Source organism: uncultured Croceicoccus sp. (assembly GCF_947496385.1).
GTDB lineage: Bacteria > Pseudomonadota > Alphaproteobacteria > Sphingomonadales > Sphingomonadaceae > Croceicoccus.
The window spans coordinates 111,569-168,399 of record NZ_CANMCP010000003.1 but is presented as its reverse complement, the minus strand read 5'-3'; the positions used below and the strand labels follow the sequence as shown (position 1 = coordinate 168,399).

Below are 56,831 nucleotides of genomic sequence, written 5' to 3'. Positions count from 1 at the left end.
GCGCAGGCCAACGGCATCGCCACCTATGGCACCGTGCGCGAAGCGGTGGAGGGCATGGATGCCGTCGTGTCCATGCTGCCCAACGGCGACATCGTCAAAAGCGTCTATACAGGGTCGGTCATCGGCCACGCCCCGCGCAGTGCGGTCCTTATCGATTGTTCGACCATCGACGTCGAAACCTGCCGCACCGTCATCGCCAAGGCGACGGACGCCGGGCACGATATGGTCGACGCGCCGGTGTCGGGCGGGATCGCGGCGGCCAATGGCGGTACGCTGACCTTCATGGTGGGCGGCACGCAGGAGGCCTGCGAGCGTGCGCGCCCCGTGCTCGAGGCGATGGGCAAGGCGGTCATCCGCGCGGGCGATGCCGGCGCCGGGCAGGCCGCGAAAATCTGCAACAACATGCTGCTCGGCATTCAGATGATCGGCACGTGCGAAGCGTTCAAGCTGGCCGAAAGGCTGGGCCTCGATGCGCAGAATTTCTACGACATCGCGTCGGTGTCATCGGGGCAATGCTGGTCCATGACGAGCTATTGCCCGGTTCCCGGCGTCGGCCCGCAAAGCCCGTCCGACAATGATTACGACGGCGGCTTTGCCACCAATCTCATGCTGAAGGATCTGCGCCTTGCCATGGCGGCGGCGAAATCCGCCGAAAGCGCGACCCCGATGGGCGAGCGGGCCAAGGAACTGTTCGAGGATCACGACGCCGACGGAAACGGCGGCAAGGATTTCTCCTCGATCATCCGCCGCCTCTGATCCGCGGCAGGGCGGGGCGGCGGGGCGTATCGCGCGCGTTCTGCGCCGCGCGCTCCGCCCGCCGCTCCCGCTTTTTCGCGGCGAGTTCCTGCTTGTGGCCGAAGCTCACATGGCTGTCGGCGAGCACGGCGCCGCGATGGCCGATGGGGCGGTCCGGCCCCTCGGTCGAATCCTGGATCGTCTGCCGCTCCGCCTCGGCATTGAGCAGCGCGCCGATCAATATGCCGTAGGCCGACAGGAACAGCCACATCAGGAACACCACGATCGCCGATAGCGAGCCATAGGTGGCGTTATAATCCGACACATAGGCGACATAGGCGGAAAAGGCGAAGGACACGCCGATCCACAATATCGTCGCCAATACCGCGCCCGGCGCGAGCCAGCGCCATTTCGCCGGGCGCCGGTCGGGCCCGAACCGCATGATCATGGCAAAACCCACGCTGCCCAGCGCGACCGCCGCGCCATAGGTCAGCAGCTTGATGAAAAACCCCGTCCACGGCCCGAAGAACACCGTGGTCTGCCGCGCGAGCCAGGTCAGCGCCGCCCCGCTCACCACCCCGATCAGCGCAATGCCGATCGCCGCCAGCGTCAGCACCGCGGCCCGGAGCGTGAGGCGCAATATATTGCGCGTTTCCGGTTCCTCGTTAATGACGTTCAATGCGCGGATGAGCCCGCTTGCCGCCCGCATTCCGCCATAGATCGCGAAGACCAGCGCGATGACGAGTGCGAATCCCGCGACTTCGCTGCTGGTATTGACCACGCCAAGGAGCTGATCCTCGATCAGGCGCGCGGCATCGGACGGCACCACCTCGACCACGGTGCGCATCTGTTTCTCGACGAGATCGACATTGCCGACGAGGCCATAGATCATGACCGTCGCGGCGATGAGCGGCGTGATCGCGAGAAAGGTAAAGAACGCGACCCCGCCCGCCAGCAGGCCGAGATTGTGAAAACCGACCATCACATAGACGCGTTTCAACACCGCCAGCCAACCCGAAAACGGGATGTGATGCGGCCAGGTCGCGACCGCGCCGGGGTCTCCGTTTTCGATCGTTTCGCCCGCATCGGGCGCGTCTGTGTCCTTTTCGCTATTGTTTTCCATGGCATCGACGGGCAGACGGTTGGGATACGAGGTTTCGGCGTTCGGGGTTTCGGCGAATGGTGGTTCGGTCGGCGTGCGATCGATCATCCGTTGCGGACCTCTTTATTTTGACGCTGCGGGAATTGCGGTTGCACATGACAGGAACGCATATCGGTCGATTTGGCAAGCATGTCCTTGCCAGCGCGTCTTTTCTGGCGATGGCGCAGGTCGGTGCCGCCGCGGCGCAGGATGCCGGCGTGCCCTACGATCGTGCCGGGCCGCAGGCGGCGGATCGCGCCGACGCAGATCCTCTCCCCGTGCCCGCGCCGCCCGCCGATGTAACCCTGCCCGAGGTCGAAACGATCATCTCGGACGAGGAATTTGCAGAATCCATCCCCGACCTCGATGCCGAGAGCGACCCCGCGCTCGACATGCCGCTGGAATCCATTGCGGAGTTCGAACGCCGCCTTGCCGAGGAGCAGGCCGGTGCCGAAACCGAAATGAGCGAGGACGCACCGCTCGGCGATCCGGCGCTGGCCGATGGCGACGCGGTGGAGGAGATCGGCGATGCGCCCGTCCGCGATGCGGAGCTGACCGCGCCGCTCCCGCCCATTTCCGCGTTCGAGGTAGAGCCGGTGGAATTCGCCGAGGGCGAGGAAGATACCGAGGTGACCGAGGTTTCGTATGAAATCGCGCTCAACGGGATCGACGCAATCGACGCGGAAACGGATGTGAACATCCGCGACATGTTCAACGATCTGTCCGCCCTGCGGTCGGACGATCGCACCGCGAACAATGTCGCGCAGGTGTCCGCCCGGCTGACCGAAGACAGCGTCCTGATAGAGCGTATCCTCGCCTCCGAAGGGTGGTTCGGCGCCAGTGTCGAGACGCGTATCGACCGCGCCGACGTCGCCGATGGTCAGCCGCTGACCGCCGTGATCGACGTCACGCCCGGACAGCGTTACGAATTTGCCGAAATCGTGATCGATGCGGAGCCCACGACGCCGCCCGATCTCATCCGCGAAAACCTGCCGCTTGCCGTCGGCGAGCCGATCGTCGCCACGCGGGTGCAGGGGGCGGAGGCGAATGTCGCCGTGGCGCTGCCGCACAATGGCTATCCGTTCGCCGCGGTCGGCCAGCGCGACATATTGCTCGACGCTGAAACGGGGGGCGGGGTCTATACCCTGCCGGTCGATACCGGGCCGCGCGCGGTGTTCGGCGGGATCGAGACGACGGGCGATCTTGCCTTCGATGCGGAGCACGTCGCCGTGCTCGCCCGGTTCGAACGGGGCGAGCTTTACGATAGCGACATGGTCGACGACCTGCGTCAGGCGCTCGTCGCGACGGGCTTGTTCAATACCGTCACGGTCGAGCCGCAGCGCACCGGCGAGGATGCCGGCACGGTCGAGGGCGGCCCCGCGGAATACGCCACCGTGCTGGTCGAGCAGGACGCCGGACCGCCGCGCACCATCGCCGGCAGCGCCGGTTACGGCACCGGGCAGGGCGCGCGGGTCGAGGCGACATGGACGCATCGCAATCTGTTCCCGCCCGAAGGCGCGTTGATCGCCCGCGCCATCGCCGGCACGCAGGAGCAGGGCGCGGGCGTCACGTTCCGCCGGTCCAATGCCGGCCGCCGCGACCGCACCTTCGAAATCGTCGCCGAGGCCTTGCGCAGCGATTTCGACGCGTTCGAGGCGCTCACCGGCCGGCTCGCCGCGCGGGTGAATTACGATTCCACCTCCATCTGGCAGAAACCGCTGACCTATGCCTATGGCGTGCAGCTGCTTGGCACGATCGAGGAGGATTACGATTTCGACCTCGGCGAGGTGCGGCGGCGCACCTTCGGCATCGCCGGGCTGACCGGGCAGGTCGGGCTGGACAGCACGAAGAGCCTGCTCAACCCGACGAGCGGGTTTCGCGTCACCGCGCTCATCGAACCCGAAGCCTCGGTGCAGGATTCCTTCGATACCTACGTACGGGCCCGTCTCGCGGCGAGCGCCTATTACCCGGCGACCGATTCCATCGTGTTGGCGGCGCGGGTGGCGGCCGGCACGATTCAGGGGATCGACCGCTTCGACCTCGCGCCGTCGCGCCGGTTCTACGCCGGGGGCGGCGGTTCGGTGCGCGGTTTCGGGTTTCAGGAACTCGGCCCCAAGGTCGAGGTGCCCAACCCGAATTTCGACCCCGAGGATCCGGACGAAACCGCCAATCCGTTCCGCTTCCGGCCGCTCGGCGGGCTCAGTTTCAACGAGCTCGCGGTCGAGGCGCGCTACCGGTTCGGCAATTTCGGCGTCGTCGGCTTCGTCGATGCGGGGCAGGTCTATCTCGACAGCGTGCCCGATTTTTCGGGCCTTCGTTACGGCGTCGGCCTCGGCGGGCGGTTCTATACCAATTTCGGGCCGCTCCGGCTCGACGTGGCGATGCCCATCGACAAGCAGCCGGGTGAAAGCTCGTTCGCGGTCTATGTTTCAATCGGGCAGGCGTTCTGATGGCGGATATGCGGGACGGGGAAGAGCAGCCGGTGACGGACGAAACCGCCGAAGAGGTGCGCGGCGACGATACCATGGTGGAGAGCGGCGAGGACACGCGCACGCACCGCCGCTGGCCCGTCCGCGTCGCGAAGGGCGTTGCCATCGTCCTCGTCGGTATTGCCGTGCTGGTCGCGCTGGTGATCTTCGGCCTCAATACGCAGCCGGGCCGGCGTTTCGTCGCCGAGCAGATTGCCGGGCTCGAATTCGAAAACGGCATGGAAATCGACATCGGCCGCATCGACGGTTCGCTCTATGGCGAGATGGTACTGCACGATTTCACCGTGTCGGACCCACGCGGGGTGTTCCTGTCCTCGCCCGAATTGCGCGTCGACTGGCGCCCGTTCGCCTTCGTGAACAACCATGTCGACGTGCGCAGCGCCACGGCGGAGCGGATCACGCTCGCGCGTCTGCCCCAGTTCAACGAGACGGAAAGCGAAGGCCCGCTGCTCCCCGATCTCGACATCGATATCGGCGTTCTGCGTGTCGACCGGTTTGTCATCGGCGAGGCCGTCACGGGGGAGCGGCGCGTGCTGTCCCTCGGCGGCGAGGCGCATATTGCCGACGGGCGCGCTTTGGTCGATCTCGACGCGCGGACGATCGGCGGGGCCGATGCCGCGGGCGGCGACCGGCTTGCGCTGAAACTCGACGCGGTGCCGGAGGAAAACCGGCTCGACATCGATGTGAAGCTGCGCGCGCCGCAGGGCGGGGTGGTCACCACGCTCGCCGGGCTGGATCAGCCGGTCGCGCTCGACCTGTCGGGCCGGGGCGACTGGGCGCGGTGGAACGGCCGGCTTGCCGCCAATCTGGGCGGCTCGGAATTTGCGCGGCTCGCCATTCTGGCGCGCGACGGCACCTTTACCGTGCGCGGGCCGACGCGCGTGGCGCGCCTGTTCGAAGGGCAGACGGCGGCCTTGCTCGGTCCCGTCACCACCATCGACATGACCGGCGCGCTGAACGAACGCAGCGCCAATTTGACCGGCACGATCGAAAGCGACGCGCTGCGCGTGGGTGCGGACGGCATCATCGATCTGTCCGACAACAGTTTCGACGACATGAAGGTCACGCTGGCGCTCACCCGCCCGTCGGTTCTCGCCGAAAATCTGAGCGGGTCGGGCGTGCGCGGCAATCTCACGCTCGATGGCGCGTTCGCGGCGCCGACGGTCCAATATGCGCTCGCCGCCGATAGGATCGCGATGGCGGACATGGCGCTCGTCAATTTCGCGGCCGAGGGCGCGGCGCGGGTCGATCCCGACCGGATCCTCATCCCGGTGCAGGCGCGCGCATCGCGCATTACCGGGCTCGACACGGTGGCGGGCGGCACGCTCACCGATGTGCGGCTTGCGGGCGATATCGCGATTCAGGGACCGCGCATCCTGTCCGACAACATGCGGATACAGTCGGACCGGATCGATGCGAATGTCATCCTGCTCGCCGACATGTCGACCGGGCTTTATACCGGCGCGATCGACGGGCGGATCGACAATTACCGGGTCGAGAGCGTCGGCATCTTCGACATCACGACCGATGTCGATCTGCGCACCGAGGCGGGCGGCTACGCACTCGCCGGGCGGGTCAGCGTGCGTTCGCGCAGGCTCGAAAACGAAAGCGTGCGCGATTTCCTCGGCGGCAATGCGCTGGCCTCGGCCAATGTGCGCTATGCCCCCGATGGCACCATCAATTTCACCAATCTGAGGCTCGAGGCCCCGCTTGTCCGCATTACCGGCGGCAGCGGGCGTTACAGCACCGACGGGCGCATTGCGTTCAATGCCGACGCGATCACCGATGCCTATGGCCGCGTCGGCGTGCGCGTCGCGGGCACCATCACCGATCCGCAGGCGACGATCACCGCCGAAAACCCCAATTTCGGGATCGGCCTCGCCAATCTGAATGCCGAGATTCGCGGGACCGGCAATGGCACGGGCTACCGGCTCGACCTCACCGGCGACACCGATTACGGCGCGCTGACCGCCGATGTGACGCTGGGGCTGGGCGATGCGACGACGGTGCAGATCAACAGCGCCAATCTCGGCGGCATCGATTTTACAGGCTCGCTGCGTCAGACTTCGGCCGGGCCGTTTGCCGGGCGGCTGCTCGCCAACGGGCGCGGGCTCGCGGGCGTTGTCCGTCTCGATGCCGAGGGGCGGTATCAGGAAGCGTTGTTCAACCTGCGCGCCAACGACACCACGCTGGAAGGGCCGGCCAATCTCGCCATCGGTTCGGCGAAGATCGACGGGCGCGTCGTGCTCTACGATCAGCCATACGTGGTCGCCGCGGCGCAGCTGGCGCGCGTGCGGTATGGTTCGTTCGACATCAATGCCGCGCGCGCCACGGTCGATTATCGCGGCGGCACGGGCAAGGCGAAGCTGCTGGCCGAAGGGACCAGCGGCGTGCCGTTCCGCATCGCGCTCAACACCGACATGACGCCGCAATTGTGGCGCGCGGCGGTAAAGGGCCGGGTGCGCGGCATCGATTTCGCCACGGTCAATCCCGCCCGCATCGTGCCCGGAAACGGCAGCTATGAACTGATGCCCACGCGCATCGATTTCGGGAGCGGCAATCTCCGCCTCGCCGCCACTTACGGTGACGGGATCAGGGTGCAGAGCCGGCTCGATTCGCTCGACATGGCTATCGTCAACGCCTTCGTTCCGGGCCTTGGCCTCGGCGGCAACGCGACCGGCAGCCTCGATTTCGCGCAGGCCGGGCCGAATGCCTTCCCCCGCGCCGATGCCCGCCTGTCGATCGACGATTTCACCCGAACCACTGCCGCCTCGGTGAGCCAGCCGGTCGACATCAATTTCGTCGGCAAGCTGCTCGCCAACGGCGGCGAGGCGCGCGCCGTCATGCGGCGCCGCGGTACCGTCATCGGGCGCATGGTCGCCTCGCTCAACCCACTCCCGCCCGGCGCGGGGCCGTGGACGCAGCGCCTGCTCATGGCGCCGCTGTCGGGTGGCATCCGGTATAACGGGCCGGCCGATACGCTGTTCTCCTTCGCCGGACAGCCGGATCAGCGGCTTTCAGGCCCCATCGGCGTCGCGGCGGATTTCTCGGGCCGGGTGTCGGACCCCGATCTTGCAGGCATCATCCGCGCCAAATCGCTGACCTATGAAAACCTGACCTATGGGACGCGGCTCACCAATATGGCGTTGCAGGGGCGTTTCGACGGGAGCGAACTTAGGATCGAGCGCATGACCGCGACGGCGGGCGACGGTTCGGTCGAGGCGAGCGGCTATGTCAGCCTCGCGGCCGACAGCGGCTATCCCATGGATGTGTCGGTCACGCTCGACGATGCGCGGCTTGCGCGCAGCGACATGATCCGCGCATCGGCAACCGGGCAATTGCGCCTTTCGAAGAGCGCGGGACAGACCGCGCTTTTGTCGGGGCAATTGCTGCTCCCCGAAACGCGCTATCAGATCATCCGCCAGGGCGCCGCCGAGGTGCCCGAACTGACCGGCGTGCGGTTCAAGCCGCCGCGCGGACCGGTGCGCATCACCGGCGACGAGGAGCCCGAAACGCAGCCCGGCATCTTCGATCAGCTGCGGCTCGACATCGATCTGAATGCGCCGGAGCGGCTCTATGTCTCGGGCATGGGGCTGGAATCCGAATGGGACGCCGACCTCACCATTCGCGGGACCAGCACCGCACCGCGGCTTTCGGGCGAAGTGTCGCTCATTCGCGGCACGCTGGGCTTTGCCGGGCGTTCGTTCGAGCTGGTCGAGGGGCGGATCGGGTTTACCGGCGGGTCCACCATCGATCCGGTGCTCAATCTCGTGGCGAGCGAGGAGATCGAGGACGTGACCGTGCGCGTGAATGTCGCGGGCCGGGCCATGGATCCGCAGATTTCCTTCGCCTCGACGCCGGGCCTGCCGCAGGACGAAATCGTGTCGCGCATCCTGTTCGGAAGCTCGATCGGCAATCTTTCGACGATCCAGGCGGTGCAGCTTGCCGCATCGCTCAATTCGCTGCGCGGGTCGGGGGGTGGGCTCAACCCGCTTGGCACGCTGCGTTCGGCGACGGGGGTCGACCGGCTGCGGATTCTCGGCGCGGATGAGGCGAGCGGGCGCGGGACCGCGCTCGCAGCGGGGCAGTATATTACCGACGATATCTATGTCGAGCTGATCACCGATGCGCTTGGGTTCACCGCGACGCAGCTCGAAATCAGCCTGACCCCGGCGCTCTCGATCCTGAGCCAAGCGGGCGGGTCGGGCCGCACCGACGCCAGCATCCGTTACCGCAAGAATTACTGATGCAGGCGGTGCGGGTCTCTGCCTTGGTCGCGCTGCTCCTGCTCGCCGGGTGCCAGGAGGAGCCGGATTTCGACACCCGCTACGAGGAGGCGGAGGCGCATATTCGCAAGCAGGCGCGCGAGATCGATGCCGAGCTGGCCGCGAACCGCAAATTGCGCAGCGAAACCGCCGCCGCCGCCGCGCAGGAGGAGCAGCCCGCGGGCGAGCAGTGACGCGGCCACGCGATCGGCGAAACGGGCCGCTTCAGTCGCCGCCGTTCACGCGCCGCATCACCGCGTCGAGCCGGGCGAGCACCGCCGGGTCGCGGCAGGCCGGATCGGTGATGAGCGCCTTGTCCAGCACCGTGTCGATGGGCGATGGCGCCCGCGTCGGGGGAAGCGCGCGGACGAAAGCGTCGACCGCCCCGCGCGCAATCTCGGCATTTTCGGCCATGCGCGCGATGACGGCGTCCACCTCGACCGCCTCTGTCTCCTCACGCCAGCAATCGTAATCCGTGACCATCCCGATGAGCGCATAGGGCAGCTCCGCCTCGCGTGCGAGCCGGGCCTCCGGCAGGGCGGTCATGCCGATGACATCGGCGCCCCATGCGCGGTACATGTGGCTTTCCGCGCGGGTGGAAAATTGCGGTCCTTCCATCGCCAGATAGGTGCCGCCCTCGGTCACCGCACCGCCCGCGTCGCGCACCGCGGCCCCGGCCATGGCGGAAAGGCGCGGGCAGACCGGATCGGCCATCGACACATGCGCGACCATCCCGGTCCCGAAAAAGCTGGACGGGCGGCCCGCGGTGCGGTCGATGAACTGATCCACCACCACGAAACGGCCGGGGGGCAGTTCCTCGCGCAGCGAACCGATCGCGCTGATCGCGAGAATGTCGGTGCAGCCTGCGCGTTTGAGCGCGTCGATATTGGCGCGGGCGTTCAGCGCGCCGGGCGCCACCACATGGCCCCGCCCGTGGCGCGGCAGGAAGACAAGCTCGACCCCGTGCAGCGATCCGGTCAGCACCGCATCGGAAGGGCGTCCCCACGGCGTCGCGATCTCGATCCATTCAGCATTCCTCAATCCGGGCATCGCGTATAGACCCGAACCGCCGATGATGCCGATGCGCCATTGTGTCGTGTTGCGTATCGTCACGTCCTGTCCCGTCTGTTAAGGAGCGCCCATGCGACGACTCTCGATGAAAACCGCGCTGTTGTTCGCCACGCTGGCGACGCTGTCCACCCCTGCATGGGCCGCCGCGCCGATCGAGGGGCGCTACGTCACCGAAAACGGGCGCGCGGTCGTGGCCGTGAAAACGTGCGGCAAGGCCATGTGCGGCAAGGTGGACAAGATCCTGCGCCCGAAAAAGGGCGTGCCCGCGCGCGACATCAACAATGACGATCCCGCGCTTCGGAGCCGGCCCATCCTGGGCCTGCCGATCCTCATGGGGCTGACCGCGGATGACGACGTGTGGCGCGGCGACATCTACAATCCCGAGGACGGCAACGAATATCGCGCGGTCGTGAGCCGCATGGCGAATGGCTCGCTCAAGGTGCAGGGCTGCCTCGCCTTCATCTGCAAGACGCAGGTGTGGAAACCCGCGTCCTGAGCGTCAGGTGACCGCGCCGCGCTTACGGAAACGGTCCTCGCGCCACGCGCCGGTCGCGATGATCTCGGCAATGGTGTCGGCGGCGCGGGCGACGTCCTCGAACCCGGTATAGAGCGGAGTCAGGCCGAAACGCGCGATGTCCGGCGTGCGGAAATCGCCGATGACGCCGCGCGCAATCGCCGCCTGCACGATGGGGAAGGCGTCCTCGTGCAGAAACGAGATGTGGCTCCCGCGCCGCTCTGCCTCGCGCGGGGAGGCGAGAGTGAGGGCGGGGCATTTTTCCGCCATGCGCGCCGCAAACGCATCGAACAATGCCGCCGATTTCGCGAAAAGCGCGTTCATGTCCGCCTCCAGCATGAGATCGACCCCGCTTTCCAGTGCCGCCATGCTGAGCATCGGGGGCGTGCCGGCCTGCCACCGTCCCATGCCCGGCGCGGGTTCGTAGGCATCGGCAAAGTCGAAGGGCGCCTTGTGGCCGAGCCACCCCTGCAACGGATTGTGGAGCCGGTCCTGCCATTCGCGCGCGACATGGACGAAGGCCGGTGCCCCCGGTCCCCCGTTCAGGAACTTGTACCCGCATCCCACCGCGAGCATCGTCCCGCACCCCGACAAATCGACCGGAACCGCCCCCGCGCTATGGCTGAGATCCCAGACGATGTGCGTGCCCGCCTTTTGCGCGCGGGCATTCATCGCGGCCATGTCGTATCGCGCGGCGCTCCGGTAATGCACATCGGGCAGGATGACCGCGGCGGTGTTCGCCCCGATCGCATCGGCGAGATCGTCGGGCGGCGCGGTCACGAGCGTCAGCCCGAGAAGGTTCGCCACCCCGGCCGCGATATGCAGGTCGGTCGGGAAATTGGCCGCCTCGGCGAGGATCTCGGTTCGGCCCGGATTTGCCCGTGCCGCCGCGGTCAGCAGCTTGAAAATATTGACCGAGGTGGAATCGGCCACCATCACCTCGTCCTCCGCCGCGCCGATCAGCGCCGCGATCTTTGCGCCGATGCGGCGGGGCGCGTCGATCCAGCCATGGTCGTTCCACGCGGCGATGAGGTCGCGGCCCCATTGCCGGTCGACCATGTCCGCGACCTGGTCCCGCGTCGCGCGCGGCAGGGGCCCGAGCGAATTGCCGTCGAGATAGATGATGCCCGGCGGAAGATCGAAGCGTGCACGAAACGCGCGCAGCGGATCGGCGGCGTCGCGTTGCCGCGCTTCGTCGATGGTCATGGTCATGGCGCGATGTCCCCGCGTTTCAGCGCATCAAATATCGCCTCGCACGCCGCCCCCCACGCCGCCGTGCCCGGCGTGATGAGTTCGACATGCCCCTCGTCCGGCACGGTGACGCAGGTCACCTCTGCGCCTGCCGCATTGGCCTTCGCGGCATAGGCCGCGGCGAAGGACGGCGGTGCGATATGATCCTCGCCCGTGTTGATGAGCACCTGATGCGTAGCGAAGGGCATCATGTCGGCGGGCGAGCAATCGGCGAACATGTCCGCCGCATCGCGAACGTCCGCGCCAAGCAGCGCATCGACCGCCTCCGTCCCGCAGGTATTGCCGGGCGCGACCCGCGCTGCGCGCAGATCGGGCAAGCCCCCTGCGCAAATGGCACTGCCGAACCGCAGCGGATCGGGATGAAACAGCGGACCGCCGCGCGCGATCACGTGCCGCGCCGCCAGCCACAGCGCGAGATGCCCGCCCGCCGAATGGCCGAACACCGTGCGCGCCGCCGTATCGATGCCCAGCGCGGCGCCCCGTTCGCGCAGCATGTCGGCCCCGCGCGCGACATCGCGAAACGTGCCGGGATAACCGCCACCGGCGCGGTCCACGCCCCGATATTCGAGGTTCCACACCGCGATCCCGCGCCCGCGCAGGTCGTCGGCGATGTAATTCATGATGCCCGCCCGCGCGACATCCGTCCGCCAGCATCCGCCATGCACCATCACCACCACCGGATGGCCCGCCGCGTTTCGCGCCCGTGCGCGCGGAAGCCAGACATCGACATGCTGCAACCCGTCGCGGCCATAGGCGATGCGCCCGTCGGGGAGCGGGCGGGGGCGGTGAAGCAGGTCGGGCCATTCCATCATGCCCGGCATGTGCGCGATGGCGGGCCGCATGCACAAGCGCAAAACCCGTAGCTCTGTCGTTTTGCGCAACCGCAATTGCCGTTTTGGGGTTTGAAACTTGGCCGCGAATGCGCGATGGGAGGGGCGGTTGCACGATGTCTGCAGCCGGGAATGCGCGGCCCTGATCGTGCGAAGGCACCGGCCTGATGGCCATGCGCGCGCCGATGCGCCCCGAATTTGCCCACGCGAATCGCCGGTGTCAGGAAAGAGCGAACCCATGTTCGACAATTTCGATGCGCTGGTGCTGGCCCGGATTCAATTCGCCTTCACCGTGAGCTTCCATTTCATTTTCCCGGCCTTTTCCATCGGGCTGGCGAGCTTTCTGGCCGTGCTGGAAGGGTTGTGGCTTAAAACCGGGAAGTCGCTTTATCTCGACCTGTTCAAATACTGGCTGAAGATCTTTGCCATCGCGTTTGCCATGGGCGTCGTGTCCGGCATCGTCATGTCGTATCAGTTCGGGACCAACTGGTCGGTCTATTCCGACAGGGCGGGGCCGGTGATCGGGCCGTTGATGGCGTATGAGGTGCTGACCGCCTTTTTCCTGGAGGCGGGCTTTCTCGGCGTGATGCTCTTCGGGATGGAGCGGGTTGGGCGCAAGCTGCATTTCGCGGCCACCTGCATGGTGGCGTTCGGCACGTTCATCTCCGCGTTCTGGATCCTGTCGGTCAACAGCTGGATGCAGACGCCGACCGGGTTCGAAATGGGCGCCAACGGGCAATTCCTGCCGGGCGCAAGCTGGTGGGACATCGTGTTCAATCCCTCCTTCCCCTACCGCCTCGTGCACACGGTCATCGCGGCCTATCTCACCACCGCCTTCGTCGTGGGCGGGGTGGGGGCGTGGCACCTGCTCAAGGATCGCACCAACGCCCATGCGCGCAAGATGTTTTCGATGGCGATGTGGATGGCCGCGCTCGTCGCGCCGGTGCAGATCTTTGCCGGCGACATGCACGGGCTCAACACCATGGAGCATCAGCCGCAGAAGGTGATGGCGATGGAGGGGCATTACGAAAGCCATCCGGACGGCGCGCCGCTCTACATCTTCGGCATCCCCGATGACGAGACGCGGACGCTCGATTACGCGATCGGCATTCCGAAGCTGTCCTCGCTCATCCTCAAGCACAGCCTCGATGCGCCGCTGGCCGGGCTGGACACCATTCCCGACGATGAACAACCGCCGGTCGCCATCGTGTTCTGGTCGTTTCGCATCATGGTGGGCATCGGTTTCGCGATGCTCGGCCTCGGGCTGTGGAGCCTGTTCGCGCGCTATCGCAAGCGGCTTTACGACTGGAAACCGTTGCACCGGGCGGCGCTCGTCATGGCGCCGTCGGGGTTCGTGGCGGTCATCGCCGGCTGGGTCACGACGGAGGTGGGGCGGCAGCCCTATGTCATCTACAATCTGATGCGCACGTCGGAGGCGGCGAGCCCGCTCGACGCGCCGGCGGTGGCGACTTCGCTGCTAGCCTTCGTCATCGTCTATCTCACCGTGTTTTCCGCAGGGGCGTGGTATATCCTGCACCTGATGAAGGACGCGCCGCATGCCCACGAAGAGGGGGTCAAGCGTGGCGACGACGGCCCGATCCGAAGTGCCGGGTTCACCCCCGGCCCGACGCAGGATCCCACCGGCGAAGGCCATGGCGAGGCGATCGCCGACCAGCCCCGCCACCCGCAGGGAGACGGCGAATGAGCGTGAATTTCGACCTGACCGTCATCTGGGCGTTCATCATCGCCTTCGCCGTGTTCGCCTATGTCGTGATGGACGGGTTCGATCTCGGCATCGGGGTGCTCTTTCCGAGCTTTTCTCCCGGTGTGGAGCGCGATCAGGCGATGAATTCCATCGCGCCGGTGTGGGACGGTAACGAAACCTGGCTCGTGCTCGGCGGGGGCGGGTTGTTCGCGGCCTTTCCGCTCGCCTATGCGGTGGTGTTGCCCGCGACCTATCCATTGGTCATCGCGATGCTGCTGGGGCTGGTGTTCCGGGGGGTGGCGTTCGAATATCGCTGGCGCGATCCGAAACATCGCCCGTTCTGGGACTGGGCGTTTTGCGCAGGCTCGCTCATCGCCGCATTTGCGCAGGGGATGACGCTCGGCGCGCTGCTTCAGGGGATCGAGGTGTCGGGCCGCGAATATGCGGGCAGCTGGTTCGACTGGTTCACGCCCTATACGCTCTTGTGCGGGATCGGCGTGGTGGCGGGCTATGCCATGCTCGGCGCGTGCTGGCTCGTGTGGAAGACCGAGGGCAAATGCCAGGACCATGCGTACCGGCTGGCGCGGTGGGGCACGATCCTGACCCTCGGCCTGATGGCGGTCATCAGCCTTTATAACCTCATCCTGCGGCCCGAATATCGCGAACGCTGGCTCGACACGCCGGCCCTGTTCTTCACGAGCCAGGTGCCGCTGCTCACGCTCATCATCGCAGGCTTCTTGTTCCGTGCCCTGTTCAAGCGCAAGGAGGCGACGCCGTTCTGGCTCGGCATCGCGCTGTTCCTGCTGGGCATGGCGGGGCTGGGCGTGACGATGTGGCCGGATATCGTTCCGGGCAGCATCGACATATGGGAGGCCGCGGCCCCCGAACGCAGCCAGGTCTTCATGCTGATCGGCGTGGCCATCACGATGCCGCTGATCCTGATCTACACCGGCTGGGCATACTGGGTGTTTCGCGGGAAGGTCGGGCACGAGGGCTATCACTGATGCGGCCGGGAGAGGCGCCCGACCGCCGTCCCCTTTGGCAGAGGCTGGCCTGGATGGCGGCGATCTGGGCGGGGAGCGTGGCGGTCCTCGGCGTGGTGGCGATGATCCTGCGCGCGTGGATCGGGGCGTGACGCCGTAATCTCGACGGGCCGCTTTCGTCGGTGCGGCATCAGGAAAAAGGGCCGGCGGATCGCTCCGCCGGCCCTTTCGCCGTTTCATTCGATCCGTGGATCAGGCGAAGATCACCTGCTCCGCGGTCAGTTCGACATTGTTGGCAAAGGTCACGGTCGCATCGGTGACGCTGTCGCCGTCGATGTCGATTTCCACGAGCCCTTCGCTGAAGGTCAGCGCGCCCGCATCGAGGCCGAGAGCCGAGAGGTCGAGCATGTCTTCCTCGAGGCTGAAATCGAGGATCGTGTCGTTGCCGTCGCCGACCACGAAGGTATCGGCACCCAGGCCGCCTTCGAGCACGTCGTCGCCGCCAAGACCGGTCAGCACGTTGTCGACATCGTTGCCGCGCAGGAAGTCACGCTCGCTCGACCCGATGGCGTTCTCGATGATGGTGCCATAGGCGATCGAGAGATTGTCATAGGCTGTTGCGAACACGCCGTCGACGCCGGTGTCGGATTCGATCAGGCTTTCGTAATACGGCTTGTAGATCGCCTTGTACGCCGCGACATTGGCATCGGTGATGTCGCGCAGCGTGCTGCCATTGATGTCCTCGATCACGTCGCGGCGGGCATTGATGACATCCGCATCGGGAATGTCGGCCGCACCGGCGCTGAACGAACCGGGGGTGAGGTCGATGAAGACGCCCGCGCCCGCGCCCGACATGTCGATCGTATCGTTGCCGCCGGCATCGTAGATCGACAGATAGGGGAACAGGTTCTGCGAGAAATCATAGACCGCATTGCCCGCCGTCGAATTCCAGCCATAGACCGTGTCGTCGGCCCGCGTGGTCATGTCCGCGCCATACTTGTCCTGAATGGTCAGGATGTCGTGGACGAGCGGCGTCTGCGGATTGTTGTAGTAGAGCGTGCTCCAGTCGACGTTGTACTGGTTGATCGAGGTCGCCTCGAGGCCCCAGTAGGACATGAGCGTGTACTGCTCCGAATCCTGGGCATATTCGGCCTGCGCGGCATAGGTGGTCGCGCCCGCGCCATTATACGCGCCGGGGTGGCTCAGCCCGATGGCATGGCCCAGTTCGTGGATCAGCGTCGTCGCGCCATAACCGCCGAAATCGAGCCAGGCATTGGTCCAGTTCACTTCGGGATCGGCCACGAACACGTCGCCCAGATACTTATATCCGCCCTGCTCGCTCGGGTAATAGGCGTAGGCCTGTGCCGGATCGGTGGAATTGGCGAACTGAATATCGGCGCCGCGGCCGTTCGATTCCACGAAGCTGGGCGCGATCAGATCGTCCCAGAGCTCAATCGATTCGCGTGCCTCGTCGCGCTGCTCGGGCGAGAAGGCGGCGAGGCCTTCGCCGGCGGTGAAGCCGTATTTCTTGTTGTTGTAGATGCCGATCAGGTCCTGCCCTTCCTTGAGGAAGGTGTAGGTGATCGTGTTGTTGGCAGTCACTTTCTGTGCCCGGCCGCTGTCGATCTGGTCGATCACCTGATCGAGATCGGCGACCGTCTTGCCGCGCCAGCCGGCCCCGACATAGGGATCGAGGCTGAAATCGACGGGATCGATGTCGTGATCCTCGTGATTGAGCGGCGTGATTTCGGACGTGTAATATTTGCTCATGAACCCTCCAAACATGGAAGGCCGGAATAACGATAATCGCGCGACCCGTGCGCCCTTATCCTCCCAGCCCGGATTCGTAGCCTATGCAACTACTTAGCCAAGCGCAAGCGCGTGTTAACGTTTTGACGGACCATACTCGGCCTCGATTGGCGTTTGGTTCCCGGAAAAGCGCATTTTTTTCGTGTGGCTCGTCGCGGGGCCGGCATGCACCCAACGTTTCGCCGGGCACGGCGGGAGGGGCCGCGGGAACGAACCGCGCTTTCGAGGCCTCTAATCCCGATGCCCTCTTCATCTCTCCGCCGCCGCCGGCCCGACAGGCGCCGCGTCGCGACCGTCGTCGTCGTTGCGCTGCTCCATATCGCGGCGATTTTCGCGCTTCTGCGTGCGTTCGACATCGACGTCGTACCCGACACGCTGCGTTCGGTGGCGTCCTTTGCCGTGCCACTCGACACGCCCGAACCGGCGCCCGAACCCGAACCGGAACCGACCATGGCCGCGCCGGAACCCGACGGTGCCGCCGCGCCCGAGGCGGCGGAGGCGACGCCCCGCGAAGACGCCGCGCCAAAGCCGCGCGTGGAAAGGCCGGCGCCGCCCGCGCCCCCTGCGGCGGCAAAGGGCAATGAGAACCGCTCCGGCGCAGGAGAGACGGGCACGGGCAGCGGCGGAGGCGGCGACGGCATCGGCACCGGGAGCGGCGGTTCCGGCACGGGACCCGGCGGGGGCGGCGCCGCGATCCGCGGGGCGGAAAAGATCGCCGGCGAAATCACCGCGCGCGATTTCCCCCGCAACAGCGCGCCCGACCGCAATGGCGCCTTCGTGATCGTGTATTTCACCGTCGGCACCGACGGCCGCGCCCGCGATTGCTCCGTGCGCAGCAGCAGCGGCAATGCCGAGGTCGATCGCATCACCTGCAGGCTCGTGGTGGAACGGTTCCGCTATCGTCCCGCGATCGGGGCGAATGGCGACCCGGTGGCGGAGCGCACGGGCTGGAAACAATGGTGGTGGCAGTAAGCGCGGCGGCGCGTGGCGACGGCGGGTTATCTCGCAACCGCACAAAATCTTCGCGCTTTGCGAAAAAAGGGCGTAGGATGTTGGTGGTGGACGCTTTTTCGACTCGTCTCGAACGGTGCGAGAGGGCAAACTGGCCCGTATTCGGACCGATGTTCGCAATCGCGGGAACCACTCGCAAGGCACTGGATTAACGAGGTTAACGCTTTATTTAAAGGTTCGCGCCGATGACCGAAAATCCCGTTGTATCCGACGTGGTTTCCCTGTTCCAGAAGGAGCGCAAGAGCGCCGATCCCGCGAACGAGGGTGGCGATCCGGTGCACAGGCGGGTCGCACTCATCGGAACCTACACCCCGCGCCAATGCGGGATCGCGACCTTTACCGGCGACATCGTTGAACAGCTCGCCCGGTTCCATCCGGAAATCGCACTCGACATCTATGCCATGGACGATCCGGCGCAGGGTCTTTCCTATGACGACGTCGCCGGCACGATCGCGGCGCACGATGCCGCGTCCTACGCCCGGGCGGCGCGGCGTATCAACGAAAGCGGCGTCGATGCCGTCTGGCTGCAGCACGAATATGGCATTTTCGGCGGCACGTCGGGCGAGATGGTCCTCGACCTCGTGGACCGGCTGGCCGCGCCGCTGGTGCTCACCCTGCATACGGTGCTGGCCGACCCGTCGGAACGGCAGCGTGAAATTCTCGATCACCTGCTGAACCGGGCGAGCCGGGTGATGGTGATGTCGCGCCATTCGGCCAATCTCCTCGCCGGACGCTATGGCGTGGGGGCCGATCGTGTCGCGGTGATCGAACATGGCGCACCCGACCGCCCGTTTGGCCGGCAGGCCGAGTTCAAGGCGCGCATGGGCCTCGAAGGCCGCAGGGTGCTGACCAGCTTCGGCCTGCTCGGACCGGGCAAGGGGCTGGAGAACGTGATCGAGGCGTTGCCGTCCATCGTCGCGCGCCATCCCGAAACGATCTATCGCATCGTCGGCGCGACGCATCCCAATCTCGTCGCGCAGGAGGGCGAGAGCTATCGCGACGGGCTGAAGGCGCTGGCCGAGAGGCTGGGCGTAACGGATCACGTGGTGTGGGACAATCGCTTCGTCGATACCGACGAACTGCTTGATCAGCTGGAAAGCTGCGACATCTACATCACCGCCTATCCCAATATGCAGCAATCGACCTCCGGCACGCTCAGCTATGCCGTCGCGCTGGGCAAGGCGGTGGTGTCGACGCCCTATCTTCACGCGCGCGAATTACTGAGCGAGGGCGTGGGCGAGTTCGTGGCGCCGGGCGACAGCGAGGGTATCGCGAACGCCGTCAACGGCCTGCTCGACGAGCCCGAACGGCTGGAGGCGATGCAACGGCGCGCCTATGCCCGCGGGCGCAAGACGATCTGGCCGCGCTTTGCCGATGCGACGGCCGGCCTGCTCAACCGGGTGGTCGCGCGCCAGGCGGGGACGCCCGTGCCGCTGCTCGCGATGCCGGGCATGTCGGGCTTTACCGCGATGTGCGACGACACCGGCATGTATCAGCACGCGATCGGAAGGGTGCCCGACCGGCGCCACGGATATTGCGTGGACGACAATGCCCGCGCGCTGATGCTCGTCAACGTGGCCGAGGCGATGGGCGACGACGAAGCGGCGCGCATGGCGTCGGGCTTTGCCTCCTTCATTCAGCAGGCGTGGAACCCCGATCGCCGCCGTTTCCGCAATTTCATGGGTTTCGACCGCCGGTGGTGCGAGGAGGAGGGATCGGACGACAGCAATGGCCGCTCGCTCTGGGCGCTGGGTCAGACCTGCGCGCGGGGCCGGGACGAGGATTTGCGCTGGTGGGCGAAAACCCTTTTCGACGAGGCCTTGCCTGCCGTCGCCGAACTCGATTCGCCGCGCACGGTGGCGTTCACCATGCTGGGCGCGGCCGGGCGGCTTGCGCAGGAGCCGGACCATGAACAGGCGCGCGCCGTGCTTGAAAACGGCGGGGCGTTTCTGTGCCGCTTGATCGCGGCGGCGCGGCGGCCGGACTGGGCCTGGTTCGAGGCGGTGGTGGGCTACGACAATCCGCGCCTGTCGCAGGCCTTGATCGAGGCGGGACGCATTTGCGGGCGCGACGAATGGCTGGAGGCCGGGCTGTCCAGCCTCGCCTGGATCAACGAGCAGCAACGCTCCGCGACCGGGAATTTCCGCCCCGTCGGTTCGGACAGTTTCAACCTTGCCCACGAAATCCTGCCCTTCGATCAACAACCGCTCGAGGCGCTTGCCGCGATCGAGGCGGCGGCGGCGGCCTTTGCCGTCACGGGCGAGGCGCGCTGGTTCGAGCATGCGCGCATCGCCTATTGCTGGTTTTTCGGCGGCAATGATCGCGGAGTTCATCTGGCTGACATCAGAACCGGGCATTGCCGCGATGGAATCACGCCGCGCGGCGCGAATCGCAATTGCGGAGCGGAGTCGATACTGGCATTCCAGTTGTCCTACTATGCGATGACGGCTCTTGCGCGTTCGCAGCCGGGCAATTCGACGGGAGATCTTTTTGAGAACCAGCGACTATCCGGAAAGTCCACTAAACATATCCGATAAGCGGCTTCATGCCGATCCGTCGCGCGTTGTTCTAAGGCCGTTTCACCTGGGCTGGCAGGCCCGCACCGCCGATGGCAATCGCGCCATGCGGCTGGTGGAAGATATCGCGAACCTGTCCGATGCGGCGGTCGCGACCGAATACAAGCGCGTGCTGACCGATTTTAGCGAACGCCACTGGCAGACGGAGGCGGTGTTCGAGGAGCGTTATCGCGAGGTGGAGGACGTGCTCGGCCTCGACGCCGCGCGTTTCGGCGACATGCGGCGCAAGCTCATCGGCAGCTATTTCTGCCACGAATATACCTATGCGGCGGCGGCGTTGATGAACCCGTCGATCGTGCCCCATCCCGATCAGTCCGGGCTGGACGAGGACAGCTGTCGTTTCGTCCTGTCGCTCCGCGCGGTGGGGGAGGGGCACATCAGCTCCATCGCCTTTCGCGAAGGGATCATGGACCGCGACGGGGAATTCACGCTCTGGCCGCAGGGCGCCTTTGCCACCGCGGTCGACAGCGGCGAGGCCGAGGTCGCCGGCGATGGCGCGGTCACCGTGTTCCGCAACCCGGACAGCAATCTTTCGCACACCGTCATCTTCCCCATCACCGAACAGCAATCGGGCGGGCTTGAGGATCTGCGCCTGGTGCGTTTCGACCATGGCGGCGGGGATTACGAATGGATCGGCACCTATACCGCCTATAGCGGGCATGCGATCCGTTCCGAATTGCTGCGCACCCGCGATTTCCGCAGCTTCACGCTCGAACCGATCGAGGGGGCCGCGGGGCGTAACAAGGGCATGGCGCTCTTCCCGCAGAAGATCGACGGACGCTATGCGATGGTCGGGCGGCAGGACGGCAAGAACCTGTTCCTGCTCCGCTCCGACAGGATCGACCGGTGGGACGACGAAGGCGTGCTGCTCATGGGGCCGAAATATCCGTGGGAGTTCATCCAGATCGGCAATTGCGGCAGCCCGGTGCTGACCGAACATGGCTGGTTGCTGTTTACCCACGGGGTCGGCGCGATGCGCAAATATTCGCTGGGCTGTGCCTTGCTCGACCGGGACGATCCGTCGAAGGTTCTCGCGCGAAGCAAGGCCCCGGTATTGACGGCGGAAGATGACGACCGGTCGGGTTACGTGCCGAATGTGGTCTATACCTGCGGCGTGATGAAAATGGGGGAGCAAATCCTGATCCCCTATGGCATTTCGGACAGCGCGGTCGGTTTCGCGACGAGCACGGTCGATGGCCTGTTGCAGATAATGGAATGATGGAGGGCTGTGGGGGCGGCTTTCGTGATGATGGGGTAAGGTGAAGGGTTTTGTGATGCCGTCGATAACTCCTGTAATCTTGTGCGGCGGGAGCGGGACGAGGCTGTGGCCCCGTTCGCGCGCGGTTCGGCCCAAGCCGTTCCTGCCACTGATCGGCGGGACGCCGCTGTTTCGTGAAACGCTCGACCGTTGCGGCGACGAAACCTGTTTCGGTGCGCCGGTCGTGGTTGCGGGCGCGGCGCATGTCGCGCTGGTGGAGGAGCAGCTGGACGGGCGGGGCACGCTCATCGTGGAGCCGGCGGCGAAGAACACCGCTGCGGCCATCGCGCTCGCCGCGTGTCGCCTCGATGAGGACGCGATCATGCTCGTCTGTCCGAGCGATCATCACATCGGCGATCCCGCGGCCTTCGCGCAAGCCGCGACGAAGGCCGGCGAGCTCGCGCGCGAAGGCTGGCTCGTGGCGTTCGGCATCGCCGCCACCGCGCCCGAAACCGGCTTCGGCTATATCAAGCAGGGCGCGCCGATCGACGAGGCCGGCTATCGCATCGAGCGTTTCGTGGAAAAGCCCGATCGCGACACGGCGGAGGCGTTCCTGGCCGATGGCGGCTATGCGTGGAACGGCGGCATTTTCGCCTTCCGTGCCGGCACGTTCATGGACGAGCTCGCCAGCCACCGGCCCGAACTTGCCGACGCGGTGCGCAAATCGGTTGCCAAGGGGCGCGAGGAGGATGCGCGCTTCTACCCCGATGCGGGCGCGTTTTCGGTGATCGAGGGGGAATCGGTCGATTACGCGGTGATGGAAAACACGCGCTCCGCCGCGATGGTGCCCGCCGACATGCGCTGGTCCGACATCGGCAACTGGCAAGCCCTGCACGAGGCGCGCGGCGGCGACGGTGACGGAAACATGGCGCAGGGCGACGTCGAGCTGGTCGATTGCCGCCGCGTCATGGTAGACAGCGACGGGCCGCGCGTGTCGGTCATCGGGCTGGAGGATGTGATCGTGGTCGTCGACGGCAATGACGTGATGATCACGACGGCCGCCGGTGCGCAAAAGGTCGGCAAGCTGTCCGGGGCAGTCAACCAGTGACGGTGCTGTCCACCCGCACGGTCGAAAAGCCCTGGGGCCGGGACCGGCTGCCGGCGCCGTTCGTGGCGCCGGAGGGCACGCGGATCGGCGAAATCTGGTTCGAACCGCCCGAAACGCTCGATCAGCTGCTCGTCAAATATATCTTCACCAGCGAGAAACTGTCGATTCAGAACCACCCCAGCGACGCCCAGACCGAGGCGAAGGGGCAGGGCCGCCAGGGCAAGGAGGAATGCTGGTACGTGATCGACGCCGAGCCGGGCGCGGCGCTCGGCATCGGCTTTTCCGAGGATGTCGATGCGGAGACGATGCGCGCGGCGGCCGAGGACGGCAGTATCGAGGATATGCTGGTCTGGCACGCGGTGCGGGCGGGCGATTTCTTCTACATCCCTGCCAATACCGTGCATGCCATCGGTGCGGGCGTCAGCCTGATCGAGGTGCAGCAGAACAGCGACATCACCTACCGCCTCTATGATTACGGGCGCCCGCGCGAATTGCACCTCGACGAGGGGATCGCCGTTGCCACCGGCACGCCGCACGATCCGCATCTGCGCTTTCACGTGCCAGCGCGCGGGACGCAGCGGCTGGTCGAAGGGCCGTTTTTCGTGCTCGACCGCCTCGACGGACAGCCGGACGCGGAACTGCGCGCGCAATATACGGGGCCGCTGCTCGTCATCCCGCGCGAAGGGTCGGTGACCGTCGATGGCGAAGAGGTGGCGCCGGGGGGCTGTGCGCTGGCGCATGGAATCGATGCGGTGCGGTTCGCGGACGATGGGCTTTGCCTGGTGACGCGGCCATGCTGAAACGTGCGCGCAATGGATTCAGCGACCCCGCGATGGCGCAGCGATGATCGCACAGACCATTCAGCTCGCCCTTGCGCCGGTGTTCGTGCTGGTCGCGATCGGCAACATGCTCAACATGCTGGCCGGGCGGTTGGGGCGCGTGGTCGACCGGGCCCGCACGGTGCAGGCACTCCACGCCGCGACCGAAGGGTCGGAGCACGATCAGGTCGTGCGCGAAATCCGCATTCTCGACCGGCGGATCAACCTCATCAACCGGGCGATGCTGCTCCTCGTGCTCAGCGCTTTATCCATCGGGCTTACCGTGGTGTCGATCTTCATGACGGCGGTGTGGCACGCGCGCTACGACTGGCTCGACGCGCTGTTTTTCTTCATCGCGCTGTCGCTCTTGATGTGGGCGCTGGGGCTGTTTCTCACCGAAACGCGGCTCGCGTCGGCGTCGCTGCGCATTCCGCGGGAATTGCTGGAGTGGGAGCGCCGCCTCTAGCTCAGCAGCTTGCGGCCCTTTTCCTCCAGTGCGCCCTTCACCATCGGCTCGACGAAGGACAGCGCCAGCGGCAGGTCGATCTCGAACGTGACCTGCGTATCCTCGACATCGACATGGCCGTTGAGCTCCTGCCCCATGGCGCGGATGACCATCATCATGCGGTCCTCCCCCTGCCAGTAGGTTTCAATGTCGGCCATGCCGCCCGGCACGAAACCCGCCATGTCGTCCTTCTTCGCGTCGAGACGGCTGCGCACTTCGGCACGGGAAAGCGAATGGGGGACGGCAACGCGCATCAGTTCAATTCCTTGTTCGGTCGGTCGGGTCGGTCGCCGACGGAAGCGCGGTGCCGCGTGCGCCCGCATCCGTCAAGGGCACACCATTGTCCGCGCCCAAAGCCGTCGCCGATGCATCGGGCAGGGCGGCGACATCCTGACCATAGCGGTAGTCGAGAAATTTCGTGCGAATGGCGAGATCGTCGATCGCCCCCTCGGCGAGTTGCCGGGTCACGCTGTCGATCTCGGCGCTTATCCGCGCAAGGCCGTCGGTGACCTGCTGTGCGGGGGTGGTGCCGCCGTCGCGCGCATCCTGTCTGAGATGCGGGGGAATCGCGGTATAGCTCGACACCATTTCGGGCAGATGTTCGGTGACGAGCTTGCGCACCTCGCGCATGGCGGGCGTGTTTTCATCGAGGCCCTCCATCTGCACGCCGAGCCCGTCGAGCTGCGCCCCGATGGTGTCGAGGATGGGCACCGCCGGGGCGGGCAGGGCGGCCCGCTTGCTCTCGAGCCACAGCTCGGTCCGCGCGACCGTCTGCCGCAGATCGCCGCGCGACAATGTTTCGCGGCGCGGCATGTCCATCTTCGGGAACTTCCACAAGACGGCCATGACCACGATGATAGCCAGAACGGTGAGGAACAGCCCCTCGAACCCCAGCGCGCCGACGAACAGCCCGATCCCCATCGCCGCGATGACGATGGCGAACACCGCGACGAATATCCGCGTCAGCCGCAATTTCGCGTGTTTCGCCTTCAGCCGGGCCGAACCCTCGCCGATCGAACGTCGGCGCCCGCCCGCGCGGTTGTCGGCGAGGCTTTGCCGCGCGCCGGACATGATCCGGTCGGCCTCGTGCGTGCTGTCGGCCATCAGCCCTCGATGCTCAGCGGGGAGGCGGCGCTCTCGACCTGCGCCTGCGAGGCGCCTTCGGCCCGCGCGATATAGCCGCGCGATTTTTCGACCTCGTCGGACAGCGTGTCGACGGTCTGCTTCATGCTGTCCAATGCCTTCAGCTTGAACGTGTCGATATTGTCCATCGTGTCGTAGATATTCTGAAACGCGCGCTGCAGCGTTTCGAGCGGGATCGTGCTCGATGCGGCCTGCTCGTGGATCTTGCCCGTCTGTTCGCGCAGGAGCGTGCCCGTGCTGTCGATGAGGCCCGCGGTCGTTTCGTTCAATGCGGTGATCTGGCCGAGGACGAGACGCTGATTCGTCATGGCCTGCGCGACGGTGACGGCGGTGCGCAGCGCGGCGACGGTGGTCGTGCTGGCCCGGTCGACGCCCTTCACCAGCTCGACATTGTTCTTTTTGACAAGGTCGAGCGCGAGATAGCCCTGCACCGACACCGCCATCTGCGTCAGCAGATCCTGCGTACGCTGCCGCGTGTAGAACAGCGCCGTTTCGCGGATCGCCTTCGCCTTGGCGGGATCGGAAATGTCGAGATCGTTCGCCGCCTCCTCCAGCCGGGCGTCGAGCGTCCTCGAAATATGGATCATCTGCTCCAGATCGCCCATCGCGGCCCACAGCTTCTGCCGCTCCACATCGATGGCGGCATTGTCCATCAGCAATTCGTCCTTGCCCGATGCGAGCCGGCCCAGGATCGCCTGAATATGCCCTTGGGACGAGGTATAGCTGTCGAAATAGTTCTTCAGCTTGTTGCCGAAGGGGATGATGCCCAGGATCTTGCGCGGACCGGACAGCTTGCCCTGCCGGCCGGGATCCAGATCTTCCACCGTGCGGCGCAATTCGGCAAGGTCGTTGCCGACGCCCGTATCCTTGTCCATGGCGCGGACCGGCCGGTCGAGGAAGCGGTTCGATTGCCCCGCCGCCGCGGCGATTTCCTTGCGGCCCATATTGGTGAGCTGGTCGACCTTCTTGCCGAATTCGGGCGAATTGGCGTCCTCGGCGATGAGGCCGGACACGAAATCGTCGACCTTTTCATCGAGCTTCGATTTCTTCTCCTCCGATACAGGGACCAGCCCGGCCGCCTTTTCCGGCTTCACCTCGGGAACGGGCGCGGGCGCCTCCAGCGTCAGCTCGTCGGCGGTGGCGGTCTTGGTGTCGGCCATGGTCATCCTGTCGGCTTGGGCGCGCCGCGCCCGGTTTCGGCTTACTGTATTAGCGGTGTAAGACACATGATTCAAGCGAAACGCGGCGTCGGCAATGCGCGCCGCATCGTTCGCTTTGGGTTCATGTCGCTGAGGGCTATGCCCGTCGTCTCATCAATTGATCGGATATGACCCATCATGATTCGCAAGACCGTAATGATCGCCGCCCTGGGCGCACTCGCCTTTGGCCTGACGGCGTGCAACACCATCAAGGGCGCGGGCCGCGATATTCAGTCCGTCGGCCAGGCCGGCAACGACGCGATCTGACGCGCCTTATGAAAGCTGGAGCGGATCAGCGATATTCGTTCCAGCTTTTCGTGAGCATGACGGCGCAATTGATGATCCCGACCAGCGAATAGGTCTGCGGATAATTGCCCCATAGCTCGAGCGTGTTCGGCTCGATATCCTCGCTCAGCATGCCGGCCCCGGTGCGGCGCGCCAGCATGGTCTCGAACAAGGTGCGCGCCTCGTCCTTGCGCCCGGTGAGATGCAGCGCCTCGATCAGCCAGAAGGTGCACACGTTGAACGCGGTATGCGGGAGGCCGAAATCGTCCTGCGTGTCGTAGCGCAGCATGTTGTCGCCCCGGCGCAGCGCCTTTTCCAGCACGGCGAGCGTGGAATGAAACTTCTCGTCATCCTTGGAGATGAACCGGAGGTCGAGCAGTTGCAGCAGGCTGGCGTCGCGTTCGTCCCCGTCGAAGGTGGCGGCGATGGCGCCGGTCTCCGGGTTCCAGCTGCGGGCCATAATCTCGTCGCGCATGGTCGCGGCGTGACCCATCCAGTATTGTTCACGCTCATCCAGGCCGAGCTGCTGCGCCGCGTGGGCGAGCCTGTCCGCCGCGGCCCAGCACATCGCCGCGGAATAGGTGTGGATATGCTTGGAATTGCGCAATTCCCACAATCCCGCATCGGGCGTGTTCCAAACCTTCAGCGCGCGTTCCCCCACCCGTTCGAGCGAAGCGAAATCCTCCGCCCCGGAAATGCGCAGCAGGCGATTGTCGGCAAAGGCCTGCGCCGATGACAGCACGATCTGCCCGTAGGCGTCATGCTGAATCTGGCGCCAGGCATCGTTGCCGACCCGCACCGGACCCATCCCGCGATAGCCGGCGAGATGCTCCGCCTCCCATTCCAGCAGCTCGGCATTGCCGCGCACGTCGTAGAGCGGCTGAATATGCCCGCCCTGCGCGCTGTCCACGATATTGCGCAGATAGCCGAGATAGCTTTCCAGCACGTCGAGCGCGCCGATGCGGTTCAATGCCTGCACCGTGTAATAGGCATCGCGGATCCAGCAATAGCGATAGTCCCAGTTGCGACCGCTGTCCGCATGTTCGGGGATGGATGTCGTCATCGCCGCGACGATGGCGCCCGTATCCTCGTGCTGACACAGCTTGAGGCCGATGGCCGCGCGAATGACCGCGTCCTGCCATTCGAAGGGGATGGCAAGCCCGCGGACCCAGTGGCGCCACTCGTCCGCCGTGCGGGCCAGCATGTCGCCGATCCCGCTCGACAGCGAGGTGGAGAAGCTTTCGTCCGGGCCGAAGAAGAAATGCATCTGCTTTTCAAGGCGGAACGGCGTTTCCTGCTGCACCAGCCCGACCGGCGCGTCGGTGGTCATCCGCATCGCCATGGCCGGGTGGCGATAGGTGATGTGGCTCGACCCGAAACTGCGCTCCGGCTGTTTCGCGCCCCATTCGCTCGCGGGGCGGAGCGCCATGCGCATGCGCGGGCTGCCCGCCGTGGGGCGCACGATCCGCACGAAGGCGACCGGGCGGTACATGCGGCCCTTGTCCCGAAAGCGGGGACAGAAATCGAGCACTTCCATCGCATTGCCGTCATCGTCGGCAAACTCGGTCTTCAGGATCGGCGTGTTGCGGATATAGGATTGCCGCACCACCCGCCCGCCTTCGAGCGCGATCTTCCAGAACCCCTTCGCCGCCGCGGGATCATCCTGCGTATCGACGAGCGAGGAGAAGATCGGATCGCCGTCGATCCGGGGCAGGCAGGCCCAGGCAAACGTGCCGAAACGATCGACCAGTGCCGAAGCCTGGCAATTGCCGATCGGCCACAGTTCGAGATCCGCTTCGGCGGAGGGGAAGGCGGCGTTCTGATTCGTCTGGGTCATTACCCTCTGCAATAAGGGCCGTGCCCGCGATGTGAAGCCGCCGGGGCAAATTTATCGCATTGCAGCATGCCGGGCCGGGATCAGAACGGCAGCGCGCCGTGCCCTGTATCCTCCTCGGTCTCGGCGCGTTCCACCGCCGCGCCCGCGGTCAGGCCGTGCACCACCGCCGAAAGCAGGATGGCCAGCGACACGATCGCCCAAAGCTCGCCCTCGTTGTCGAACTCGATATGCGCGGCGGCATAGCCCAGATAGTAGATCGAACCGATCCCGCGCACGCCATAGGCCGCGACCACGAGCCGGTCGCGTCCCTTCATCTCGGTGCCGAGCAGCGCCAGCACGCCCGCCGCCGGACGAATGACGAAGATGAGCGCAGCCGCGATGAGCGCGGTGGTCCAGCTCAGCTCCCCCACGAGTACCGGGAAAAGCCCGCCGACCAGCACGAGCAGAATGGCGGTCAGGCCATGCTCGATCGATTCGTTGAACGCATGCAGCCGGCCATGAAACTCGTGGTCCTGCTCCACCCGGCGCAGGGTGGCACCGGCGGCAAAACACGCGATGAAGCCGTAACCTTCCACCAGCTCGGTAATGCCGTAGGAAAAGAGCACGCCCGCAAGCGCAAGCACCGCCGAACCCGTCTTCGCCAGCGGATTGTTCCGCGGCATCGCGAAGAGGAACCGCGACAGCAGCCAGCCGACCGCAACCCCGCCAATGGCGCCCACCGCAATGCGATAGACCACGTCGAGCGCCAGCCATTGCAGCCATTCGCCAGCAGACGGAATGCCCGTCGCACCGAGCAGCAGCCCGAGATACACGAACGGAAACGCCAGCCCGTCATTCAGCCCGGCCTCGGCCGTCAGCGCAAAGCGCACCGGATGTTCGCCGCCTTCGGTGGGCGGGCCGACCTGAATATCGCCGGCCAGCACCGGGTCCGTCGGCGCCAGCACCGCGCCGAGCAACACCGCGCCCGCCACGGTCAGCCCCGCCGCCGCCCAGCCCAGCAGCGCGATCGCCGCGATGGTGAGCGGCATGGCAATGGCAAGCAGGCGGATCGTCGGTTTCCACCGCTCCAGATTGGTGACGCAGTCGATCTTTATCCCCGCACCGAACAGCGCGATGATGACCGCCATCTCACTCGTCAATTCCCAGAAGCGCGGCGATGTGCGCGGATCGACGACATCGGGCAATCCGGGGATGAGCGCAAATCCCGCCATGCCCAGCCCGATCAGCAGCGCCGATGCGGCCGGTTCCCGATTGGAGAAATAGCGCGGCAGCCAATAGGCGAGGATAATTGCCGCCCCGGCCGTCGCGAGCGTGACGTGATAGGGATCGAGCCCGTAAAATGCCTTGTCATCCATCTGTGTATCGGAACGTCGCAACCGCGTTTTTGTGCCGGTCGGGTGCGCGCGGCAATGGACACGGGCCGTCCGCCCGCGATAAATGCCCGTGAATTTGCGCGCCATGTTCCGTGCGCGGCAACGGAGATTCGAGTGGTCGATCAATCCGACGCGATCGAAAAATCGCGCGAAAGTTTCAAGGGCGTGTTGCTGTCGTGGCGGCTGTGGTGGCGCCATTCCGTGGTCGCCTCGGTCGATCAGGGCGCGGTGATCGAGGAACGGCGCGAAGAGGCGATCATGTCCGCGCGCTATTTGTTCATGCTGGCCATGTCGGCGGGCATTGCGGTGCTCGGCCTGTTGCTGTCGTCGCCGGCGGTGGTCATCGGCGCGATGCTGCTTTCGCCGCTCATGGGGCCGATCATCGGGCTGGGTTTCGCGCTGTCGACAGGGGATTATAACTGGCTGCGCAAGGCTTTGCGCGCGCTCATCATCGGGTCGGTGCTGTCGATTGCGTTTTGCGGGCTGATCGTGGTGCTTTCGCCGTTGCAGACGGTGACCCCCGAAATCGCCAGCCGCACGCGGCCCAACCTGTTCGACCTGCTCGTGGCGCTGTTTTCTGCCATGGCCGGCGCCTATGCGATGATCCGCGGGCGGGCTGGCACGATCGTCGGCGTCGCGATCGCGACGGCGTTGATGCCGCCGCTGGCCGTGGTGGGGTTCGGGCTGGCGACGTGGAACTGGACCGTGTTTTCGGGCGCGTTGCTGCTCTACGTGACGAACCTTGTCACCATTGCGCTGACCGCGATGATCATGGCGCGGCTTTACGGGTTTCGCGCGAACCTGTCGGAAAACAAGACCCGGCTGCAGGATTTCATCGTCGTGGCGGCGTTCATCGCGCTCGTCATCCCGCTCGCCCTGTCGCTGCGCCAGATCGCGTGGGAGGCCAATTCGCAGCGGCTCGTCAATGGGGCGATCCTCGATGCGTTTCCCGATGCAGCGCGCGTGTCGCAGATCGACATCGATTTCAAGTCCGACCCCATCCGCATCACCGCCACCGTGCTCACCCCGGAGATCGAGAACGGGGCGGAGGAACGCTCGATCCGCCGGCTCAACCGCTTGCTGGAGGCGCCGGTCACCCTGCAGCTCGACCAGTTCCGTGTCGGCACCAGCGCCACCGCGGCGGAGGAAGCGCAGATCGCCGCCGCCAATGCACAGGAGCGGGCCGCGAGCGACCGCACGGTGCAGGATCTGACCGAGCGCATGGCGCTCATCGCGGGGGTTTCGGGGGACGACGTGCTGATCGACCGGGACCGCCGCCGCGCCACGGTCCGTGCGCGCCCGCTCGACGGGGCGACGCTGTCCGCCTATCGGCAGCTCGAACGACGCATCGCGCAAAGCGTGCCCGAATGGCGGATCGAGTTGATCCCGCCGGCCCGCGCGCTGCCGGAGGTGGCGTTTGAGGACGGGGCGCCGACGGATGCGGGCCGCGACGCGATCGCGCTCATCGGCTGGGCGGGGCAGCGGATCGACGCGCCGATCGCGCTATCGGGGGGCGAGGACAATATCGCCGCCGTGCGGGAGCGGCTGTCGCCGGCGGTGCGCGTCGTCGAACGGACGGGCGGGGGCGCGAATGTGACCGCGACATGGGCGCCCGTCGATACGGTGATCGCGGAGGAGACGGAGACGCCGCCGGCTGCGTGATAGTGTCGGTGCGACAGGCGCGCTGTTACCGCGGCGCCTGTGCCGGCCCGCCTGCTCGATCCCGCCGCGCTCAGGCCGCGATGGCGTAGGGTTCGATCTCGCCTTCGAGGTAGAGCTTCTTCGCCTTCGCCCGGCTGAGCTTGCCGCTGCTCGTACGCGGAAGGCTTTTCGGCGGTACGAGTTCCACGACGCAGTTCATGCCGGTGATGGAGCGCACCTTGTCGCGGATCGTATCGCGCAGGCGCACGCGCTCATCGGGATCCGACACGCGGCAATGGACCAGCACGGCGGGTGCTTCCTCGCCATCCTTCGTCTCGACCGAGAAGGCGGCGATGTCGCCCTGGTGGAAGCCGGGCAATTGCTCGACCGCCCATTCGATATCCTGCGGCCAGTGGTTCTTGCCGTTGATGATGATCATGTCCTTCGCGCGGCCCACGATGAACAGATAGCCGTCCGCCATGTACCCCATGTCGCCGGTGTCGAGCCAGCCATCGACGAGACAGGCGGCGGTCGCCTCCTCGTCGCGGAAATAGCTGTGCATGACGGACGGGCCGCGGCACCACACCTTGCCGATGACATGGTCGCGCTGCGGCTTGCCATCCTCGCCGCGGATTTCGACATCCATGTCGCGCACGGGTTTGCCGCAATTGACGATGGCGCGGTAACGGGCCGGGCGCGACAGATCGCGCGGGCTGCCCGAAAGCCGTTCCTCCTCGACCAGCTCCACCCGGATGCCTTCGCCCGGCGGCATGATGGTGACGGCGAGCGTGGCCTCGGCAAGGCCGTAGCTGGGGTTGAACGCCTGCGCCCGGAAACCGGCATCGGCAAAGGCGTTGACGAAATTCTGCATCACGTCGGGCCGGATCATGTCCGCGCCATTGCCCGCCACGCGCCAGCGCGACAGGTCGAACCGGTCGGCGACCGAAGACTGGCTCGAAATGCGGCGGGCGCAGATGTCGTACCCGAAGGTCGGCGAATAGGAGAGCGTCGTGCCGGCATTCCGGCTGATGAGGTCGAGCCAGGCGAGCGGACGGCGGGCGAAATCCTCGGTCTTGAGGTAATCGCCGGACACCTGGTTCGCGATGAGCGAGAGGAAACAGCCGACCAGCCCCATGTCGTGATACCACGGCAGCCAGCTGATGCAGCGGTCGCCGTCGGTCACCTGCATGCCGTGCGAATGGCCGGCCAGATTGTTGAGCAGCGCCCGGTGCGTGACCGCGACGCCGTGCGGGAAACGGGTCGATCCGCTCGAATATTGCAGATAACAGATATCGTCCGGGTCGAGCGTGGGAAGCGGCCCTTCGACCACGTCGCGCGTCGCAAAATCGGACCAGGCGATGCCGCGCACGCCCTGCCGCGCGCAGGCGGCCTCGGTCATCTGCGCGATTTCGGCGGGATAGAAGAGGACGAGCGGGTCGCTGCTCGACAATTGCACGGCGAGCTGGTCGATATAGCTGTCCTTGCCGCCAAAGCTCGTCGGCAGCGGCAGCGGCACCGGCCACGCGCCCGCATAGATCGCGCCGCAGAACAGGGCGGCGAATTCCGCGCCGGTTTCGGCGATCAGCGCGACCCGGTCGCCCGGCTTCACCCCGTCGGCGATAAGCCTGTGCGCCATGGCCAGCGCATCGCTCCGCAGTTCGGAAAACGGGTAGGGCCGCAGCAGGCGCCCGCGCGCATCGTGGAAATTGAGCCCCCGAACCCCTTGCGCCGCATAGTCGATCGCATCGGCGAAGGTCGCGAAATCCGCAAGACGACGCGGCAGCGCATCGTCGTTCGGCGTGGGCGACAATTCGGAAGTTTCACGGGTCCCGGCCCCGGCGTTGTGCGTCATGACGCTGTAGCTTTTCCCGTCCAGTATGTTCTTCATCATCCGGCCTTAGCCTATCGACCGCTGAACGCCGTATGAAACCGGCATCCGTGTCGTCCTCTCCCACCGGTCCTGCACGCGGTTTGCCCGAAATTCGCTTGCCGGGCAAATAATTGCAGCGACCGACGTTCCCATTCCAGCGGCAGTGTGGCACGATTATGGCACGATGAAAGACGAAAGCGCCCGTTATCCACGCCAGCGCCAACGCGCAAGAGTACCGAGGCCACCAAGCCCGCTCACCAATCAGCGATTGAACGAAATGGCGCTGGCCTATGTCGCGCGTTTCGCGACGACGGCGCGCAAGCTGCACGATTATTGTCGCCGCAAATTGCGCGAGCGTGGCCTTGCCGAAGGGGAGGAGACGCCGGACATCGACGCGCTGGTCGCGAAATTCGTCGCCAACGGTTGGGTCAATGACGAGGAATTCGCGCGCGCCAAATCGGGCAGCTTGCTGCGCCGCGGATATGGCGGGCGGCGGGTGAATGCCGCGCTCGACGCCGCAGGCGTGGCCGCGGGCGACCGCGCGGGGATCGCCCCGGGCGAGGCGCGCGCCGCCGCGCTGCGCATGGCGGAGAAGAAACATTTCGGCCCCTTCGCCCGCGACGGCGCGCCGCCTGCGGACCGGGCGGTGCGCGAAAAACAGGTCGCCGCCATGCTGCGTGCCGGGCATTCGCTGGACAGCGCGCGCAATCTGGTCGATGCGAGCGACATGGATTCGGCGCGCGACTGGGCCAGCGCGCTCGACGATGGCGTGGATGGCCCGGTGCACAGTTTCGAGGATTGACGAATGCGCAAAGGTTTCGCTCTTTTCGCCGGTTTCGCGCTGACGCTCGGCGCCTGCTCCGCCCCCGGCGATGCGCAGACCGAGCATAGCGCCGCGACGCAGCAAAGCGCGGTTCATGCCGAATCGGGACTGCCGCTCGTTCCCCTCACCATTGAATCGGGTGGGCGGACGCATCGTTTCACCGTCGAATATGCGGCGAGCGACGAAAATCAGCGCAAGGGCCTGATGTTCCGCACCGAACTCGGTCCTGACGAAGGCATGCTGTTCCCGAATGCGACGCCGCAGCAGCGCAGCTTCTGGATGAAGAATACGGTCATTCCGCTCGACCTTATCTTCATCGCGCCTGACCGGACGATCGAATCCATTGCCGCCGATGCGGTGCCCTATTCGCTTGACCCGATCCCGTCGCAAGGGGCGGTCGTGGGCGTCCTGGAACTGGCCGGGGGGCGCGCGGCGGAACTGGGCCTTTCGCCGGGCGATGCGATCGACTGGCGCGCACCGGGGCAATAGCGCTGTTTCATGGGGCGCGATGGCGTGTTGCGCGCCGCGTCACATGCCGCTAATCGGACAGGCACGATGAGCATTCTTTCCAAGATCTTCACCTGGTGGGACGGCGCCACCATCGGCACGCTGTTCGATAGCTGGAAACACGGCGAACAGGTCGGCACCGATGCGCAGGGCAATCGCTATTTCCGCGCGAAAAAGCCCGATGCCCGCGGACGCGAACGCCGCTGGGTCATCTACGAAGGCGCCAATGACGCGAGCCGGGTGCCGTCCGAATGGCACGGCTGGCTGCACGGCAGCTTCGACGGCGTGCCCGAAAGCCATCTTCCGCCGTCGCGCATCTGGGAGGTGGATTACACCCCCAACCGGACCGGAACGCTGGACGCATACCGCCCCAAGGGCGCGCTGGAGCAGGGCGGCGTGCGCGCCAAGGCGACCGGCGATTACGAAGCATGGTCGCCCGACCAGTGATTCGCCGCCCGGTCCGGCTCGCATGGCTGTGGCTCGGCTGCGCGGGGCTTGCGCTGTCGGCTTGCGACGGCGCGGATGCCCCCGGCGAGGACGCCGGGACCGAGACGGCCGAACCTGCGCCATCGCCCACCCCGCCGCAGTCCTCGACCGACGAGAACGAGATGATCTCGGCCGATGATGGCGACATGGCGGCGGATCTCGACCTGCCGGGCGGGACGCCGATGGCGGAACGCGTCGCGACGATCGGCCTGCTCAACAAGCGCAACAATATCACGCGCGACATCACGCTGTCGCCGGGCGAGCAGGAGCGGGTCGACGATGTCGTCATCCGCCTGCGCGCATGCGAACGCACCGCCCCGTGGGAGGCGCAGCCGGAAACCGGCGCCTTCGTACAATTCCTGACCAAGACGCCCGAAAGCGACGACGACAATCCGCGTTTCCGCCGCGTCTTTTCCGGCTGGCTGTTCAAGAACAGCCCGTCACTGAACGTGGTCGAACATCCGATCTACGATGTCTGGGTCAAGGATTGCGCGATGTCCTTCCCCGGCGAGGAAGAGCCGGAAACGAGCGAGGAATAACCCTCCGGCAAGGGGATGTGATCGTCGCCGGCGCGCGATGCCTGTCGCACCAGTTCCAGATATTGCGATTGGGGGAGCGGCACCGCCCCCATGCTTTCCAGATGGCTCGTCATGAACTGGCAATCGAGCAATTCGAGGCCCGCGGCCCGCATCGCCGCGACGAGCCAGCACAGCGCGACCTTCGAAGCATCGGACACGCGGCTGAACATCGATTCGCCGCAGAACACCCGGTCGAACGCCACGCCGTAAAGCCCGCCGACCAGTCGCCCGTCCTGCCAGCATTCGAAGGAATGGGCGTGCCCCTGGCGATGGAGCAGGCGGTAGCTCGCCGCGATCCGGTGGCTGATCCAGCTTTCGCCGTCTTCGTTGTCCGGGTCCGGTCGCGGCGCGGCGCATGCATCGACCACCTCGGCAAACGCCGCATTGCAGGTCACGCGGAACCGTTCGCGCCGCAAGGTCCGCGCGAGCGAGCGCGACACGTGCAGCCCGTTCAGCGGGATGATCGCCCGTTCGCGCGGTTCGATCCACATGATTTCGGGATCGTCGCGGGCATCCGCCATGGGAAAGACCCCGCTGCGATAGGCGAGGAGCAGCAATTGCGGGTCGATGATCCCGGTGTGTTCGGAGGTGAGCGTTCGGGTCATGGCCTGCGATAATGGCGTATGGCCGCGCACGTGTCACCCGTCGGGGCGGCATGGTCATGATTTTCGGGCACTGAATGCTTGTCAGCCCGGCGGGAAGGCGATAGAGGAGCCACCACCTGCAGGAGTGTAGCTCAGTTGGTAGAGCATCGGTCTCCAAAACCGAGGGCCGCGGGTTCGAATCCTGCCACTCCTGCCAGTTTCCCGTTCATCGCCGGATTGTCCCTGATCAGGGGCCGCGATTGCGTCCTGCGCCGTCTTCCGGGGCGTATCGGATGATGCTGCCCGAGCCGCCCGTGTCCGCCGGCGGCGGGCGGCATTGCTTTTCCCGCCGGCTTGCATCGACGAGGGCGCGGTGCGGGTGCAGCCGATTGTCGCGGGCGCCTATCAGTAGGGCCCAGCCCATGACGACAGGACCGCGAATGGCCGCACCTGTACCGTCGATACGCCGCGTTCCGACGTGTTTCTCCAACGCCGGGAAACGAGGCGCAGCCGGCGCCGTCAATCTCACTGTCTGACTTTCATCGGTGGCGAGGGCTATTTGGCTTAACGACGGGCGGCGCACCGCCCGGCGGCCTGACTAACTCGCCAATATACTGATCGACCGTTCAAACGCCATTTGTCAGTCCGAGCTTGCTCTCCTGATGCAGAACCAGGCCGAGGTCGGCGGATGGCTCGGGATCAGTATAACCAGCTCTGTTCATTCGAGGCCGGGCTGAGGCTCGTGGTGACGGCGGTGGGCAAGGCCGATCCGCTGCAACGCGAACGCGACGATTTGCGCATCCCGATGGTGCTCGCGCAGATGCAGATGCAGCTTGCCCAGGCCGGGGAAAGCGAAAAGCCGGCGATCCGTGCCAAGATGGAAGCGCTGCGCACCGCGTGGATCGAATCCCACACGGGCGTATCCCTGCCCGTCGATCCGGTGCAGCAGGACGACGAGACCAGCGAAAACGGGCCGCGCCCGATCATTTCCGCCGCGGCCCGTATCCCGTCATCCGTATCGCAGTCAATCGTCGCGCGGATCGATGTGGTGGTCCTTGCCCGCCGTGCGATTGCCGCGGGCCAGCGCGAAGACCACACCCGACAGCGCCGCGAGCGCGATGAGGTTCGGCAACGCCATCGCCGCATTGGAAATATCGCCCAACCGCCAGACGAGCTGCGAGGGCTGCGTCGCGCCGACATAGATGCCGATGCACCAGATCACGCGCCAGATGATGTGCAGGATCTTCTCGCCCCCCGCGCTCGCACCCGGAATGCGGTCGTAGATGAAGGTGATCGCCCGCTCGCCATAATAGCTCCACGTGAGGAGCGTCGTGAACACGAACAGGATCAGCGCCACCGACGCGATCAGCGTGCCGAGCGGAATGCCTCCGACCGCATAGGGAAACGCCGCGGCGAATGCCCCGGAGGTGGTGACGAAGCCCGAAAGCTGCGTCGTGCCGAGGTCGGATTGCCACACGTGGCGCACCTGCTCGACCGTGCCGTCGGCCAGCGTATGGGTGAAATTCCCCTCCACCGTGAGGATTACGAGCGCCGTCATCGTGCAAATCACGATGGTGTCGATGAACGTGCCCAGCATCGCCATGCGGCCCTGCTGCTCCGGATCGTCGGTCTGTGCGACGGCGTGGGCGATGGGGGTCGAACCCTGGCCGCTTTCGTTCGAGAACAGCCCGCGCGCGACGCCGGCACGAATGGCGATGATGATCGCCGCGCCGGCAAAGCCGCCCGATGCCGATTGCGTGTTGAACGCGCCGGCAAAGATGCGCCCGAAGGTTTCGGGAAGGTCGGTGAAATTGAGGATCAGCGCGACGAGCGCCATTGCGATATAGGCCGCCGCCATGAACGGCACGACCTTTTCGGCGATGGAGCCGATCGACTTGATCCCGCCGATGATGACGACGAACACCGCAACCGCGACGATGATCCCGCCGAGCCAGCGTTCGATGCCGAACAATTCGTTGAGGCCGCTTGCCACCTCGTTCGACTGGATCGAATTGCCGGTCACGAGCGCGGAAAACAGCGTGCCGAGACAGAACAGGATCGCCAGCCACGTCCATTTGGGGCCAAGCCCCTGCGTGATATAGGTCATCGGACCGCCGCGCCACGTGCCGTCCGGCGTCTTTTCGCGGTAGCGGATGGCGAGCGACCCTTCGGCAAAGCCCAGCGCCATGCCGACGAGCGCGGTGATCCACATCCAGAACACCGCCCCCGGCCCGCCGAGCGCGATGGCCGTGGCCACGCCCGCGAGATTGCCGGTGCCGACCTGCCCCGACAATGCGGTGGACAATGCGGCGAACGGGCTGATCTCGCCCGCGCCGGCAGTCTTGCGGCCGCGGAACAGGCCGGTGATCGCGCTGCCCAGCTTCACGATGGGATAGAAGCGCAGGCCGATCATGATCCACAGGCCGATGCCGAGCAGGACGATCACCATCGGCGGGATCGGACTGACTTCGACCCCGTCCCAGCTGCCGCCCCAGATGAAGTCGGAAATATTGGTGACCCGGTCGATCAGTGCGGTGGAGGGCGGTGCTGCGCTCATAATTGTCCCTTGACCCCTGTTTGTAACGATTGGTTGCAAGTGCTATCGGTTGGCATGCGCGAAGGGAAGCACGCATTGCAATTTTTGCACCGATGCGGCCCGCGCGACGATCGCACGCAATCCGTCGGGCGCGAAAGCCCGCGCGGCGCACCCCTTGCGTTCGGGCCAAGGGCCGGTTATGGGGCAACACGTTTTTCCGACATGGGAATAGATCGCCTCTCCCCGATCATGCGGCCGGGGCGGCGATGAACCCTTGGCGAGAACCCGGCAATTTCAACCGCGCGAGGAACACGCAAATGGCGAAGACCAGCCCCGGCGAATTCATCCGGCAGGTACGGGCCGAAGGGTCCAAGGTCGTCTGGCCGACCCGGCAGGAAACCGTCACCACGGCGATCTTCGTCGGGATCATGATGCTGATCCTGTCGGTGTTCTTCCTGGGCATCGATTCGCTGTTCGGCGCGGTGGTGCGCTGGCTGCTGACGCTGGCCTGACGCGCGACACGGTTAAGGACAGGATTTTTTGATGGCTCGCTGGTATATCATCCACGCCTATTCGGGTTTCGAGAACAAGGTGAAGGAATCGATCCTCGCCGAGGCGGAACGGACAGGTCTCGACCAGCTGGTCGAGGCGGTCGAGGTTCCCACCGAAACCGTGACCGAGGTCAAGCGCGGCAAGAAGGTGCAGACCGAGCGCAAGTTCATGCCCGGTTATGTCCTCGCCAAGCTGGCGATGAACGACGATGTCTATCACCTCGTCAAGAACACGCCCAAGGTCACCGGCTTTCTCGGCACCAACAACAAGCCGCAGGCCATCAGCGAGAAGGAAGCCGCCCGTTATTTCGGCCAGCGCGACGAAATGGCCGCGGCGCCCAAGCGCGAGATCGACGTCGATTACGAGATCGGCGATTCGGTCAAGGTGCTCGACGGCCCGTTCGCGAGCTTCAACGGCGTGGTCGAGGAACTCGATTTCGACAAGAACAAGGTCAAGGTCAGCGTGTCCATCTTCGGCCGCGCGACGCCTGTGGAACTCGACTTCGAACAGGTCGAGCTTTCCAAGTAAGGGATTTCCCGTCCGGGACGAAAACCGGCGCGGGAATGAATGCGGGAGGAAGGCGCTCGTCTTCTGTCTGACCGCTTAACATGACGGCGTCCCGTGGGCGCCCGACAGTGTGAAAAAGGAGTGGCCCCATGGCCAAGAAGATTACCGGTTACATCAAGTTGCAGGTGCCCGCCGGCGCCGCCAACCCGTCGCCCCCGATCGGCCCGGCGCTGGGTCAGCGCGGCGTGAACATCATGGAATTCTGCAAGGCGTTCAATGCCGCCACGCAGGACATGGAAAAGGCGATGCCGATCCCCACGATCATCACCGTCTATGCCGACCGTTCGTTCACCTTCACGACGAAGACGCCGCCTGCGTCCTTCCTCCTGAAGAAGGCTGCGAAGCTGAAGTCGGGTTCGAAGGAGCCGGGCAAGGTTTCGGCCGGAACCATCAAGCGCAGCGAGCTGTCCGCCATCGCCGAACAGAAGATGGCCGATCTCAATGCGAACGACATCGACCAGGCAACCAAGATCATCGAAGGCAGCGCGCGTTCGATGGGTCTCGAAGTGGTGGAGGGCTGAACCCATGGCCAAGCTGACCAAGAAGCAGAAGATGCTCAACGAAAAGCTGGACGCTGAAAAGCTGTACGGCGTGGACGAAGCGCTGCAGACGCTGCGCGATGTGAAGACGACGAAGTTCGACGAGACCATCGAGGTCGCGATGAACCTGGGCGTCGATCCGCGCCACGCCGATCAGATGGTGCGCGGCATGGTGTCGCTGCCCTCCGGCACGGGCAAGGACGTGAAGGTCGCGGTTTTCGCGCGCGGCGACAATGCCGACAAGGCGACCGCCGCCGGGGCCGACAAGGTCGGTGCCGAGGACCTGATGGAAGACATGCAGGCCGGCAATCTCGACTATGACCGCGTGATCGCGACCCCGGACATGATGGGCGTCGTCGGCCGCCTCGGCAAGTTGCTCGGTCCCAAGGGGCTGATGCCGAACCCGAAGCTCGGCACCGTGACCCCGAACGTGGAACAGGCCATCAAGGACGCCAAGGGCGGCCAGGTCGAATTCCGCGTCGAAAAGGCCGGCATCATCCACTCCGGCATCGGCAAGATGTCCTTCACCGACGAACAGCTGAAGGCGAATTTCGACGCTCTGGTGAGCGCGATCGTCAAGGCGAAGCCGTCGGGCGCGAAGGGCAAGTATGTCCGCAAGGTCGCCATGTCGTCGTCGATGGGCCCGGGCCTGAAGATCGACACGGCGGAGGTCGAGGGCGCCTGATCGCTCCTGCGACAATGCCTGAATGAACGGGGCCGGCGGAACGTGTTTCCGCCGGCCTTTTTCGTGCGTGCCGGGGTGGCGACGGGGCCCGTTCGGGAAAGAAGCGGCGCCACACTCGTTGATCAGGCACAACGACACAAACGAAGGATATATCCATGCCAACCGTCTGGCTTATCGTCGTGATCGGGGGGCCGCTGCTTTTGCTGCTGGCGCTTCTGTATTCACGCACGAAGAATCGAAAGAACGAAACCGCCGCGCAGGAACATCGCGCCGACACGGGCGCGGCCGAACTGCGCGAGGATATCGAGCACGATCGCGAAATCCGGGAAGACGACCGCTGAGCGGGTTTCAGATACCGCCGGGGGTGAAATCGTAGCCGAGCTCGCCCAGCCCCTCGCATAGCGTATCCATGCAGCTGGTGAGATCGTCCGCGTCGGTGGAGCGGATCACGAAATTCGCACCGACGCGCCCTTCGCGAAAGAACGGATAGCTTCCGATCTGGCAATTTTCGTGGGCCTTCTCGACCTCGCGCAGGAGGACCGCGACCTCGCTCTCCGGGATCCAGCCGCCGACCGTCTCGGAGATGAGCGGCGCGCCCCCTTCGAGCGTGCCGGTCAACGCGTCGAGCATGCCCGCGGTGATATGCGGGACGCCCGCCATCACGAACACGTTGCCGACGCGGATTCCGGGCGCACCGGACCGTTCGTTCGGAATGAGATCCGCGCCTTGCGGCACGCGCGCCATGCGCAGGCGGCCTTCGTTCAGACCGCCCTTGTTCGCGTAATAGCGTTCCAGCGTCGCGCGGGCTTCGGGATGAATCACCACGTCCACGCCCAGTGCGCGGGCCACCGCATCGACCGAAATATCATCGTGGGTGGGGCCGATGCCGCCGGTGGTGAACAGGTAATCGTTGCGCGCGCGCAGCGTGTTCACCGCCTCGACGATGGCATCCATGGTGTCGGCGACCACGCGCACCTCGGCAAGACGAATGCCCTGCACCTGAAGCCAGCTGGCCACCTGTGCGATATTCTTGTCATGGGTGCGCCCGGACAGGATTTCATCGCCGATGACGATGAGCGCGGCGGTATAGATGCGATCGGTGCTGGCCATGCGGGCGTGATGCCCGCCGCCCCCGTCGCCGTCAAACCAATATCGTCGACTGACGCGGCGGGAACCCGCCCTCCGCCCCGCTGGGTCATTTGCGCGCGCTTATTCGGGGATGAAACCGAACAGATCGTGCGCGTCGGCATCCTCGACACTGGCCATGGCAATATCGCCGGGCACCAGCGCGGGCGACACGTTGCGCAGATAGACGTGGCCGTCGATGTCGGGCGCGTCGGACTGGCTGCGCGCGGTGGCACCGATGTCGCCGTCCTCGTCCGGTTCGCCGATCTCGTCGATGATGACGGGGAGGGTGCGGCCGATCTTCGCCTGCAATTTGGCGGCGCTGATCCGCTCGGTCACTTCCATCAACCGGGCGTAGCGTTCTTCCTTCACCGCCTCGGGCACCGCGCCGGGCAACGTGTTGGCCTCCGCCCCTTCGACAGGTTCGAAGCGGAAACCGCCGACGCGGTCGAGCTGCGCTTCCTCCAGCCAGTCGAGCAAATAGCGGAAATCATCCTCTGTCTCACCCGGAAAGCCGACGACGAAGCTGCTGCGCACGGTGATGTCGGGACAGATCTCGCGCCACTTGGCGAGGCGGGAGAGCACCTTCGCCTCGTTCGCGGGACGCTTCATGGCTTTCAGCACCGACGGGCTGGCATGTTGGAACGGAATGTCGAGATAGGGCGTCACCAGCCCTTCGGCCATGAGCGGGATGACCTGATCGACATGCGGATAGGGGTAGACGTAATGCAGCCGCACCCACGGCGCCATGTCGTCGCCCGTGCGCAGCTGGCCCAGTTCGCGGGCGAGGTCGGTCATGTGGGTGCGCACCGTTTCGCCGTGCCACTGGCGTTCCTCGTGGCGGACGTCCACGCCATAGGCCGAGGTGTCCTGGCTGATGACGAGCAATTCCTTCGTGCCCGCGGCGACGAGCTTTTCCGCCTCGCGCAGGACGGCATCGATCCGGCGGCTGCTGAGCTTTCCGCGCAGCGACGGAATGATGCAGAAGGCGCAGGAATGATTGCACCCTTCCGAAATCTTGAGATAGGAATAATGCCGCGGGGTCAGCTTGATATCGGGCTGCGGCACGAGATCCACGAACGGACCGCGCGCGGCGGGCGCGGCATCGTGCACCGCGCTCACGACCTGCTCATACTGATGCGCGCCGGTCACCGCGAGGATGTCGGGAAAGCGCGCACGGATGGCCTCGGCTTCGTTGCCCATGCAGCCCGTTACGATGACGCGGCCGTTTTCGGCCATCGCCTCGCCGATCGCCTCCAGGCTTTCCTCCTTCGCCGAATCGAGAAAGCCGCAGGTGTTGACCAGCACCACGTCCGCGCCCGCGTAATCGGGCGACATGGCATAGCCATCGGCGCGCAGCTTGGTCAGGATGCGTTCGGAATCGACCAGCGCCTTGGGGCAGCCGAGGCTGACCATGCCGATTTTCGGGGCGGCGTCGATCCGGGTGGGGTGGTTCATGGTTTCAGTCATTGCGCCGCGCCTCTACACCCAAGCGCGCGCCGACGCCAGCCGTCGCACCACCGAAGGGGTGCGCGATCGTTTCGTCGCAGCGCAGGAACGCAAAAGCGCCGCGAACTTAATATGTGTTGTCCTGTGGTCTAGCGCGGCGGGATGCGGTAACACGTCACGCGCAGAAGGCGGGAGATTGAATGGGTCCGGTAGATTGGTTCGCGGTGTTTCTGGCCGCTCTGGCCGTGATGGCGGTCGCGGCGGGATGGTACCGGGTCTTCGCACGCCCGCTGGTGCGGCGGGCCGGGCCGGGCGGGCTGGAACTGCGGCGCAGGCCGTTCGTCACCGTGCTCGGCACTTTTGTGCTGGTGCTCGTTTCCGCATCCATGCTCGGCCATATGTTCGCGCGGATCGACCCGGCGAAATGGTGGCTCTACCCGATGATGAGCGGCGGGGTCGCGATCGCCTTCGTCATTCCCGCGCTTTGGACAAACTACCTGCATCAACGCAATCCGCGGCCCATCGCGTTCATCGACGCGGGATTCTGGTTCCTTGCCTATCTCGCGATGGGGCTGGTGTTCTGGCTGCGGAGCTAGGGGATTACAGGATGCCCGGCCCCTGGTCGGGCGTGGGTTTGATGACGACGATCATGTCGCCCATCTGCACCGATTCGGCCTCCGGCTGCCAATAGCCATAGGCTTCGCCCGCGCGGTAGAGGCGCACGCCGATGCTCCCCGAACCCAGATTGCGCAGCGGCTTGCCCACGTCCTCCTGCCGGGCGGCGCGTTCGACCAGTTGCACGCGCCCCTGCACCGAGGCAAGATCGGCGAGATAGTCGGCGACATGCATCCCGCTGGCCGACCCGGCGAGCAGCAAGCCTGTAAACCGCACGGGGTTCAGCACGTTGGTGGCGCCTGCCTGCCGGGCGAGCAATTCGTTGTCGCCTGCCCGCACCACGACCGTGATCGGCACGTCGGGCGCCAGATGCCGCACGGTCAGCACGATGAGGATCGACGCATCGTCACGCCCGGCGGACACGAGCACGGTGGATGCCTGGTTGATCCGCACGTCCTGCAGCGATTCGTCGCGGGTCGCATCGGCGTTCATCACGTTGCAGCCCATCTGCTCGGCGAGTTTCAGCCGTTCCTCGTCCGGGTCCATGACCACGATGCAATCGGGATCGGTGCCCCGCGCGATCAGCTCACGCACGCTTTCCGAACCCGACACGCCAAAGCCCAAGACCACGACATGGTTGGTCAGCCGGTCCTGAATTCGGGCCATACGCCATTTCTCCCAGCTTCGCTTGATGATGAAATTATACGCCGTGCCGACGAAGATGAAGAGCACGGCAAAGCGGATCGGTGTCACGATCACCGCCTCGACCAGGCGGGCGCGGTCGGACACCGGGGCGATATCGCCAAACCCCGTCGTCGTGATCGAGATCATGGTGAAATAGACGACGTCGAGGAAACTGACCTCGCCATCGACATTGTCGACCAGCCCGTTGCGGTCCCACCAGTGGATCATGACCACGGCAAAGACGAGGAACACCGCCGCGAACACCCGAATGCCCGCATCCGCCCACACCGGTACCTTCACCCTGCGGCGAAGCGGCTGGTGGATCTTGGGCCGGTCGGGGCGGGCAGGGGGCATCATCGGATCAGCTGTCGCCCCGATACCGTTCGTGCAGCCGTTCGAGCGAGGGATAATGCGTCAGGTCGAGCTGCAACGGGGTGACGGCGATGAAACCATCCTCCCCCGCCTCCAGATCGGTTTCGTGCCCCGGCGTATGCTCCACCGATTCCAGCCCGAACCAGAAATAGGGAAAGCCGCGCGGATCGACGCTTTCGACGAGCGTGCCGCGGCTGTAATCGTGGAACCCCTGCCGCACGACGCGAATGCCCTCCACCTCGTCGGCGGGACGCGCGGGAAAGTTCACGTTGACCAGCGTGCGTTCGGAAAACTCCATGTCGAGCAGCGGCCGCAGTGCGCGCGCACCCCATTGCTGCGCCGCGTCGAACGATACATCGCCGCCTTTCCCCTTGGCATAGATTTGCGACAGCGCGATGGAGCGGATGCCGGCGAGCGTGCCTTCAATGGCGGCGGAGACGGTGCCGGAATAGGTGATGTCGTCGCCCTGATTGGCGCCGCGATTGACGCCGGACAGGATGAGATCGGGTTTTTCCGGCATTACCTTGCGCAGCGCCATCGTGACCGAATCGGTGGGCGTGCCGCTGACCGAAAAGCGGCGCTCGTCATGCTGGCGCAGCCGCACCGGGCGGTTGAGCGTGAGCGAATGGCCCGCGCCCGACTGTTCCTCCGCCGGGGCGACGATCCAGATGTCGTCCGACAATTGCCGCGCGATGCGTTCCAGCACGCCCAGTCCCGGCGCATGAATGCCATCGTCATTGGTGAGCAATATGCGCATCAGCCTTCGATCTCCAGTTTCGTCATGCCGCCGGTATAGGGGCGCAGCGCGTCCGGCAGGATGACCGATCCGTCCTCCTGCTGTCCGTTTTCGAGGATCGCCACCAGCGTGCGCCCGACGGCGAGGCCCGACCCGTTCAACGTGTGGACGAATTCCGTTTTCTTTGCGCCGTCGGGGCGGAAGCGGGCGTTCATCCGGCGGGCCTGATATGCGCCGCAATTGCTGATCGAGGAAATCTCGCGATAGGCGTTCTGTCCCGGCAGCCAGACCTCCAGATCGTAGGTCTTGCGCGCGGTGGCGCCCATGTCGCCCGCACACAGCAACATCTTGCGATAGGGCAGGTCGAGCGCGCGGAGCACCGCCTCTGCCGCCTGCGTCATAGCCTCGTGCATGGCGTCCGATGCATCGGGGGCGGTAATCGCGACGAGCTCCACCTTGTCGAACTGGTGCTGCCGGATGAGGCCGCGCGTGTCGCGCCCCGCCGAACCTGCCTCCGACCGGAAACAGGGGGTGAGCGCGGTCATGCGGATGGGCAGGGCATCCGCCTCCACGATGCGGTCGCGCACCGCATTGGTCAGCGATACCTCCGCCGTCGGGATGAGCCAGCGGCCATCGGTGGTCTGAAACAGATCCTCCGAAAATTTGGGGAGCTGGCCCGTGCCGAACACGGCCTCGTCCCGGACGAGCAGCGGCGGCGCGCATTCGGTGAAGCCCGCGGCGGTCTGCATGTCGAGCATGAAGGCACCCAATGCCCGGTTCAGCCGCGCCATCTGTCCGCGCATGAAGGTGAAACGCGCGCCGGCAATGTCCGCGCCGGTTTCGAAATCCATGCCCAGCGCGGGCGCGAAATCGGCGTGTTCGCGCGGGGTGAAGGCGAATTCGCGCGGGGTGCCGTGGCGCGAAAGCTCGACATTGTCGCTTTCGTCCTGACCGGCGGGGACATCGTCGGCGGGCAGGTTGGGGAGGGCTGCGAGCATGGCGGCCTGCTGCTCATTCAGCGCCCGCTCCTCCGCTTCCATATGCGGCAGCGATTGTTTGAGCGCGGCAACCTCGGCCTTCAGCCGTTCGGCGGTTTCGGTATCGCCCTGTCCCATCGCCTTGCCGATGGCCTTGGACGCCTCGTTGCGGCGGCTCTGCCCGTCCTGCATCGCGGTGGTCACCTTGCGCCGTTCCTCGTCAAGCGCGAGGATCTGCGCGGCGGCGGGACCGGCCCCCCGGCGGGCGAGGGCGGCGTCGAATTGTTCAGGATTGTCCCGGATCAGGCGAATGTCGTGCATGCGGGCCGCTATGGCCCGCGTGCGCGTCGCTTGTCCAGTGGACTTGTGCCCAGCCCGACCCGCCCGCGGCGGCGAGGCGTCAGCGCACAGGCCGCATCGTGCTGCGCGCGATCTTCCCGACGAGTGGCATCATGCCGGGATAGCTCGCCCTGTTATAGACCGAGGCGGCCTCCAGCTCGCGTGCCATGTGGGCGTGCGCGCGGCCGAGGTTGTGATAGGGCACGCTCGGCAGGAGATGATGCAGCGCGTGATAGCGCAAGCCCACCGGCGCCCAGAGCGGGGCCAGCGCGCTGGGCGGCGGGACATTCACCGAATCGAGATATTGCGCCGTCACGGACAGCGCCTCGCCCTCGTTCTCCCACAGATGCGCGACGAGCGTGCGCAGCTGGTTGAGCACGCTGATCCCCGAATGCACGGCGAGGAAACAGGCGAGCGGCACCCACCCGAACACGAACACGCTCCCGATGAGCGCCCAGGCCCACAGGCAGGCCCCTGTTTCGAGCGCGATCCACCGGCGGCGCAGCGTGTCCGCCGGCGCGCGGCGGCGATAGGCGGGATTGATCGCGAGCGCGGAAAACCGTTCGCGCACGAACCGCCGCACCGGCGGGAAAAGCGCCGACAACGGGGCCAGCACCCCGAACCGCAGGATCAGCCCGACCGGCAGCAGCAGCGCCATCACCACGAACAACGGCAAGGTCCACGGCTTCATCAGCGCGAGCGGCAGATATTCGGGGTCCTCCGCCGTGCCGTAACGGGTGCGGGCGTGGTGCTGCGTATGCACCTCTTCGTACATGAAGGACGGCACCATCAAAGGCACACCGACGAGCGTATTCCAAGCCAGCCGGAAACCGGGCACGGAATCCTCCTTCATGTGGCTGAGTTCGTGAATGAAACTGACGGCGCGATAGAGCGCGAGGATGGCGGCAAGGCCGAGCAGCACGCGCGCCGCCACGCCATCGACCACGATCGCACCGAAGAGCGCGGCATAGCCGACGAAGGCAGACCCCAGCATGTCGGCCCAGTAGATGCGCGCATCGTGCCGCGCCAGATCGCGCGCCAGCGTCGCGGCGAGCCGCAACATGTCGCGATCGTCGGCAATGACCGGACGCGCGCGGGCGGGCGCCATGCCGCCACGATCCGTCACGTCACCACGCGATGCGTCGCGCACCCTGTTTTCCGACAGTTCCATCATTCATACGTCCCATCGCGAATACCGTCGCCGCCGCAGAAGATGGCGACACCGGGGCCATCCGCAAGGGCCATGCGAACGGGGCCGGTCCGATGTCCTATATCGAAACCGCCCCGTATCCGCGATGAACGATGCGCGCCTCGCGTGCTTTTCCGGTCACATCAGATGCGTTCGGGATACACCGGGACGATGTCGACCGGGATCGCATCCATCGTGCCGATCACCCGCCGCGCCGGTTCGTCCAGAACCGCCCAGCGGTCGAAGAATGCCTTCGTGCCCGCATAATCGCCGCGCGCCTGCAGCATGAGCTGATCGTGGAGGAGGTCGCGCAAACCCGCCTCCATCGCGGCGTCGTCGATGACGAAGCGCCCCGAGCCGGGATCGAAGGCAAAGGCGCCCTTGTCCTTGAGATAGCCGTATTGGAGCGCCGCGCCCTTGCCGTGCGCCTCCTGCACGCCAAAGCGCACCGAACGGAAGATCCCGGCCATGTAGGTCGCGAAAAGCTGCGATTTTTCCGCCGCCGGCAATTCGCCCCGCTCCATCATGTAGAGGAGGTTCCACACGCCCATGACGTCGGCCTTCGCCTCCTCCAGCGCGGAATATTGATCCCGCAATTCCTCGTTCACCGTGGTCTGGCGGCCATCCACGGTGATCGTGCCCGGCCCGAGGCTGTGCGACAATTCGTGGAACAACGTCGACAGCTGCATATATTTGCGCGCGACCATCCCCGCCTGCTGCGGCATGAGCACGAGCGGCGCCATCGGCGACAGGATGCGATCGTATTTCGCGCCCAGCACGTTGGACAGGATCACCTTCTTCGCGCCCTTCGCCTCGCGCACACGCTCGTCATTGGGCAGGTTGAAGGCGATGGTCTGCACGCCCGGCACGTTGTCGCCGCCGCCATGGATCTGTTCGGCGACCGCGATGGGGCTTTCGAAACCGCGGCTGAAATTCTTGTAGCGATCCTCGATCGGCAGGTTCGCTTCCATGTCGCGCAGATAGCCCTTGTACCGGTCGAGCGCGGCGGATTCCTCCGGGTCTTTCAACGTGACGAAGCTTTCGAACGCGGTCTTCGTGCCGTAAAGCCGGTCGGTATAGACCTCGTACGGCTCGATCGCGACCTCGATCGGCGTGCCGGACAGATCCATCCAGGCAAGCTCGCTCTCGAAATAATCGTCGGTGCGGAACGCCTTCGCACGCAGCGCGAGGAAGCGTTTGAGGCTGGCGTTGCTCGTCCGCGCGGATGCCTGTTCGAGCAGGCGCGCCGCCGGTTCCAGCCATTCGCGATAGGCCACCGAATAGGGCACCGCGACGAGCCGGTCGCCCTCGCGCCGCACGACGGTATAGGGGCTGCGCAGCGCGTCGGCCTGATCCGGGTGGGCCGCGACATAGGCGTCGAATTCGGCGCGCGTCATGTCGGCGGGGTAGAAGCCCGCACCCTCGGGCATCGGCGTGCCGCCGAAGAACGGGTGCAATTCCTCGATCGCGTCATATTGCCCGAAATTGCGGTCGAACATTTCGAGCAGGAGATCGCGGTCGGGCCGGTCGCTGGCCGCGATGGCGGCGCGCACGGCGGGATTGTTCGGATCGCGCTGCCGCAGGTAGATCTCGTCCATCAGGTCCGACGCCTGGATGAGGAGGTTCACGACATCGCGTTCCTCCGCATTCAGGAACGCGGTGTCGGGCGCCATGTCGATCACCGCCAGCTTGCCGAGCTGCGTATCGAGGGCATATCCGTCGGAGGCCGGCGCAACCGGGGCGATCGGCGCGGTGGCGGGGGAGGGAGCGGTATGCCCCGCGCAGGCGGCGGTGGCGAGCAACAGGGGGACGAGCGCGAGACGCATCGGATTGTTTCCTTTCATCGGCGATCCTCTCGGATGAAACCTTTTCGCCGCCTTAGCCCGAAGCGGCTCCGCTGTCATCATTGCCGGAGGGCGCGCCCGGTGCCGCCGGCACGATGCCCGCGCCGCGCAGGAAGAAATCGACCCGTTCGTCGAGGTCGAGCGCGCCGCTGGCGAAGTGGGGCCCGCCGGTAATCGCCTCGATCTGGAATTCGTGAAAGACGATGCTGAAAAACACGCGGGCGAGCAGCGCGGGCGGCGCGGCAAGCGATTGCCCGCCCGCCTCGACCTCGCTGAAAAGCTGGGCGAGGCGGGTCCGCAGCTTGTACAGGAGAGCCTCGTGAAAGGCTTGGGCAAAGGCGGGGTCCTCGATGCTGCGCCCGATGACGATGCGCCACATCGCCATGGTCCCAGGGTCGAGCATATGGGCCGACAATCGCTGCGCGAGCACGCGAAGCTTTTCGTCGAGCGGGAGATCGAGCGCCGCGACCGACGTCACGATCTGTTCACCGGAATCGGGCGCGCGAAGCACCACCGCGGCCAGCAGCCCGTCCTTGTTCCCGAAAAGCTTGTAAAGCGTGGTCAGCGATCCGCCCGCCTGTTTGACCACATCGGACAAGGCCGTCGCCTCGAACCCCTTTTCGGCAAAGAGCGCGCGCGCCGCCTCGATAAAGGCGTCGTGACGGGCGCGCAGCCGGCCATCGACGGCGCCGGCCTCGCACCCTGCCGGACAATTCTCCTCGTTCACCTTACGATCCCCATTGCCTTATTCTTATGTAATGATTATTACATATCTCGCATTTGCACAATAGCTGGGCATAATCCTTGAAAATCAAATCCTTTCTCGTCGCCGCCGTCGTGGCCCTTTCCGGTTGTGGGAGCGAGTCCCCGCCGCAGCCGCAGGCGATCCCGGTCGAAACCCTCATTGTCGAGGCGCAGGCCGTGCCCAACATCGTCGAATTGCCGGGGCGTGTCGAATCCATCCGCACGGCCGAGGTCCGGGCCCGCGTGACCGGCATCGTGCAGAGCCGCCTTTACGAGGAAGGCACCGACGTGCGCGAGGGGCAGCCGCTCTTTCGGATCGACCCGGCCGAATTGCGCGCCAGCTATAATCAGACCGAGGCCGCGTTGCAGCGCGCCCGCGCGACCGCGGCAAACGCCCGCGCCGTCGTCGAGCGGTATCGTCCGCTGGTCGATGAAAACGCCATCAGCCGGCAGGAATACGACGCCGCCCTGGCCGCATCGCGCGAGGCGGCGGCCAATGTCGCACAGATCCAGGCACAGCTTCAGTCCGCCTCGCTGCAACTGGGCTACACCACCGTGCGCGCGCCGATCTCGGGCCGGGCGAGCAGCGCGCAGGTGACCGAAGGCGCGCTCGTCAGCCAGGCGGAGGGCACGTTGATGACCCGCATCGAGCAGGTCAGCCCGGTCTATGTCACGTTCTCGCAATCGGTATCGGAATTGCAGACGATCCGCCGCCGCATCGCCTCGGGCGAGCTCGACTTTGCCGATGGGGAGCAGATCGAGGTTTACCTGACCCTGCCCGACGGGACCGAATATGGCGTGCCCGGCCTTGTCGATTTCCTCGATTTCTCGGTCGATGCGGAAACCGGCACGGTTGCGCTGCGTGCCCGCTTCGCCAATCCCGACCGGCTGTTGCAGCCCGGCGAATTCGTGCGCGGCCGTTTCCGGGTCGGCGATGTCAACAATGCGATCGCGGTGCCGCAATCGGTCGTGAACATCGGCGAGACGGGCGGCAGCGTCCTGCTCGTATCGCCGGACGATACGGTGATGGCGCGGCCCGTGGAGCTGGGCGAGATGGTCGACGGCAAGTGGATCGTGACGTCGGGCCTGGAACCCGGCGACGAGATCATCACCAATAATCTGCAAAAACTGCGCCCCGGCATGCCCGTTGCACCCACGCCGAAGAACGCGCCCGCGCCGCGGCCGGCAACCCCCGCGCCCGCCGCGACCCGCACCGATGCCGCCGGCGAACGCGGCGGGGCGGCGGCCACCGCCCGGCCCCGGTCGCAGGCGGAGTAAGCCCAGGTGTCACGCTTTTTCATCGACAGGCCCGTCTTCGCATGGGTCGTATCGCTTTTCATCCTGCTCGCGGGGTTCATCGCCCTGCGCGCGCTCCCGATCGAGCAATATCCGTCGGTCGCCCCGCCATCGCTGTCCATTTCGGTGGTGTATCCCGGCGCCGATGCGCAAACGCTCGAGGAAAACGTCACCCAGGTCATCGAACAGCAGATGAACGGGGTCGAAGGCTTCCTCTACATGGCGTCGAGCAGCTCCTCCAACGGGTCGGCCAGCATCACGCTCACCTTCGAATCGGGCACCGACATCGACATCGCGCAGACGGAGGTGCAGAACCGGCTCTCCACGGTCGAGGCGCGCCTTCCCGAAGCCGTCCGGCGGCAGGGCATCACCGTGCGCCAGGCCAATTCCGGCTTTCTCATGATTGTCGCGCTGACGTCGAAATCGGGTGGGACGGACAATGTCGAGCTGGGCAATATCGCCTCGGTCCGGGTCGTGGACGAATTGCGCCGCGTCGAAGGTGTCGGCGATGTGCAGCTGTTCGGTTCGCCCTATGCCATGCGGATCTGGCTCGATCCCGATGCGCTGGCGTCCTACGGCATCGCGCCGAGCCAGGTCGTCGCCGCCATCTCGGAACAGAACAGCCAGGCTGCGGGCGGCTCCATCGGCGCCGCACCGGTGATGGAGGGGCAGCAGATTACGGCCAATATCCGCACGCAGGGCCGCTTTACCCGGGTGGAGGAGTTCGAGAACATCATCCTGCGCTCCACCACCGGGGCCGCCGCGGTGCGGCTTCGCGACGTGGCGCGCGTGGAACTTGGCGCGCAGAGCTATACCCGCGTTGCCGAACTCAACGGACAACCGATGGCCGGCATGGCGGTGCAGCTCGCCACGGGGGCGAACGCGCTCTCCACGGCCGAGGGCGTGCGCGACCGCATGGCGCAGATCGGGCAGAACCTTCCCGACGATGTCGCCTGGTCGATCCCCTATGACACGACGCCCTTCGTCGCGCTTTCGGTCGAGGAGGTGGTCAAGACCCTCGTCGAGGCGATGATCCTCGTGTTCCTCGTGATGTTTCTGTTTCTTCAGAACTGGCGTGCGACGATGATCCCGACGCTGGTCGTGCCGATCGCGCTTGCGGGGGCCTGTGCCGGATTGCTGATGTTCGGCTTCTCGATCAACGTGCTGACGCTGTTCGGGATGGTGCTGGCCATCGGTATCCTCGTCGACGACGCCATCGTCGTGATCGAGAATGTCGAACGCATCATGCACGAGGAAGGGCTTGGCCCCATTCCCGCCACGCGCAAGGCGATGGACCAGATCACCGGCGCCATCATCGGCATCACGCTCGTGCTGGTCGCGGTGTTCGTGCCGATGGCGTTCTTCCCCGGATCGACGGGCGGAATCTACCGGCAATTCGCCGTCACGCTTGCGATCTCGATCTTCTTTTCCGCCGTGATGGCGCTCGTGCTGACGCCGGCGCTGTGCGCGCACTTCCTGAAACCGGGGCGCAACGGGTCGGCGGAAAATGCGGCCGACGATACGCAGGATGCGCCCGCCGGCTGGCGCGGGAAGGTTCGCCGGGTCACGGGACGCGCGGGCCGGGTGCTCGAAAAGTTCAACCGCTGGTTCGATCGGACCACGCGCCGCTATACCCGCACGAATGACAAGATCCTGTCGCGGCCCCTGCGGGCGCTGGCCGTGTTCGGCGCGCTGGTGGTGGTGACGGGGTTCCTGTTCACGCGTCTTCCCGGCGGTTTCCTCCCGACGGAGGATCAGGGCTATCTCATCACCGTGGTGCAGGCGCCCGCCGGCAGCACGGCGGAGCGGACCGATGCCGCCGTCGAACGGATCCAGGATTTCTGGGCTCAGCAGGAGGAGGTCCGCGACGTCGTCACGATCCACGGCTACAGCTTTTTCGGGCAGGGTGAGAACAACGCGATGATGTTCACCGTGTTCAACGACTGGAGCGAGCGGGGCGGCGGCGAACATTCCGCGGCCGCCATTGCCGAACGGCTGGGCGGGTTCCTGATGACGATCGACGATGCGCTGGCCTTTCCGGTGCAGCCCCCGCCGATCAGCGCACTCGGCAATGCAAGCGGCTTTTCCATGAAGCTGGAGGATCGCGCCGGACTTGGCCGGGACGTGCTGACCTCGGCGCGGGATCAGCTGCTCGCCGCCGCGTCGCAAAGCCCGGTGATCGCCAATCTTCGGCCCGAAGACCAGCAGCCCGCTCCGCAGGTCGCGCTCGACATCGACCGGTTGCAGGTCCGCGCGCTCGGCCTTTCGATGAGCGATGTGAACAACGCTTTGGCGATCAATTTCGGCTCGGCCTATGTCAACGACTTCAACCGGCAGGGCCGCGTGCTGCAGGTGCTCGCGCAGGCCGACAGCGACAGCCGCCGTTCGCCCGAGGACATTCTGGCGCTGCGCATCCCCAATGCGCAGGGCGACCTCGTCCCGTTCAGCGCCTTTGCCGACGCGACATGGACCGCCGCGCCGCCGGCGCTCGCCCGGTACAACGGCTATCCCGCGATGACGCTTTCGGGCGAGGCGGCCGAAGGCTATGCCTCGGGCGCCGCACTCGCCGAGATGGAGCGGCTGGCGCAGGAATTGCCCGAGGGGATCGGGTATGAATGGACCGGCCTGTCGTTCGAGGAACAGCAGGCATCGGGGCAGATCGGCCTGCTGCTCGGGCTTTCCGCGCTCATCGTGTTCCTGTTGCTCGCGGCGCTCTACGAAAGCTGGGCGGTGCCGGTCTCGGTGCTGCTGATCGTGCCGATGGGCATTCTGGGTGCGGTGATCTTCACATGGGCCCGCGGTTACAGCGCCGACATCTATTTCAATGTCGGCCTCATCACCATCATTGGCCTTGCGGCAAAGAACGCGATCCTGATCGTGGAATTCGCGATCGAGGAGGAAGAGGCGGGCAAATCGCCGCTGGAGGCGGTGAAGGCCGCGGCCCGGTTGCGTCTGCGCCCGATCATCATGACCTCGCTCGCGTTCATCCTGGGCATGGTGCCGCTGGTGCTGTCGTCGGGGGCCGGCGCGGCCAGCCGGCAGGCGGTCGGCACGGGCGTCATGGGCGGCATGATCTTCGCCACCGCGCTCGGCATTTTCCTCATCCCCGTGCTCTACCTGCTCGTGCGGCGCTACATCAGCCGGAAGCAACCCGTCGGGGCCGGGCCGCACGATGCCGAAGCGGCGGAGGAACGCGCATGAAAAAGCTTCTGATCGCAGGGCTTGCGGCGAGTGCATTGTCGGGCTGCGTCAATCTCGCGCCCGAACATGTTCGTCCCGAACCCGCCGTGCCCGCAGGTTACGACCATGCCTATCGCCCCGACGGGTCGGTCGTGGCTTCGCGGCTGGGGTGGCGCGAATATCTGACCGATCCGCGGCTTCAGGTGCTGATCACCAGCGCGCTTGAAAACAATCGCGACCTCGTCGCCGCGACCGCGCGGATCGAGCAGGCGCGCGCACGTTACCGGATCGAGAATGCGGACCGCCTGCCGCAGGTCGTCGCCACCGGTTCGGCCACGCGCACCCGCATCCCGCTGGGGACGCAGCCGGTCGGCGCGGGCACGCCGGCCTCCGGCTCCGTCACGCTCGATCGGTACGACATCGGCATCGGGGCGAGCGCGTTCGAGCTCGATTTCTGGGGCCGCGTCGCCAATCAGAGCGAGGCGGCGCGCGCGCGTTACCTGTCCACCGTCGCGGCGCAGCGTTCGTTCTATCTCTCGCTCATCGCCGATGTCGCGAGCCGCTATTTCGAGCTGATCGAGAGCGGCGAGCAGATCGCGCTTGCCGAGCAGACCGTGGAAAGCCGGGCGGAAGGCTTGCGCATCGCGGCGCTGCGGCTCGATGCGGGGGTGACGTCCGGCCTCCCGTACCGGCAGGCGGAGAGCCTGCTGACCTCGGCGCAGCAGCAGCTTGCGGCGGAGGAGCTGAACGCCGCGCAATTGCGCAATCTGCTGCAGGTGCTCGTGGGTGGGCGACTGCCACCGTCGCTGCCCGACGGGCTCTCGCTGGACGCGCAGGCGGCGCCGGTGCGCATCGACGCGGGCCTGCCGTCGGACCTGCTGCTCGCCCGGCCCGACATCGTCGCGGCGGAGGAAACGCTGCGCGCCGCGCGGGCCGACATCGGGGCCGCGCGCGCCGCGTTCTTCCCCAGCATTTCGCTCACCGGGACGGCGGGGCTCGCCTCTGCCGACATTGGCGGATTGTTCGATCCGGGCGATGCGCTCACCTGGACGTTCGGACCGTCGATC

Annotated in this window: 51 protein-coding genes and 1 tRNA gene (2 of these 52 running past the window's edge); 30 read left to right on the top strand and 22 right to left on the bottom strand. The window is 65.8% G+C overall.

Features of this window, described 5'->3' with window-relative positions:
- Nucleotides 1-756: the 3' portion of a 3-hydroxyisobutyrate dehydrogenase gene (gene mmsB / locus Q0897_RS06625; RefSeq protein ID WP_299308394.1), read on the top strand. Its footprint begins 114 nt before the window's first position; the window shows 756 of its 870 coding nt (coding positions 115-870); its start codon lies off the left edge, out of view; it ends in the stop codon at nucleotides 754-756.
- On the opposite strand, the gene Q0897_RS06620 is transcribed toward mmsB, so the two are convergent.
- Nucleotides 740-1,945 (bottom strand): YihY/virulence factor BrkB family protein, encoded by a 1,206-nt coding sequence (locus Q0897_RS06620; protein ID WP_299308393.1) that lies wholly within the window; start codon nucleotides 1,943-1,945, stop codon nucleotides 740-742. The genes mmsB and Q0897_RS06620 overlap by 17 nt on opposite strands.
- 47 nt (nucleotides 1,946-1,992) lie before the next feature.
- Here Q0897_RS06620 and Q0897_RS06615 point away from each other — a divergent pair, with 47 nt between their 5' ends.
- From Q0897_RS06615 to Q0897_RS06605, 3 genes are read left to right on the top strand one after another with little or no spacing between them, the layout of a single operon-like run.
- On the top strand, nucleotides 1,993-4,326 hold the full coding sequence (locus Q0897_RS06615) for a BamA/TamA family outer membrane protein (RefSeq protein ID WP_299308392.1): 2,334 nt from the start codon (nucleotides 1,993-1,995) through the stop codon (nucleotides 4,324-4,326).
- On the top strand, nucleotides 4,326-8,612 hold the full coding sequence (locus Q0897_RS06610) for a translocation/assembly module TamB domain-containing protein (protein ID WP_299308391.1): 4,287 nt from the start codon (nucleotides 4,326-4,328) through the stop codon (nucleotides 8,610-8,612). The genes Q0897_RS06615 and Q0897_RS06610 overlap by 1 nt, the downstream gene beginning before the upstream one ends.
- Nucleotides 8,612-8,824, top strand: a complete 213-nt coding sequence (locus Q0897_RS06605) for a hypothetical protein (RefSeq protein ID WP_299308390.1) — start codon at nucleotides 8,612-8,614, stop codon at nucleotides 8,822-8,824. The genes Q0897_RS06610 and Q0897_RS06605 overlap by 1 nt, the downstream gene beginning before the upstream one ends.
- Before the next feature lie 31 nt (nucleotides 8,825-8,855).
- Here the strand turns inward: Q0897_RS06605 and mtnP are convergent, their stop codons facing one another.
- A complete protein-coding gene (gene mtnP, locus Q0897_RS06600; protein WP_299308389.1) occupies nucleotides 8,856-9,743 on the bottom strand; it encodes an S-methyl-5'-thioadenosine phosphorylase in 888 nt (295 codons plus the stop codon).
- A 28-nt stretch (nucleotides 9,744-9,771) separates the two neighbouring features.
- On the opposite strand from mtnP, the gene Q0897_RS06595 reads away from it, so the two are divergent.
- Nucleotides 9,772-10,197: a DUF2147 domain-containing protein gene (locus tag Q0897_RS06595; RefSeq protein WP_239804914.1), complete on the top strand. Its 426-nt coding sequence runs from the start codon at nucleotides 9,772-9,774 to the stop codon at nucleotides 10,195-10,197.
- 3 nt (nucleotides 10,198-10,200) lie between these two features.
- Here the strand turns inward: Q0897_RS06595 and kynU are convergent, their stop codons facing one another.
- Both kynU and Q0897_RS06585 read right to left on the bottom strand, forming a co-directional pair.
- Nucleotides 10,201-11,421 carry a kynureninase gene (gene kynU / locus Q0897_RS06590; protein ID WP_299308639.1) on the bottom strand — a complete coding sequence of 407 codons (1,221 nt, stop codon included), beginning with the start codon at nucleotides 11,419-11,421 and terminating at the stop codon, nucleotides 10,201-10,203.
- Between the two features lie 2 nt (nucleotides 11,422-11,423).
- Nucleotides 11,424-12,308, bottom strand: a complete 885-nt coding sequence (locus tag Q0897_RS06585) for a S9 family peptidase (protein WP_299308388.1) — start codon at nucleotides 12,306-12,308, stop codon at nucleotides 11,424-11,426.
- A gap of 226 nt (nucleotides 12,309-12,534) precedes the next feature.
- Between Q0897_RS06585 and Q0897_RS06580 the strand changes: the two genes are divergently transcribed.
- From Q0897_RS06580 to Q0897_RS06570, 3 genes are read left to right on the top strand one after another with little or no spacing between them, the layout of a single operon-like run.
- On the top strand, nucleotides 12,535-14,001 hold the full coding sequence (locus Q0897_RS06580) for a cytochrome ubiquinol oxidase subunit I (protein WP_299308387.1): 1,467 nt from the start codon (nucleotides 12,535-12,537) through the stop codon (nucleotides 13,999-14,001).
- Complete coding sequence (gene cydB / locus Q0897_RS06575) at nucleotides 13,998-15,005, top strand: cytochrome d ubiquinol oxidase subunit II (protein WP_275588713.1); 1,008 nt, start codon at nucleotides 13,998-14,000, stop codon at nucleotides 15,003-15,005. Before Q0897_RS06580 ends, cydB begins: the two co-directional genes overlap by 4 nt.
- Nucleotides 15,005-15,136 carry a DUF2474 domain-containing protein gene (locus Q0897_RS06570; RefSeq protein ID WP_299308384.1) on the top strand — a complete coding sequence of 44 codons (132 nt, stop codon included), beginning with the start codon at nucleotides 15,005-15,007 and terminating at the stop codon, nucleotides 15,134-15,136. The genes cydB and Q0897_RS06570 overlap by 1 nt, the downstream gene beginning before the upstream one ends.
- Before the next feature lie 100 nt (nucleotides 15,137-15,236).
- Here the strand turns inward: Q0897_RS06570 and Q0897_RS06565 are convergent, their stop codons facing one another.
- Nucleotides 15,237-16,754, bottom strand: coding sequence for a M10 family metallopeptidase C-terminal domain-containing protein (locus Q0897_RS06565; protein WP_299308383.1), 1,518 nt, complete (start codon nucleotides 16,752-16,754; stop codon nucleotides 15,237-15,239).
- Between the two features lie 279 nt (nucleotides 16,755-17,033).
- Between Q0897_RS06565 and Q0897_RS06560 the strand changes: the two genes are divergently transcribed.
- The 6 genes from Q0897_RS06560 (at nucleotide 17,034) to Q0897_RS06535 (ending at nucleotide 23,970) form a co-directional block, all read left to right on the top strand.
- Nucleotides 17,034-17,765 carry an energy transducer TonB gene (locus Q0897_RS06560; RefSeq protein WP_299308382.1) on the top strand — a complete coding sequence of 244 codons (732 nt, stop codon included), beginning with the start codon at nucleotides 17,034-17,036 and terminating at the stop codon, nucleotides 17,763-17,765.
- Nucleotides 17,766-17,989: 224 nt separating this feature from the next.
- Nucleotides 17,990-20,341, top strand: a complete 2,352-nt coding sequence (locus Q0897_RS06555; RefSeq protein ID WP_299308381.1) for a glycosyltransferase family 4 protein — start codon at nucleotides 17,990-17,992, stop codon at nucleotides 20,339-20,341.
- On the top strand, nucleotides 20,295-21,599 hold the full coding sequence (locus Q0897_RS06550) for a glycoside hydrolase family 130 protein (RefSeq protein ID WP_299308379.1): 1,305 nt from the start codon (nucleotides 20,295-20,297) through the stop codon (nucleotides 21,597-21,599). Before Q0897_RS06555 ends, Q0897_RS06550 begins: the two co-directional genes overlap by 47 nt.
- Nucleotides 21,600-21,654: 55 nt before the next feature.
- Nucleotides 21,655-22,686, top strand: a complete 1,032-nt coding sequence (locus Q0897_RS06545) for a sugar phosphate nucleotidyltransferase (RefSeq protein ID WP_299308378.1) — start codon at nucleotides 21,655-21,657, stop codon at nucleotides 22,684-22,686.
- Nucleotides 22,683-23,486, top strand: a complete 804-nt coding sequence (locus Q0897_RS06540) for a class I mannose-6-phosphate isomerase (RefSeq protein ID WP_299308376.1) — start codon at nucleotides 22,683-22,685, stop codon at nucleotides 23,484-23,486. The genes Q0897_RS06545 and Q0897_RS06540 overlap by 4 nt, the downstream gene beginning before the upstream one ends.
- Before the next feature lie 43 nt (nucleotides 23,487-23,529).
- The gene (locus Q0897_RS06535) at nucleotides 23,530-23,970 is read left to right on the top strand and encodes a DUF2721 domain-containing protein (protein ID WP_202083109.1); all 441 of its coding nucleotides are present in this window, start codon (nucleotides 23,530-23,532) and stop codon (nucleotides 23,968-23,970) included.
- On the opposite strand, the gene Q0897_RS06530 is transcribed toward Q0897_RS06535, so the two are convergent.
- Genes Q0897_RS06530 through Q0897_RS06520 form a run of 3 tightly spaced genes read right to left on the bottom strand, consistent with a single transcriptional unit; the run spans nucleotide 23,967 to nucleotide 26,312 of the window.
- Complete coding sequence (locus tag Q0897_RS06530; protein WP_239804903.1) at nucleotides 23,967-24,263, bottom strand: polyhydroxyalkanoic acid system family protein; 297 nt, start codon at nucleotides 24,261-24,263, stop codon at nucleotides 23,967-23,969. The genes Q0897_RS06535 and Q0897_RS06530 overlap by 4 nt on opposite strands.
- Nucleotides 24,264-24,267: 4 nt before the next feature.
- A complete protein-coding gene (locus Q0897_RS06525) occupies nucleotides 24,268-25,113 on the bottom strand; it encodes a hypothetical protein (protein ID WP_299308373.1) in 846 nt (281 codons plus the stop codon).
- Nucleotides 25,113-26,312 carry a toxic anion resistance protein gene (locus Q0897_RS06520; protein ID WP_299308371.1) on the bottom strand — a complete coding sequence of 400 codons (1,200 nt, stop codon included), beginning with the start codon at nucleotides 26,310-26,312 and terminating at the stop codon, nucleotides 25,113-25,115. Before Q0897_RS06520 ends, Q0897_RS06525 begins: the two co-directional genes overlap by 1 nt.
- Nucleotides 26,313-26,489: 177 nt before the next feature.
- Here Q0897_RS06520 and Q0897_RS06515 point away from each other — a divergent pair, with 177 nt between their 5' ends.
- On the top strand, nucleotides 26,490-26,618 hold the full coding sequence (locus Q0897_RS06515) for an entericidin A/B family lipoprotein (RefSeq protein WP_239804900.1): 129 nt from the start codon (nucleotides 26,490-26,492) through the stop codon (nucleotides 26,616-26,618).
- Nucleotides 26,619-26,643: 25 nt separating this feature from the next.
- Here the strand turns inward: Q0897_RS06515 and Q0897_RS06510 are convergent, their stop codons facing one another.
- Together Q0897_RS06510 and Q0897_RS06505 are read right to left on the bottom strand one after the other, a co-directional pair.
- A complete protein-coding gene (locus Q0897_RS06510; protein WP_299308368.1) occupies nucleotides 26,644-28,473 on the bottom strand; it encodes a glycoside hydrolase family 15 protein in 1,830 nt (609 codons plus the stop codon).
- A gap of 80 nt (nucleotides 28,474-28,553) precedes the next feature.
- Nucleotides 28,554-29,828, bottom strand: coding sequence for a cation:proton antiporter (locus Q0897_RS06505; RefSeq protein WP_299308366.1), 1,275 nt, complete (start codon nucleotides 29,826-29,828; stop codon nucleotides 28,554-28,556).
- 132 nt (nucleotides 29,829-29,960) lie between these two features.
- Between Q0897_RS06505 and Q0897_RS06500 the strand changes: the two genes are divergently transcribed.
- Nucleotides 29,961-31,508 carry a TIGR00341 family protein gene (locus tag Q0897_RS06500; RefSeq protein WP_299308364.1) on the top strand — a complete coding sequence of 516 codons (1,548 nt, stop codon included), beginning with the start codon at nucleotides 29,961-29,963 and terminating at the stop codon, nucleotides 31,506-31,508.
- Nucleotides 31,509-31,578: 70 nt separating this feature from the next.
- Here the strand turns inward: Q0897_RS06500 and Q0897_RS06495 are convergent, their stop codons facing one another.
- Nucleotides 31,579-33,339, bottom strand: coding sequence for a fatty acyl-AMP ligase (locus tag Q0897_RS06495; protein WP_299308638.1), 1,761 nt, complete (start codon nucleotides 33,337-33,339; stop codon nucleotides 31,579-31,581).
- A 295-nt stretch (nucleotides 33,340-33,634) separates the two neighbouring features.
- On the opposite strand from Q0897_RS06495, the gene Q0897_RS06490 reads away from it, so the two are divergent.
- The 4 genes from Q0897_RS06490 to Q0897_RS06475 all read left to right on the top strand — a co-directional run bounded on the left by Q0897_RS06490 (nucleotide 33,635) and on the right by Q0897_RS06475 (nucleotide 35,712).
- A complete protein-coding gene (locus Q0897_RS06490; RefSeq protein WP_299308362.1) occupies nucleotides 33,635-34,159 on the top strand; it encodes a RecX family transcriptional regulator in 525 nt (174 codons plus the stop codon).
- A gap of 3 nt (nucleotides 34,160-34,162) precedes the next feature.
- Nucleotides 34,163-34,669, top strand: a complete 507-nt coding sequence (locus Q0897_RS06485; RefSeq protein WP_299308361.1) for a DUF192 domain-containing protein — start codon at nucleotides 34,163-34,165, stop codon at nucleotides 34,667-34,669.
- Between the two features lie 66 nt (nucleotides 34,670-34,735).
- The gene (locus Q0897_RS06480; protein WP_202083127.1) at nucleotides 34,736-35,134 is read left to right on the top strand and encodes an NADH:ubiquinone oxidoreductase subunit NDUFA12; all 399 of its coding nucleotides are present in this window, start codon (nucleotides 34,736-34,738) and stop codon (nucleotides 35,132-35,134) included.
- On the top strand, nucleotides 35,116-35,712 hold the full coding sequence (locus tag Q0897_RS06475; protein ID WP_299308360.1) for a DUF2155 domain-containing protein: 597 nt from the start codon (nucleotides 35,116-35,118) through the stop codon (nucleotides 35,710-35,712). The genes Q0897_RS06480 and Q0897_RS06475 overlap by 19 nt, the downstream gene beginning before the upstream one ends.
- On the opposite strand, the gene aat is transcribed toward Q0897_RS06475, so the two are convergent.
- A complete protein-coding gene (gene aat / locus Q0897_RS06470) occupies nucleotides 35,640-36,356 on the bottom strand; it encodes a leucyl/phenylalanyl-tRNA--protein transferase (RefSeq protein ID WP_299308358.1) in 717 nt (238 codons plus the stop codon). The genes Q0897_RS06475 and aat overlap by 73 nt on opposite strands.
- 120 nt (nucleotides 36,357-36,476) lie before the next feature.
- Here aat and Q0897_RS06465 point away from each other — a divergent pair.
- Nucleotides 36,477-36,552, top strand: a tRNA-Trp gene (locus tag Q0897_RS06465).
- 501 nt (nucleotides 36,553-37,053) lie between these two features.
- Here the strand turns inward: Q0897_RS06465 and Q0897_RS06460 are convergent.
- Complete coding sequence (locus Q0897_RS06460) at nucleotides 37,054-37,248, bottom strand: hypothetical protein (protein WP_299308357.1); 195 nt, start codon at nucleotides 37,246-37,248, stop codon at nucleotides 37,054-37,056.
- 111 nt (nucleotides 37,249-37,359) lie between these two features.
- Nucleotides 37,360-38,892, bottom strand: a complete 1,533-nt coding sequence (locus Q0897_RS06455; protein WP_299308356.1) for an alanine/glycine:cation symporter family protein — start codon at nucleotides 38,890-38,892, stop codon at nucleotides 37,360-37,362.
- Nucleotides 38,893-39,188: 296 nt separating this feature from the next.
- On the opposite strand from Q0897_RS06455, the gene secE reads away from it, so the two are divergent.
- From secE to Q0897_RS06430, 5 genes are all read left to right on the top strand, one after another.
- A complete protein-coding gene (gene secE, locus Q0897_RS06450; protein ID WP_202083137.1) occupies nucleotides 39,189-39,383 on the top strand; it encodes a preprotein translocase subunit SecE in 195 nt (64 codons plus the stop codon).
- 31 nt (nucleotides 39,384-39,414) lie between these two features.
- Nucleotides 39,415-39,951, top strand: a complete 537-nt coding sequence (gene nusG, locus Q0897_RS06445) for a transcription termination/antitermination protein NusG (RefSeq protein WP_202083138.1) — start codon at nucleotides 39,415-39,417, stop codon at nucleotides 39,949-39,951.
- 128 nt (nucleotides 39,952-40,079) lie between these two features.
- On the top strand, nucleotides 40,080-40,511 hold the full coding sequence (gene rplK / locus Q0897_RS06440) for a 50S ribosomal protein L11 (RefSeq protein ID WP_202083140.1): 432 nt from the start codon (nucleotides 40,080-40,082) through the stop codon (nucleotides 40,509-40,511).
- A gap of 4 nt (nucleotides 40,512-40,515) precedes the next feature.
- Entirely contained in the window at nucleotides 40,516-41,214 is a 699-nt protein-coding gene (rplA, locus tag Q0897_RS06435; RefSeq protein ID WP_299308353.1) for a 50S ribosomal protein L1, read from the top strand.
- A gap of 155 nt (nucleotides 41,215-41,369) precedes the next feature.
- Nucleotides 41,370-41,555 carry a hypothetical protein gene (locus tag Q0897_RS06430; protein ID WP_299308351.1) on the top strand — a complete coding sequence of 62 codons (186 nt, stop codon included), beginning with the start codon at nucleotides 41,370-41,372 and terminating at the stop codon, nucleotides 41,553-41,555.
- Nucleotides 41,556-41,562: 7 nt separating this feature from the next.
- Here the strand turns inward: Q0897_RS06430 and Q0897_RS06425 are convergent, their stop codons facing one another.
- Nucleotides 41,563-42,324: a molybdopterin-binding protein gene (locus Q0897_RS06425; RefSeq protein WP_299308349.1), complete on the bottom strand. Its 762-nt coding sequence runs from the start codon at nucleotides 42,322-42,324 to the stop codon at nucleotides 41,563-41,565.
- A gap of 99 nt (nucleotides 42,325-42,423) precedes the next feature.
- On the bottom strand, nucleotides 42,424-43,809 hold the full coding sequence (rimO, locus tag Q0897_RS06420) for a 30S ribosomal protein S12 methylthiotransferase RimO (RefSeq protein WP_299308347.1): 1,386 nt from the start codon (nucleotides 43,807-43,809) through the stop codon (nucleotides 42,424-42,426).
- A 179-nt stretch (nucleotides 43,810-43,988) separates the two neighbouring features.
- On the opposite strand from rimO, the gene Q0897_RS06415 reads away from it, so the two are divergent.
- Entirely contained in the window at nucleotides 43,989-44,384 is a 396-nt protein-coding gene (locus Q0897_RS06415; RefSeq protein ID WP_202083148.1) for a DUF1761 domain-containing protein, read from the top strand.
- 4 nt (nucleotides 44,385-44,388) lie between these two features.
- On the opposite strand, the gene Q0897_RS06410 is transcribed toward Q0897_RS06415, so the two are convergent.
- The 6 genes from Q0897_RS06410 to Q0897_RS06385 form a co-directional block, all read right to left on the bottom strand.
- On the bottom strand, nucleotides 44,389-45,441 hold the full coding sequence (locus Q0897_RS06410; RefSeq protein ID WP_202087550.1) for a potassium channel family protein: 1,053 nt from the start codon (nucleotides 45,439-45,441) through the stop codon (nucleotides 44,389-44,391).
- Between the two features lie 7 nt (nucleotides 45,442-45,448).
- Nucleotides 45,449-46,216: a 5'/3'-nucleotidase SurE gene (surE, locus tag Q0897_RS06405; RefSeq protein WP_299308346.1), complete on the bottom strand. Its 768-nt coding sequence runs from the start codon at nucleotides 46,214-46,216 to the stop codon at nucleotides 45,449-45,451.
- Complete coding sequence (serS, locus tag Q0897_RS06400) at nucleotides 46,216-47,493, bottom strand: serine--tRNA ligase (protein ID WP_299308344.1); 1,278 nt, start codon at nucleotides 47,491-47,493, stop codon at nucleotides 46,216-46,218. The genes surE and serS overlap by 1 nt, the downstream gene beginning before the upstream one ends.
- 79 nt (nucleotides 47,494-47,572) lie before the next feature.
- Complete coding sequence (locus Q0897_RS06395) at nucleotides 47,573-48,619, bottom strand: fatty acid desaturase (protein WP_299308635.1); 1,047 nt, start codon at nucleotides 48,617-48,619, stop codon at nucleotides 47,573-47,575.
- Between the two features lie 224 nt (nucleotides 48,620-48,843).
- Entirely contained in the window at nucleotides 48,844-50,544 is a 1,701-nt protein-coding gene (locus Q0897_RS06390; RefSeq protein WP_299308342.1) for a hypothetical protein, read from the bottom strand.
- Nucleotides 50,545-50,578: 34 nt separating this feature from the next.
- Nucleotides 50,579-51,271, bottom strand: a complete 693-nt coding sequence (locus tag Q0897_RS06385; protein WP_299308340.1) for a TetR/AcrR family transcriptional regulator — start codon at nucleotides 51,269-51,271, stop codon at nucleotides 50,579-50,581.
- Nucleotides 51,272-51,348: 77 nt separating this feature from the next.
- Here Q0897_RS06385 and Q0897_RS06380 point away from each other — a divergent pair, with 77 nt between their 5' ends.
- The 3 genes in view from Q0897_RS06380 to Q0897_RS06370 are tightly spaced (at most 6 nt apart) and all read left to right on the top strand, a layout consistent with a single transcriptional unit that may run on beyond the window.
- Nucleotides 51,349-52,566, top strand: coding sequence for an efflux RND transporter periplasmic adaptor subunit (locus Q0897_RS06380; protein WP_299308339.1), 1,218 nt, complete (start codon nucleotides 51,349-51,351; stop codon nucleotides 52,564-52,566).
- A 6-nt stretch (nucleotides 52,567-52,572) separates the two neighbouring features.
- Nucleotides 52,573-55,785, top strand: a complete 3,213-nt coding sequence (locus Q0897_RS06375) for an efflux RND transporter permease subunit (RefSeq protein WP_299308338.1) — start codon at nucleotides 52,573-52,575, stop codon at nucleotides 55,783-55,785.
- Nucleotides 55,782-56,831: the 5' portion of an efflux transporter outer membrane subunit gene (locus Q0897_RS06370; RefSeq protein WP_299308337.1), read on the top strand. It continues 387 nt past the right edge of the window; only the first 1,050 of its 1,437 coding nucleotides appear in the window; its start codon is at nucleotides 55,782-55,784; the stop codon falls past the right edge of the window. Before Q0897_RS06375 ends, Q0897_RS06370 begins: the two co-directional genes overlap by 4 nt.

Bases quoted from the DNA above. Each gene is read 5' to 3' on its own strand.
- Q0897_RS06620 (WP_299308393.1), bottom strand. From the start codon at position 1,945: ATGATCGATCGCACGCCGACCGAACCACCATTCGCCGAAACCCCGAAC.
- Q0897_RS06615 (WP_299308392.1), top strand. From the start codon at position 1,993: ATGACAGGAACGCATATCGGTCGATTTGGCAAGCATGTCCTTGCCAGC.
- Q0897_RS06610 (WP_299308391.1), top strand. From the start codon at position 4,326: ATGGCGGATATGCGGGACGGGGAAGAGCAGCCGGTGACGGACGAAACC.
- Q0897_RS06605 (WP_299308390.1), top strand. From the start codon at position 8,612: ATGCAGGCGGTGCGGGTCTCTGCCTTGGTCGCGCTGCTCCTGCTCGCC.
- Q0897_RS06595 (WP_239804914.1), top strand. From the start codon at position 9,772: ATGCGACGACTCTCGATGAAAACCGCGCTGTTGTTCGCCACGCTGGCG.
- kynU (WP_299308639.1), bottom strand. From the start codon at position 11,421: ATGACCATCGACGAAGCGCGGCAACGCGACGCCGCCGATCCGCTGCGC.
- Q0897_RS06585 (WP_299308388.1), bottom strand. From the start codon at position 12,308: ATGCGGCCCGCCATCGCGCACATGCCGGGCATGATGGAATGGCCCGAC.
- Q0897_RS06580 (WP_299308387.1), top strand. From the start codon at position 12,535: ATGTTCGACAATTTCGATGCGCTGGTGCTGGCCCGGATTCAATTCGCC.
- cydB (WP_275588713.1), top strand. From the start codon at position 13,998: ATGAGCGTGAATTTCGACCTGACCGTCATCTGGGCGTTCATCATCGCC.
- Q0897_RS06570 (WP_299308384.1), top strand. From the start codon at position 15,005: ATGCGGCCGGGAGAGGCGCCCGACCGCCGTCCCCTTTGGCAGAGGCTG.
- Q0897_RS06565 (WP_299308383.1), bottom strand. From the start codon at position 16,754: ATGAGCAAATATTACACGTCCGAAATCACGCCGCTCAATCACGAGGAT.
- Q0897_RS06560 (WP_299308382.1), top strand. From the start codon at position 17,034: ATGCCCTCTTCATCTCTCCGCCGCCGCCGGCCCGACAGGCGCCGCGTC.
- Q0897_RS06555 (WP_299308381.1), top strand. From the start codon at position 17,990: ATGACCGAAAATCCCGTTGTATCCGACGTGGTTTCCCTGTTCCAGAAG.
- Q0897_RS06545 (WP_299308378.1), top strand. From the start codon at position 21,655: ATGCCGTCGATAACTCCTGTAATCTTGTGCGGCGGGAGCGGGACGAGG.
- Q0897_RS06535 (WP_202083109.1), top strand. From the start codon at position 23,530: ATGATCGCACAGACCATTCAGCTCGCCCTTGCGCCGGTGTTCGTGCTG.
- Q0897_RS06530 (WP_239804903.1), bottom strand. From the start codon at position 24,263: ATGCGCGTTGCCGTCCCCCATTCGCTTTCCCGTGCCGAAGTGCGCAGC.
- Q0897_RS06525 (WP_299308373.1), bottom strand. From the start codon at position 25,113: ATGGCCGACAGCACGCACGAGGCCGACCGGATCATGTCCGGCGCGCGG.
- Q0897_RS06520 (WP_299308371.1), bottom strand. From the start codon at position 26,312: ATGGCCGACACCAAGACCGCCACCGCCGACGAGCTGACGCTGGAGGCG.
- Q0897_RS06515 (WP_239804900.1), top strand. From the start codon at position 26,490: ATGATTCGCAAGACCGTAATGATCGCCGCCCTGGGCGCACTCGCCTTT.
- Q0897_RS06510 (WP_299308368.1), bottom strand. From the start codon at position 28,473: ATGACCCAGACGAATCAGAACGCCGCCTTCCCCTCCGCCGAAGCGGAT.
- Q0897_RS06505 (WP_299308366.1), bottom strand. From the start codon at position 29,828: ATGGATGACAAGGCATTTTACGGGCTCGATCCCTATCACGTCACGCTC.
- Q0897_RS06495 (WP_299308638.1), bottom strand. From the start codon at position 33,339: ATGACGCACAACGCCGGGGCCGGGACCCGTGAAACTTCCGAATTGTCG.
- Q0897_RS06490 (WP_299308362.1), top strand. From the start codon at position 33,635: ATGGCGCTGGCCTATGTCGCGCGTTTCGCGACGACGGCGCGCAAGCTG.
- Q0897_RS06485 (WP_299308361.1), top strand. From the start codon at position 34,163: ATGCGCAAAGGTTTCGCTCTTTTCGCCGGTTTCGCGCTGACGCTCGGC.
- Q0897_RS06480 (WP_202083127.1), top strand. From the start codon at position 34,736: ATGAGCATTCTTTCCAAGATCTTCACCTGGTGGGACGGCGCCACCATC.
- Q0897_RS06475 (WP_299308360.1), top strand. From the start codon at position 35,116: ATGGTCGCCCGACCAGTGATTCGCCGCCCGGTCCGGCTCGCATGGCTG.
- aat (WP_299308358.1), bottom strand. From the start codon at position 36,356: ATGACCCGAACGCTCACCTCCGAACACACCGGGATCATCGACCCGCAA.
- Q0897_RS06455 (WP_299308356.1), bottom strand. From the start codon at position 38,892: ATGAGCGCAGCACCGCCCTCCACCGCACTGATCGACCGGGTCACCAAT.
- secE (WP_202083137.1), top strand. From the start codon at position 39,189: ATGGCGAAGACCAGCCCCGGCGAATTCATCCGGCAGGTACGGGCCGAA.
- nusG (WP_202083138.1), top strand. From the start codon at position 39,415: ATGGCTCGCTGGTATATCATCCACGCCTATTCGGGTTTCGAGAACAAG.
- rplK (WP_202083140.1), top strand. From the start codon at position 40,080: ATGGCCAAGAAGATTACCGGTTACATCAAGTTGCAGGTGCCCGCCGGC.
- rplA (WP_299308353.1), top strand. From the start codon at position 40,516: ATGGCCAAGCTGACCAAGAAGCAGAAGATGCTCAACGAAAAGCTGGAC.
- Q0897_RS06430 (WP_299308351.1), top strand. From the start codon at position 41,370: ATGCCAACCGTCTGGCTTATCGTCGTGATCGGGGGGCCGCTGCTTTTG.
- Q0897_RS06425 (WP_299308349.1), bottom strand. From the start codon at position 42,324: ATGGCCAGCACCGATCGCATCTATACCGCCGCGCTCATCGTCATCGGC.
- rimO (WP_299308347.1), bottom strand. From the start codon at position 43,809: ATGACTGAAACCATGAACCACCCCACCCGGATCGACGCCGCCCCGAAA.
- Q0897_RS06415 (WP_202083148.1), top strand. From the start codon at position 43,989: ATGGGTCCGGTAGATTGGTTCGCGGTGTTTCTGGCCGCTCTGGCCGTG.
- Q0897_RS06410 (WP_202087550.1), bottom strand. From the start codon at position 45,441: ATGCCCCCTGCCCGCCCCGACCGGCCCAAGATCCACCAGCCGCTTCGC.
- surE (WP_299308346.1), bottom strand. From the start codon at position 46,216: ATGCGCATATTGCTCACCAATGACGATGGCATTCATGCGCCGGGACTG.
- serS (WP_299308344.1), bottom strand. From the start codon at position 47,493: ATGCACGACATTCGCCTGATCCGGGACAATCCTGAACAATTCGACGCC.
- Q0897_RS06395 (WP_299308635.1), bottom strand. From the start codon at position 48,619: ATGGCGCCCGCCCGCGCGCGTCCGGTCATTGCCGACGATCGCGACATG.
- Q0897_RS06390 (WP_299308342.1), bottom strand. From the start codon at position 50,544: ATGAAAGGAAACAATCCGATGCGTCTCGCGCTCGTCCCCCTGTTGCTC.